This is a genomic window from Streptomyces klenkii (assembly GCF_003626645.1).
Lineage (GTDB): Bacteria > Actinomycetota > Actinomycetes > Streptomycetales > Streptomycetaceae > Streptomyces > Streptomyces klenkii.
Map to the genome: position 1 here is coordinate 57,165 of NZ_RBAM01000015.1, position 57,671 is coordinate 114,835.

Sequence of the window (57,671 nt, forward strand, 5' to 3'; positions counted from 1 at the left end):
GTGCACGCTCGCCGTGGTGGGGCCGCCGCGGCGCAGCTTCCTGACCCTGGGCGGCATCTACGGCGTGGCGACGGCCGTGATGCTGGCCCTGGGCAAGGGCCACGAGATCCTGCCGACGCTGGTGAGCGCGGGCTGGATCGCCGACGTCGTCCTGATCGGGGAGGCGGTGCGCCTGCACCGCAACTACGTCGGGGCGATCGTGGAGCGTGCGGAGCGCGCCGAGCGCACGCGCGAGCGGGAGGCGGCGCGCAGGGTCGCGGAGGAGCGCGTGCACATCGCGCGCGACCTCCACGACCTGCTGGCCCACAGCATCACCCTGATCGGCGTGCAGACCGCGGTCGCGGCCCACGTCCTGGTCGCCGACCCCGAGCGGCTGGACCGCACGGCGCTCGCCAAGGCGCTGGACGGCATCGCCGACACGTGCCGGGACGCCCGCTCCGAGCTGCGCGCGACGCTGGAGGTGCTCCGCGGGAACGATTCGGCGGCGTACGGGCCGCTGCCGGGCCTCGACGGGCTGCCCGATCTGGCGCGGGCCGCGGAGGCGGCGGGCGCGCGGGTGAGCCTGAAGGTGCACCTGGGCGGCCCGGTGGAGACGGTGGCGGAGCGCAACGGACAGGCCGTGGAGCACAACGGACAGGCTATGGAGCTCAACGGATCCGCCGCGGACGCCGCCGCAACTGCCGTGCTGGCCCCGGCGGTCGGGGCCGCCGCGTACCGTATCGTGCAGGAGGCGCTCACCAATGCGGTCCGCCACGGCGGGCCCGCGGTCCGCGTCTGGGTGACGGTGGCGCGCGGCGAGGGCGACGGCGCCCTGCGGGTCACCGTGCTCGACGACGGCGGCGCGGAGGCGCCGGTGCGGGCTGCCGTGCCGGGGAACGAGCCGAACGGCACCGGCGGTTACGGCATCGTCGGGATGCGCGAGCGCGCCCGCAGCGTCGGCGGCGGGTTGCAGGCCGGCCCGCGGCCGGGCGGCGCCGGGTTCGCGGTCTCCGCCGTCCTGCCGACCGCACCCGCGGACGGGGCAGCCCTCCGGTGAGCCCCTCGATGAGTTCCTTGATGAGACCCTCCCCCGCGCACCGACGCGTGTGCGCACCAGCGGAACGACCCGCGCCGAAACGACCCGCCTCCCCGCGGGGCGCGGGTCCCCACCCGAAGGATGGCCGATGACAGCAGCACCGAGTCCGGCGGCACCGTGCTCCCGTGGGGGGAGGGCCCGCCGATGAGCACGCAGCAGCCGATCCGGGTCCTGCTCGCCGACGACCAGCGGCTCGTCCGCTCCGCCTTCGCCATGCTGGTGGACACCGCCCCGGACATGGAGGTCGTGGGCGAGGCGGGCACGGGCCGGCAGGCCGTCGAGCTGGCCCGCACCGCCCGCGCCGACCTGGTGGTGATGGACATCCGGATGCCGGATCTGGACGGCATCGAGGCGACCCAGCGCATCGCCGCCGACGAGGACATGGCGGGCGTGAAAGTGCTCGTCCTGACGACGTACGACACCGATGAATACGTCATCGACGCGCTGCGGGCGGGCGCCTCGGGGTTCCTGGTGAAGGACACCCGCCCGGCGGCGCTCCTGGAGGCGATCAGGACCATCGCCGCCGGGGAGGCGCTGCTCTCGCCCGGCCCGACCTCGCGGCTGATCGCCCGGGTGCTGCGGGCGCCGCGGGCGGACATCCCGGCGAGCTTCGTCACGAACGGCCTGGCGGTGCTGTCGGTGCGCGAGCGCCAGGTGCTGACCCTGGTGGCCCGGGGCCTGAACAACGCCGAGGTGGGCGACGTGCTGGGGCTCAGCCCCCTGACCGCCAAGACCCATGTCAGCCGCATCATGGGCAAGTTGTGCGCCCGCGACCGGGTGCAGCTGGTCATCGCGGCGTACGAGGCGGGCCTGGTGTCGCCGGGCTCGGCACCGGGCGGCGCTCCGGGGAACGGCGTCCGCCCTTCCTGAAGCCGGGCTGAAGAAATCGGGCACTTCACCTACGCCGTGCTGCCGACCGGGGCGCCCCGGCCCCGTCCTCCGTGTGTTGACGCCGCGTTGAGCCGGGCGGGCACGCGCCTCAATGAACGTACGGGGCGGCCGCCCGGCTCCGCCATCCGTTGAGGGCGGAAAGGGGCCGGGGGATGGATGACGCGAGTTGTTCCGCGTTGCGAGGATTGGGCGCCGAAAGGGGGAAAAGCCGGTACCGGCTTCTGTTCTGATCTCCGGCGGAAACCGCTGTGTGGGGGAATTTCGTGCAAATTGAAATACTCGGTCCGGTGCGCGTCAGCGCTGCGGAGAGGAGCAGCGACATCCGGGCCGGCAAGGTCCGGTCCATGCTCGCGACCCTCGCCCTCCGGGCGGGGCGGGCGGTATCGCACATGGAGCTCGTCGACGAGCTGTGGTGCGGTTCGCCCCTCGGCAATCCCCGGAACGCCTTGCAGGCGCAGGCGACCAGGGTGCGCAAGGTACTGGAAGCACACACTCCGATGCACCGCACGACCGTTCTGCGGTCCATCCCGAACGGCTATCTGCTGGACGTGCCGGCGGAATGCGTCGACGCCAACAGGTTCCTCGATCTCGCCTCTCGCGGCGGAGCCGCGCTGACCACCGACCCCGAGCGGGCGGCGAGATTGCTCGAAACCGGTCTGCGGCTGTGGCGCGGCCCGGCACTGTTCGACGCCGGGGAGGGGCTGCGGTGCGCGAGCGCCGCGACCCTCTTCGAAGAGCGCCGGCTGACCGCGTGGGAGGACCTGGTGAGCGCCCGCCTGGTGCTGGGGCACAACACCCAGGTGATCGCCGAACTCCAGCAGCTCGTCGCCCAGCACCCGCTCCACGAGCGGTTCTGCGAGCTGCTGATGCTCGCGCTGTACCGGTCGGGGCGGCAGAGCGAGGCCCTGGAGCGGTTCCGGCTCACCCGGAAGCGGCTGGACGAGCAGCTGGGCATCCAGCCGGGTGCCGGGCTCCAGCGCCGGCACGCCGAGATCCTCGCCCAGGATCCCGGGCTGGCCCAGCCGGGCGCCCTGGCGCCTGACCGGCGGGTCACCACGGGCGTGTGAGTTCCGGTGTCCGGGCATTCCGCCGGGCCCTGACCGATGTGGTTCTCGCCGTTGCGGCGGGCACATTTCCTCGGCCGCAACGGCGGGAACCACGAAGTCGCAACCCCGCGGGGCCGCACCACATCCTTCGCCCGGCCGTCGCTTCCGGCCGGCCGAGAACACCTGGAGTCGTTCCGACATGCACTCCGAGTTCGACGCGCGCGGTGCCGTCGGCACCGCGCGCGCACCACAGGACGAACCGATCGCGATCGTCGGCATCGCGGCGCTCTACCCGGGCGTACGGGGAGCCGACGCCTTCTGGAGGTCCCTGACCGAACCACCGCCGCCGCCCGGGGCCGGGGCCCCGTCGCTCGCGGACATCGAGGTCGACGTCGCGCAGTTCGGCATTCCGCCCGCCCAGGCCGGCGCGCTGACGCAGATGCAGCTGCTGATGCTGGAGGCGGCCCGGGAGTGCCTGGAGGACGCCAAGGCCGGCGACCGGACGCTGCAAGCCGAGCGGACGGACGTGGTGGCGGGGGTGTGCGCGGGCCTCGACCGGCAGTACGCCAACGCCCTGCGCGTCGAGAGCAGCCGGTACGCCCGCGAGCTGGAACGGGCCATGACCGCACCCGAGTTCGGCGGCTCGGCCCGTACGGCCGCCCAGGCCGCCGACGAGCTGCGCACCGCCCTGGTGCGGCGCCTGGGGGCGTCGCCGCACGACCGGGTCGGGGAGATGGCCAGCACCATCCCGGCCCGGATCGCGGGCGCCTTCAAGCTGCGGGGCCGCACGCTGGCCCTGGAGTCGGCCGACGCGACGTCGTTCCTCGCGCTCGCGCACGCTCTGGACAGCCTGCGCGGCGGTCTGTCGGAGGCGGTGCTGGTGGTCACGGGCCAGCGCGAGGAGGGCCCGTTCCTGCGGGCGGCGCTCGCGGCGAAGGGCCTCATCGCCGCGCAGACACGGCCGTTCGCCGCGGACGGCGACGGCTTCGCGCTCGGCGAGGGCGTGGGCGCGCTGCTGCTCAAGCGGCTGCCGTCCGCCGTCCGCGACGGGGACCGCGTCTACGCGACCGTTCGCGGCTGCGCGGTGCGCCACGAGGGGCGCCCGGGCGTGTTCCGATACTCCACGTCCGTGGAGCGGCGCGCCGGAGCGGCCCGCGCCGCGCTGGACTCCTGCGGCGCGTCGCCGGAGTCCGTCGGCTATGTGGAGTGCGGCGGCTACGGCGTGGCGCACGAGACGCGCGCCGAACTCGACGCGCTGGCGGCGGTGTACGCGGGGGCCGGTCCCGGCACCGTGGTCGTGGGCAGCGTGCGCGACCGGCTCGGGCACACCTTCGCCAACGCGGGCCTGGCGAGCGTCACCAAGGCGGCGCTGGCCCTGTACCACCGGCGCCTGCCGGCCCAGCTCCCGCCGGAGCCGGGGCCGGGGCCGGAGCCGGGCCCCGCGTTCCGCACGCTGCCGGAGCCGCGGAAGTGGCTCCGGGAGGCGGGCGCAGGGCCGCGCCGGGCCGCGGTCAGCGGCGCGTCGCTGACCGGCACGCTCTGCCACCTGATCCTGGAGGAGCACGACCCGGACGCCGCCGCGCCGGCTGCGGAACGTCCGCGTACGGCTCGTGTCTCCGCCGCGCTCCCCGCCACGCTCTCCGCCGCGCCGGAGCCCATCGCGATCGTGGGCTACGGAGGCCGCTTCGGGGACGCGCCCGACGCCGACGCCTTCCGGGCCGCCATGCTCACCGGCGAGGACCGCATCGGGCCGCTGCCGGAGTCCCTCCTCGACCGCGAGCTCTACTACGAGCCCGGCAAGCTGAGCCTCACCCGCAGCTACACCGACCAGGGCTCGCCCCTGGAGGTGCCGGAGCAGCCCCCGGAAGGGCTGCGCATCCCGCCGCGCCGCTGGGCCGTCATGGACGCCGCGCAACGCGTGGCCCTGTCCGTGGCGGGCGAGTTGCTGGCGCGCCGCGGCCCGGCGGCCGCGGCGCTGCGCGGGCCGGGCCTGGTCGCGACGGGCACCAACCTGAGCCTGGCCCGGGAGCGGCGCGCGGCCGCGGGGCTGGCCCTGGGCGAGGTCGAGTCGGCCGTCGGCGGGCTCGCCGCGCTCGGCCGGCTGGATCCGACCGAGACGGCGACGCTGCTCGACCTGGTCCGCGAGCGGTACGCGCCGGAGCCGGGCCCGCGCGGGCCGGAGGACCTCGACGGCGCCCTGGCCGGCGGCGTCGCGGCCGTGATCGCCAATGAGTACGGCCTGGACGCCGTGCCGCTGGGGATCGAGGCGGCGTGCGCGTCGTCGCTCGCCGCGCTGGACGTGGCGGTGGGACGGCTGCGCTCCGGCAGCGTGGACTACGCGCTGGCGGGCGGCGTCGAACTGCCCTGCAACGCCCGCGACATGGTGCTGTGCTCGGCGCTGGGGCTGCTCTCGCACGGGCGGATCACCCCCTTCGACGCCGCGGCGGACGGCTTCACGCCGGGCGACGGCTGCGCCCTGTTCCTGCTCAAGCGCTACGCGGACGCCCGCCGCGACGGGGACGCGATCCACGGCCTGCTGTGCGGGATCGGCGCGTCGAACGACGCGAAGTCCCTGATCGCCCCGGACGCGGACGGGCAGGTGCGGGCGATGCGCCAGGCGTTCGGGCAGGCGGGCTTCGACCCGGCCGACGTGGGCTACCTGGAGGCGCACGGCACGGGCACCCGCGTGGGCGACCGGGTCGAGATCGCCGCGGTCGCGCGGGTGTACGCGAGCCCGCACCGGCGGCGGCCGCTGGAAATCGGCTCCGCCAAGTCGTTCTTCGGCCACACCTTCGCTGCGGCGGGCGCCGCCGGGCTGCTGCGCGCCCTGCACGCCCTGCGGACCGGGGTGCTGCCGGCCAACGCGGGCCTCACCACCGTCAATCCGGAGCTGGAGCTGGACCGCGTGCCCGCGCGCGTGTCCACGGCCTCGCGGCCGTGGGAGTCCGCGCCCGGGCGGCCGCGCCGCGCGGGCGTCAGCTCCTTCGGTACCGGCGGCATCAACTATCACGTGCTGATCGAGGAACACCTGGACGGGCCACGATGAACTTCGACTTCGACACCGAGACCGCGGAGATGCGCGACATGGTCGTGCGCTTCGCCCGGCGCGACCTCGGCGGCGGCACGGCGGCGCACGACCCGGAGGACTTCCGGCGCCGCTGGCAGCTCGCGGGCAAGCAGGGCCTCACCGGCGCGAGCGTGCCCGCCGCGTACGGCGGCAGCGGGCTGGGCGCCGTCACGACCGCGGCGCTGATGGAGGCCCTCGGCTACGGGTGCGCCGACCAGGGCTTCGCGTTCTCCGTCGCCGCGCACCTGTTCGCGGCCGTCATGCCGATCACCGAGTTCGGCACCGAGGAGCAGAAACAGCGCTGGCTGCCGCCCCTCGCCTCGGGCGAGGCGATCGCCGCGCACGCCATCACCGAGCCCGCCGCCGGCTCCGACGCCCTGAACCTGCGAACGCGCGCCGTGCGCGAGGGCGACGCGTACGTGCTGAACGGCAGCAAGTGCTTCACCACCAACTCCCCCGTGGCCGACGTGTTCGTGCTCCAGGCGGCGACGTCGCCCGGGGGCGGCTTCTTCGGCCTGACGACCTTCGTCCTGGCGGCGGGCACGCCCGGCCTGACGGTGGGCCCGCGCTACGACAAGGTGGGCCTGCAGGGCTCGCCGATGGCCGACGTGTACCTCACGGACTGCGTGGTGCCGGCCGCGGACGTCCTCGGCGAGGAAGGCTCCGGCGCGGGCATCTTCTCCTCGTCGATGAAGTGGGAGCGCACGTGCCTGTTCGCCACCTACCTCGGGGCGATGCAGCGCGTACTGGAATCCACCATGGAACACGCCCGGGAGCGCGAGCAGTTCGGCCGGGCCATCGGCGGCTTCCAGGCCGTCAGCCACCGCATCGTCGACATGACGGTGCGGCTGGAGTCGGCCAGGCTGATGCTCTACAAGGCCGCGAGCGGGCTCGACGCGGGCAGCGACGACGAGATCGCGCCCGCGCTGGCGAAGCTCGCGGTGAGCGAGGCGGCCGTACAGCTCGGGCTGGATGCCGTGCAGCTGCGCGGCGCGCTCGGCATCCTCGGCGGCGAAGCCGAGACGTTCCTGCGGGACGCCCTGCCCTCCCGCGTCTTCTCCGGCACCAACGAGATCCAGAAGAACAATGTCGCCCGTGCACTGGGCCTGGGCGGCCGGCACTCCGGAAAGCGCCGGCAGCGGTGAACCACACGGGAATACAGAAAGGACTTCCGGCATCGTGGACCTGATTGTGCACCGAATTCGGCTCCGCCCCGGCGTCACGCCCGGCCGTTTCGAAAAGTGGGTGCGGGAGACCGACTACGCGACCTGTCCGGAACTCCCGAGCGTGCTGTCATTCAGCGTGCAGCGGGTTTCCGGGGATCCGTCCGCACCGGTCCACTTCTTCGAAGTCATCGGAGTGCGCAGCCGGGCCGAGTTCGCGCGGGACACCACCAGCAGCACCTTCGCCCGGCTGGTCGCGGATTTCGGGGAAATGGCCGAGGTGGTGGACGAACTCGCCGGGGTGCGCGTGGAGCCCGGATACCGTGCCGCCGTGGGCTGACGGGCTCCGCGCGGCGGCGCCCGCGGCGTCAGGGGCTGCGCTCCGCCTGCCGCTCCATGGCGTCGATCAGGCCCGTCTCGTAGGCGATGGCGACCGCCCGGGCGCGGGTCCCGGCGTCCAGCTTCCGCAGGACGTGGTGGACGTGGGAGCGGACCGTCGCGTTGGAGATGGAGAGCTTCTCGGCGATCTCCGCGTTGGACCGGCCCTGCGCGAGCAGCAGCATCACCTCGGCCTCGCGCGGGGTCAGGGCGCCGGCCGGCGGCGGGGCGGGGACGGGGGGCTGTCCGGTGCGGAGCTGGTCGAGCGCCTTGCGGGCGGTCAGCGGCGCGACGATGGCGTCGACCTCGATGACCGTCTTGATCATGCGGATGAGCTCCTCCGGCGGGTCCTCCAGGGAGAGCACGGCACGGACGCCGATGCGCAGCGCCTCGAAGGCCCTGGGCGTGGTGTCGGGCCGGGCGAGCAGGATGACCTTCGCCATCCGCGAGAGTTCGGCGAGTTCGTGGGTGTCGTCGATGCTGAGCGCCGGGGCCACGACGACAATGGCGTCCGGCGCCATCTCCTTGGCGGCCGCCACCGTGCTGCGCACGGATGTTTTCGTCTGTGCTTCCAGGCCGTGCTGGCCCAGCAGTGCCTGCATACCTGCGCCCAGGATGAGCTTGTCGCAGCACAGCAGTATGCGCATACTCATCGAGCCTGCTTCCAGTAAACGGAACGGTTCCGAACGGAGTCGCTTCGGGGAGCAGGCGCTATTGTGGCCGACGGGGTAGAGGGGGTGAAGAGCGCCCGAGTCCCCCCGACGGCGTAGCGATGGCTGATTGACGTCATCTCCGTGGCCCACGGCTTCCCCCTGAACGTCTCACCCGACTGTACGCCAGCGGCAACTGACGACCGGGCATCCCGCCAGGTTTTGGCGGGAATCTGTCACGGTAAAGACGGCGGCAAGGGAGCAGTATCCCCGGCCCCGCGGCGTACGCGATCCGGGCCTGGCCGGAATGTTCCGATGCATTCCCGCCCCCGGTTCAGACCGTGCGGTGCTCCGCGGCGCCGAGACACCGGGGCGCCGGCGGGAAGGCCGTACGGGGCCGGCCCACGCGGCTGACGAAGAAGAGCCTGCCGGGAAGGCCCAGTTGCTCCTGGAGCGCCGTGCGCAGGGTGTCGTGCTGCATGACGACGCTCATCGGGTGCAGGGCGAGACCGGCGGCTGCCGCGTACAGCCAGTAGTCGGCGATGCGGGCGCCGCCCCGGAAGGCGTCGGCGACCCCCGGAGACTCGTCCGCGAAGTGCATGAGGACGACGGCGGGGGTGCGCCGGACCTCGGCGGCCAGTCCCCCCGCGAGCGAGCGGTCATAACCGAACCGGCACAGGAATTTCATCACCGGCGGGGCGAGCGCGATCCGTTTGGCAAGCCGCTGCCGGGCCGACATCGGTCCGAAAAGCTGCGCCGCGGAGAAGCCGTCGCCGTGCGCGCGCACCGCCGCCGGGCTCCACCGGATGTAGGAGTGGGTTTCGCGCCAGGCGGCCGGGTGGCTGAAATCAATGCCTCCGTGGTGGGCGAGGAACTCGGCGAATATGCCGCGTTCATGCATCTCCGTCAGATGCCGGACGGCGACCGGACGGCCACCAGCGGGCGGGTGGCGCGCGAGGTCGCGGAGCAGTGCCGGGGCGAGCGGCTCGTCGTCGTACGGGCCGCGGTTGGTGTGGCGGGCGCGGGCCGCGGCGTCCAGGGCGGCGAGGTTCTCGGCCGCCTCGCCGGTGCGGCGCAGCGCGGCCGTCCACAGCAGCGACCAGTCGCGGGGCCAGGGGCCGCCGGGCAGGCGGGAGTCCGCGGCTCCCCCGGCTTCGTGGGCCCGTTCCCGGACGAGCGCCCAGCCCTGCGCGGCGAGGGCCCGGCAGAGCATGCGCCAGTACGCGGCGCAGCTCAGCCGCATCTCCAGGGTGTGGGCGGGCAGGGCGGTGAGGCTGCGCCGGCGGTCGACGGCGAGCGCGAGGTAGACGGTGGAGCCGTCGTCGGGGCAGCCGAGCAGGTCGGCGGCGGCGCGCCGCGCGGGCCGGCTCTCCAGGCGGGCGAGCGCCCACGGCTGGCAGTTGTGCGAGGAGGGGCTGAGGGCGGCGATCCCGGTGGCGCGGCGCAGCGCTTCGGGGAAGGACTCGCCGAGGCCGGGGGTCCGGGGGGCGGTGGGTGTCATGGATTCGCTCATCACGTCCATACCAGGGCGAGGAAGTATCCGTCGATGCACCGGGCCCAGCCGTGCAGCGGGCCTTCGCCCGCCGGGGGCGCGTGGTGCAGGAGTCCGGGGCCGGGCCGCCACGTGAAGCCGTGGTCGTGGCGCCAGGTGTGCAGGGCGACTTCGCGGGGGTCGACGCGCAGGCCGAATCCGTAGTGCTTGAGCACGGCCTCCTTGCAGGCCCAGCGCAGCGGCAGGGGCATGGTGGCGAGGCGGCGGCGGTCGGGGTCGGCGTGGGCGGCGGCGCGGTGGTCGTCGGCGGTCAGCAGCTCGGTGAGCATCGGCGGCATGCTGCGCCGGCGCTCCAGGTCGATGCCTACGGGGCGCGGGCCGCACACGGCGACGGCGAAGTCCCCGGAGTGCGAGAGGCCCACGTCGACGGGGGCGTTGACGACGGGCCGTCCGGCGCGCGGTCCGTGCGCGACGGCGCCGACGCGGACGTCGCGGGTGCGGCCGGCCCGGCGCCCGTGCCGCCGGGCGTGGGCGAGGACGCCGTGCTTGAGGGCGAGGCGGCCGGCGAGCCACTCGTAGCGGCGCCCCGGCAGGCGCAGGCCCGCGGCGTGCGCGGCCTCGTCGCCGGTCAGGTGCCGGGCTTCGAGCGCGGCGCGTACGGTGTCGCCCCGGGCGCGCAGCCAGGCGATCGAGACGACGGCCGCGGTGAGCCCGCCGTCGAGCGGCGCGAGGTGCAGCGGGCGGGCGGGGTCGAGGGTCAGGGCCTCGCCGGCGGGCCGGCCGGCGCGGGGGCGCGGCGGGGCCGGGGCGAGGGCGTCAGCGGTCGACATCGGGCGGCAGGAGGAAGGGGTACGGGCGGCGGCGGATCTTGAGGTGCCAGGCGCGGTCGGCCTTGCGCAGCCGCTGGATGAGCTCCCACATCGCGGCGTCGCCCTTGTAGTACTCGGCGACCTCCTCGGCGGTGAGGGCCGGCTCGATGCGGGCGTTGGCCTGTTCGAGGAAGCCGGGGACGAGGGCGGCCAGCTTCTCCTTGTGGAGGTTGCCGAGGAAGTCGAGGACGACGCCGCGGGGTGTGTAGAACTTGTCGAAGATGGACTTGGCCATAGCGATGCGGACGGCGTCGCGCAGGAGCAGGGGCAGTGAGGTGAAGAACAGCCGGACGTCGAGGAGTTCGCGGCCGCGGGCGTCACGCATGAGGGGCGAGGTGACGTCGAGGTAGACGAGGTCCCCGTCGAGGTCGATCCAGTTGGAGGCCTGGGCGTCCAGGCCCAGGGACGGGGAGACGGCGCCGTGCACGGTGCCGAGGAAGCGGGCGAAGAAGTCCTCGGCCCAGTCGCGGCCCTCGGTGTGCAGGAGGTGGGAGACGAGCCGTTTGACGGGCAGGGTCTCCTGGACGCAGTAGCCGACAGTCTTCCCGGGGGGCAGGGCGGTGTCCCACAGGCGGGTCTCGGCGACGTGGACGCCCGCGGCGGCGAGGCGGTCCGTGTACTGGCCGAGGGTGCGCCCGTAGGCCTCGTAGCGCTTGCGGCTGTCGAAGACGGGGAGCCGCTTGCACGCGAACGCGCCGCGTTCGGTCTCCAGGGCGAGGACGAGGGTGACTTCGCCGTAGCCGAGGACGGTCAGCCCGCGGGGGTCGCCTGCGGCGAGCGCGCGACGGACCTGCTGTTCGAGTTCCCGGAGGTCGTCCTCCGGGACGGTCAGTGTCATGGCCGGGCCTGCCTTCCGTGTCGGTAGCGGTCATCGCGCATTCCGCCGGGCCCTCGCCGCGGGGGTTTCCCGCCGTGGCGGCGGGCACTTTTCCCCTGCCGGAGCCGGCGGCTCTTCTTCCGCCGCGCGGGTCTCCCCCGCTGACGGCGGGCCTCCGCCGAAGCCGGCCGGTCCCCTCCCGCCGCAACGGCGATCTGCCACGACGGCGTGGGTCCGGCGGAATCCGTGCCGGCCGGCACCGCCGCGTAGACGGGATCCGCCGGAAACGGCATCACGCCGCTCGAAAAACGAGCGCCGCGTTCTGGCCGCCGAAGCCGAACGACGTGGACAGCGCCGCGTCGATGGACGCCTTGCGCGGGGCGCCCGCGACGACGTCCAGTTCGACGCCGGGGTCCAGCCGTTCGAGGTTGGCCGTGGGCGGTACGAGGGAGCGTTCGAGGGCCAGGACGGTCAGGGCGGCCTCGATCGCGCCCGCGGCGCCGAGCGTGTGCCCGAGGACGCCCTTGGTGGAGGTGACCGCCGCACCGTCGCCGAGGGCGCGGCGCAGCGTCGCGGCCTCGACCGCGTCGTTGAGGCGCGTCGACGTGCCGTGGGCGTTGACGTGCCCGATGTCGCCGGGCGCCGCGCCCGCCTGGCGGAGCGCGGTGCGGACGGCCGCGAGGACGGCCCTGCCCTCGGGTTCGGGCGCGGTGAGGTGGTGGGCGTCGGCGGAGGCCCCGTAGCCCGCGAGGAGGGAGCGCACCCGGGCGCCGCGGGCGCGGGCGTCGGCCTCCCGCTCCAGGACGAGGATGCCGCTGCCCTCGCCGATGACGAAGCCGTCGCGGTCCGCGTCGAAGGGCCGGGACGCGGCGGCGGGTTCGCCGAGCCTGCGCGAGAGCGCGCCCATCTGCGCGAAGCCGGTGACCATGAGCGGGCTGACGCCGGCCTCCGCGCCGCCCGCGACGACGATGTCGCAGGCGTCCTCGCGGAGCAGCTGCGCCGCGGTGCCGAGGGCGGTGGCGCCGGAGGAACAGGCCGTGGCGGTGACGAAGTTGGGGCCGGTCGCGCCGAGGTCGATGGCGAGGTTGCCGGCGGCCATGTTGGGCACGAGCATCGGGACGAGGAGCGCGGAGACCTTGCCGGGCCCGTGCTCCAGCATCCGGCGGTGCTGTTCCTCCCAGGTGCTGACGCCGCCGAGGCCGCAGCCGACGACGACGCCGACGCGCGCGCCGTCCCAGTGCCGCGGGTCGAGCCCGGCGTCGGCGACGGCCTCGCGGGCGGCGACGATGGCGAGCTGGGTGAAGCGGTCGTGCATCAGGATGCTGCGGCGGCCGACGTGCCGGGCGGGGTCCAGGCCGGGGACGGTGCAGGAGATGTCGACCGGGAGCCCGTCCAGGGCGGGGTTGCGGGCGGCCGCGGAGACACCCGCGCACACCCCGTCCCAGGTCGCCTCGGTGCCGATGCCGGCCGCGGTGACCAGGCCGAGGCCGGTGACGGCGACGGGGGCCGCGGGCCGCACGGCCGCCCCGCCGCCCGCGGCCGCCCCGGCTGTCGCGGCGCTCACGACGCCGTGGCCGCGATCTGATCCGTGATCACCTTCACCACGGTGGCGATGGTGTCGGTCGGCGCGGCGGCGTCCTCGCCGATCTTCACCTGGAACTCGGACTCGATGACGAGGAGGAGTTCCACGAGGAACAGCGAGTCCATCTCCAGTTCTTCGAAGGTCACGTCCGGTCCGATGGTGCCGCGGTCCACCGCGAAGCGGTCGACCAGCAGGTCCACCAGCTTGTCGTAGACAGGGCTCATGGTGCGTCCGCCTTTCGTGTGCGTGCACGCCGTCAGGCGCGGTGTGCCGGTCAGTCTGGACGGCCGCGCTGACGGGGGGCTGACGGATGCCTGACCCCGCCGCGGGTCAGCCATCCGTCAGCGTCCGGTCAGCCCGGGTGAGCAGACTCGGCACGCCGGAGCCGTTCCGGCTGTCCTCATCGGAGGAGCGCTCGCGTGGTTTGCTTCCGTCCCAGCCGCACATCTTCCGGGAATGCCGAGCACGGGCACCGGCGCCGCGGCGGTGCCCGGTGACGCCGGCGGCCGTCGTGGCCGGCGTGGGCAGCGCGCTGCCGCCGGTGCCCGTGACCAACGCGGAGCTGGTGGCCGCGCTGGACACGTCCGACGAGTGGATCCGCTCCCGTACGGGCATAAGGCAGCGCTACTTCGCCCCGGACTCCATGGCCACCTCCGACCTGGCGGCGGGGGCCGGCGCGAAGGCGCTGAAGTCCGCGGGCGGCCTGCCCGTCGACACGGTCGTCGTGGCCACCACCACGCCCGACCGGACGTGCCCGGCGACCGCGCCCACCGTGGCGGCCAAGCTGGGCCTCGGCCACGTCGCCGCGTACGACGTCGCCGCCGTGTGCTCGGGCTTCGTCTACGCCCTGGCGACCGCGGCGGGGCTCATCGCGTGCGGCGCCTCCGCAGGGGCCCTGGTCATCGGCGCGGAGACGTTCTCCCGGATCCTCGACCCGGCCGACCGCTCCACCGCGGTGATCTTCGGGGACGGGGCCGGGGCGCTGGTCCTGCGGCCCGGCACGGAGGGCGAGCCCGGCGCGGTCGGCCCGTTCGACCTGGGCAGCGACGGCGAGGGCCTGGAGCTGATCACGGTGCCGGCCGGCGGCTCCGAGCGGCGCCCGCACGCCCCGGACGCGGCGGACCACTACTTCAGGATGCAGGGCAAGCAGGTCTTCCGGCTCGCCGTGCAGCGCATGAGCGCCTCGGCGCGCACCGTGCTCGCCCGCGCCGGCTGGCGGGTCGCGGACGTCGACCGCCTCGTCAGCCACCAGGCCAACCACAGAATCACCGCCCGCCTGGCCGACGAGCTGGGCGTTCCGCGGGAGCGCTGCGCCGGCAACATCGCCGAGGTCGGCAACACGGCCGCGGCCTCCATTCCCCTGGCCCTCGACCACGCCCACGCCGACGGGACGCTGCGGCCCGGGGCCCGGCTGCTGCTGACCGCCTTCGGCGGCGGCCTCACCTGGGGGGCGACGGTGCTCACCTGGCCCGCCCTCGACCGCGACTGACGGCAAGGAAAGCGATGACCCCTCAGAAACTGATCACCGACTACATCGTCGAGGTCTGGATGGACGGCGACGCCGACGGGCTGGAGCCGGACACCCCCATCGACGAGCTGAACATCATCGACTCGGCGGGCGTCTTCGACCTGGTCCACTTCTTGCAGCAGGAGTTCCGGATCACCGTCCCGCTGCGGCAGATCTCCCTGGCGAACTTCCGTTCCGTCAACGCGATCTCGGACCTCGTCGGCCGGCTTCAGACAGGCGAAGGGACGGCCTCCGCATGACGCACCTCATGGACGGCCCGCAGGACACCGTGCGCATCCACCGCAAGGTCGTGGAGATCGTCGCGGAGCGGACCCTGTACGACGAGGCCCACCTGCTGCCCGACAGCCACTTCGAGGGCGACCTCGGCATCGACTCGGTGACCCTGGAGTCGATCCTGGTGTCGGTCGGCGAGCAGTTCGGCATCGCCGGGCGGCTGCCCGGCGACGTCACCACGATCCGCGAGCTCGTCGCCCGCGTCGAGGCGGCGCTGGGCCTGCCCTCCGCGACGGCGGAAGAGGCGGCCCCGGCCGGGCCGGAGGGCACGGACGCCGTGCTGGAGGCGGTGATCGCCGGGGCCGTGCGGCAGACGCAGTACCAGCGCGGCCGGCTGGCCCTCGACGCCGACTTCGAGAGCGAGCTCGGCATCGACTCCGTCATCCTCACCTCGCTGGTCGCCGAGGCCGCGCGGGAGCTGGGCCTGCCGGAGACCGTGGTGGGCACCGTCACCGCGAAGACCCTGCGCGGCCTGGCCGCCGAGCTGGCCGCCCTGCGGACCCCGGCGGACGGGCGGCCCGCGGCGGCCGGCGACGGCGCCCGGGACGGCGCCTGGGACGGCCGCTCGATGAAGGACTTCACCGAGCTGCGCGACCCCGACCTGTTCGCCAAGGCCCGCGGCTTCGGGACGTACCGGCGCGGGCGCGAGGAGGAGCGGCTGTACTGGTACGGCATGCCGCTGGTCTCCCGCTGCGAGAACCGGGCCGTCATCTACGACGAACTGGAGGGCCGCGAGCGCGAGTTCCTCATGTTCGCCTCGAACAACTACCTGGGCCTCGCCAACCACCCGCGCGTCGTCGACGCCGTGTGCGACGCGACCCGCACCTACGGTTCCACGCACACCGGCTCCCGCTTCATCGGCGGCACCAACATGCTGCACAAGGAGCTGGAGCGGCGCCTGGCCGCCTTCAAGCGGCGCCCGGCCGCGATCGTCTACCCCGGCGGCTACGCGGCCAACCTCGGCGCCATCTCGGGCCTGGTCAAGAGCTACGACACGCTCGTCGTCGACAAGCTCAACCACATGAGCATCGTCGACGGCGGCCGGCTGTCGGGCGGCATCCGCCGGATCTACCGGCACAACGACATGGAGGACCTGGAGCAGGTGCTGCGGCGCGGCGCGGAGCGGGGCGCGGGCGCGGGCGGCGGCACGCTGATCGTGGCCGACGGCGTGTTCAGCATGCACGGCGACATCTGCGACCTGCCGGAGATCGTGCGGCTGGCCAAGACGTACGGCGCCCGCGTGATGATCGACGACGCGCACGCGACCGGCGTCCTCGGCACGCGCGGCTCCGGCACGGCCGAGCACTTCGGGCTCAAGGGCGAGGTCGACCTCGAACTCGGCACCATGAGCAAGTCCCTCGCCGGCATGGGCGGCTTCGTCGTCGGCGAGGAGGAGGTCGTCGAGTACCTGCGCTACTACTCGAACTCGTACGTCTTCGCCGCCAACATCCCCGCCGGGATCGCGGCCGGGCTGATCGCCTCGATCGACGTCATCGAGTCCGAGCCGGAGCGCCTCAAGCGGCTGTGGGCCAACATCACCACGCTCCGGGACGGGCTCCGCAAGGCGGGCTTCGACCTGGAGCGCACCGAGAGCGCCATCCTCCCCATCGTCATCGGGGACGAGCGCAAGGCCATGGAGATGGGCCGCGCCGTGCGGGCGCGCGGCCTGTTCTGCCAGACCGTGGTCTACCCGGGCGTGCCGCTCGGCGACGCCCGCCTGCGGGTCAGCGTCACCTGCGAGCACACGCCGCAGGACCTGGAGCTCGCCACCGGGATCTTCATCGAGTCAGCGACGGAGACCGGCGTCCTGCCGCGATCCGCATGAGCGAGGAAGTGCACACCACCATGCACACCACTACGGGAGCCTTCAGCGCGGGCGTGGTCCAGCTGCGGCGGGACTTCCCCGCCGGGCAGGCCGGACGGCCCGCCTTCACCGGCGGACACCCCCTCACCTACGGCGAGTTCACCGCCGCCGTCGACGCACTCACCTGCCGCCTCCTCGACCTCGGGGTGCGGGCCGGCGACCGGATCGCCGTCTGGACGGACAAGCGGCCGCGCTACGCCGAGGCGATCGTGGCCGCGGTGCAGGCGGGCTGCGCGTACGTACCCCTGGACGGCGGGCAGCCGGCGGGCCGGGTCGAGACGATCCTCCAGGACGCGGAGCCGGTCGTGCTGTTCACCGACCGGCGGCGGCTGGAGCAGCTCGCGGGCCGCACGCTGCCCGCCTCCCTGGAGGCCGTCGTCACGACGGACGAGGCACCGGAAGGGCCCGGGGAGCCGGTGGGGGACGTCTGCGGCGTGCCCGTCCACACCTGGGAGGACTTCGGGCGGGTCCGGGCCGGCCGGGTGACGATCCTGCCCGCGCTCCAGCCCTCCGACCTGGCGGCGATCCTCTACACCTCGGGGTCGACCGGCGTGCCCAAGGGCGTCCGCATCTCCCACCGGAACCTGGCCAACTTCGTCGGCTGGGCCCGTACCGAGCTCGACGTGGGACCCGGCGACGTCTTCGCCAACCACGCGTCGTTCAACTTCGACCTCAGCACCTTCGACCTGTTCGTCGCCCTGTCCGTCGGCGCCGCGGTGTGGATCGTGCCGGACGCCGCCGCCCGCGACGTGACCGCACTGGCCGCGGGCATCCACGAGCACGGGGTCACCGTCTGGTACTCGGTGCCCTCCGTCCTGCACCTCCTCACCGCGTCCGGCCTGCTCACCCCCGCCGTCACCCGGAGCCTGCGCTACGTCCTCTTCGCCGGCGAGGTCTTCCCGATCCCGCAGCTGCGCGCCCTCGCGGACCGGCTGCCCGCCGGCACCGCCCTGTACAACCTGTACGGGCCGACCGAGACCAACGTCTGCACCTACCACCGGGTGCGCCCCGAGGACCTCCTGCGCGACACGCCGGTGCCCATCGGGGCGCCGATCACGGGCGCCCGCGTCAGCGTCGTCGTGGACGGCCGGGCCGTCCGCGTGCCCGGCGCGATCGGCGAACTCGTCGTCGAAGGCGACTGCGTGACCCCCGGCTACTGGCGGCGCCCCGACGAGCCCGCCGCCGCCTTCCACTGCCAGGGCCGCCACCCCACCGGCGACCTCGTCAGCTACGAGGACGGGCAGCTCGTCTACCGCGGCCGCAAGGACCGCATGGTCAAGCTCAGCGGCTACCGCGTCGAACTCGGCGAGATCGAGGCCGCGGTGCTCACCCACCCCGCCGTCGCCGAGGCCGCGGTCGTGGTGAAGGCGGACCCGCAGGAGGGCTCCTCCGGCCGCATCGCCCTCTACTACACGCTGCGCCCCGGCGCGGCCCGGCCCGGCCTGGTGCGGCTCAAGCAGCACTGCGCCCGCCTCCTGCCCCGCTACATGCTGCCGCACACGGCGACCTGCCTGGACCGGCTCCCGCACAACGCCAACGGCAAGACCGACTACCGGCGCCTTGACCACGAGGCGGCGCAGCCCACCGCAGAGCCCGCAGGCGCTGCCGGCAAATGACGGAGAACATCTTGAGTCGAGGACCGATCGGGAAGCTCTGGCCGGGCGGCGAACCGGAGACCGTGGCCGCGCTGCTCCGGAGCCGCGCCGACCGCACGCCGGACGCGCTCGCCTACCGCTTTCTCCCCGGTACCGACGACGCGAGCGAGTCGTGGAGCTACGGGGAACTGGACCTGCGCGCCCGCACCGTCGCGGGGCGGCTGCTGCGCGAGAACCTGCACGGGCGGCCCGTGCTGCTCCTCCACCCTCCGGGGCTGGACTACATCGCCGCCTTCTTCGGCTGCCTGTACGCCGGCGCGATCGCCGTGCCCGCCTACCCGCCGGACAGCGCGCGCTTCGGCCAGACCATGCCGCGGCTCGCGGCCATCGCGCGGGACTCCGGGGCCACGCACGCCTACACCACCGCCGACGTCCGCGACGCGGCCCGCGCCGAGCCCGCCGGCATCGAAGCGCTCGGCCTGACCGGGCTGACGTGGCTGACCGCGGACGACCTCGCGCCCGGGGACGCCGGCGCCTGGCAGGACCCCGGCACGGACGGTGACGCGCTCGCCTTCCTGCAATACACCTCCGGGTCGACCGCCGACCCCAAGGGCGTCATGGTCAGCAACACCAACCTCGTCCGCAACCTGCGCTCGATCCATCTGCGCCTGGAGCACGACGAGGACTCCGGGATGGTCTCCTGGCTGCCGCCGTACCACGACATGGGGCTCATCGGTGGCATCCTCACCCCGCTCTACGGCGGCTTCCCCGCCCACCTGATGGCACCCGCGACGTTCGTCCGGCGGCCGCTGCTGTGGCTCGACACGCTGTCGCGGACCCGCGCGTCGACCAGCGTCGCGCCCAACTTCGGCTTCGAGCAGTGCCTGCGCCGCATCACCGACGAGCAGCGCGACGCGCTCGACCTGCGGCACTGGCGGCTCGCCCTCAACGGCGCCGAGCCCGTACGGGCGGAGACCCTGGAGCGCTTCGCCGAACGCTTCGCCCCCTGCGGCTTCGACCGGCGGGCGCTGCTGCCCTGCTACGGACTGGCCGAGGGCACCCTGATGGTCACCGGCATCGGCGCCGCGGAGCCGCCCGTCCTCGGCTCCTTCGACGCCGCGGCCCTCGCCCGCGGCGAGGCGCGGCCCGCCGGGGACGGCACGGAGCGGGTGGCCCGGGTCGTGGGCTGCGGCGCGCCCGTGCCGGACGTCGAGGTCGCCGTGGTCGACGCCGGGAGCCGCCGCCGGGCGGAGGACGGCCGCGTGGGCGAGATCTGGGTGGCCGGGCCGAACGTGGCCGGCGGCTACTGGGGCCGGCCGGCGGCCACGGACGCGTCGTTCCGCGCGCGCATCGCCGACGACGGCCCCACCCCGTATCTCCGCACCGGTGACCTGGGCTTCCTGCGGGACGGCCGGCTGTACGTGGTGGGCCGCACCAAGGACGTCGTCATCGTGCAGGGCCGCAACCACTACCCGCACGACGTCGAACTGACCGCGGAGAAGGCGACGGACGCGGTCCGCGCGGGCTGCGGCGCCGCCTTCGGCATCGCCACGGAGCAGGGCGAACAGCTCGCGCTGGCCTACGAGTTCGGCAGCGGGGACCCCGCCGCGGCGCTGGCCGCGCTGCGGACGGCGATCGCCGAGGAGCACCAGGTCGCGCCGCACACCGTCGTCCTCCTCAAGCGGTCGACAGTGCCCAAGACCACCAGCGGCAAGATCCAGCGCCAGGCGTGCCGGGCGGCCCTGACGGGCTTCGGGCTGACGGTGGTGGCGGCCAGCGTGGTCCGCGACGACCCGGGCCCCGCGCCGAAGGCCCGCCCGGGCCGCGAGCAGGTGGCGGAGGCGGTCGCGCGCGTGCTCGGCACGGACGACATCACCGACCGCGGCTTCGCCGAACTGGGCCTGGACTACGCGGGCCTCCTGGACGCGGTGGCCACCCTGGAGCAGGAGTTCGGCGTACGGATCCCGGTGGGCGAGCTGCTGGTGCGCCCGCGGGCGGAGACGCTGGTCGGGCTGCTGCTCGGGGAGGGCACGCCCGCGGACGGGGCCGGCGAAAGCGGGCCCGCGGCGCGGCCCGGCCGCAGTGCGCTCGCACCGCCCCGCGCCGCCGGCATCGAGGCCTGGCTGGCCTCGCGGATCGCTGAGCGGCTCGGGCTTCAGGCGTCCGCCGTCGACCGGGACCTGCCCTTCACCTCCCTCGGGCTCGACTCCCGGCAGGCCGTGGCCGTCGCCGCCGAGCTCGGCGGCTGGCTGGGCCGCGACCTGCCCGCCGGGCTGGTCTTCGAGCACCCGTCCGTCCGCGCCGTGGCCGCCCGTCTCGGGGCGGAGGCGCGGCCGCAGCCCACGTCCTCCCCCGCCGCGCACGCTCCCGCGGCCGGCGAGCCCGTCGCGATCGTCGGCATGGGCTGCCGCTTCCCGGGCGCGCCCGACGTGGACAGCTACTGGCGGCTCCTGCTGGACGGCCGCGACGCCGTCGGCGAGGTGCCGCGCGACCGCTGGGACCCCGAGCTCGTGGAGGCGCCCCGGCACGGCGGCTTCCTGGACCGCGTCGACGCCTTCGACGCCCGGTTCTTCGGGATCTCGGCGCGCGAGGCGGAACGCATGGACCCGCAGCAGCGGCTGCTGCTGGAGGTCGCGTGGCAGACGTTCGAGGACGCCCACGTCACGCCGGCGCGCCTCGCGGGCAGCGAGACGGGCGTGTTCGTCGGCATCAGCAGCCACGACTACGCGGATCTCCAGATGCCGCACCTGTCCGCCGTGGACGTCTACTCGGCGACCGGCAACGCCCAGTCGGTGGCGGCGAACCGGCTCTCGTACCACTTCGACCTGGCCGGGCCGAGCCTCGCCGTGGACACGGCGTGCTCGTCGTCGCTCGCCGCCGTCCACATGGCCTGCCAGAGCCTGCGCGCCGGCGAGTGCCGCACCGCGCTGGCCGGCGGGGTGAACCTCCTGATCACGCCCGGCCTGTCGGTGGCGTTCGCGCAGGGCGGCATGCTGTCGGCGGACGGCCGCTGCCGGACGTTCGACGACGCGGCCGACGGCTACGTGCGCGGCGAGGGCGCCGGGCTGGTGTACCTCAAGCCGCTGTCCGCGGCGCTGGCCGACGGCGACCGCGTCCACGCGGTGATCCGCGGCTCGGCCGTGGGGCACGGCGGGCGCAGCAACGGTCTGACGGCGCCGAAGGGCTCGGCCCAGCGGACGGTGATGGCGCGGGCTCTGGAGCGGTCGGGCCTCGCGGCCTCCGCGGTGGGCTACGTCGAGGCGCACGGCACGGGCACGGCGCTCGGCGACCCGATCGAGTGGGAGGCGCTGGCGGCGGTCTACGGGCGGGGCCGGCCGGCGCAGGAGCCGTGCGTGGTGGGCTCGGTGAAGACGAACATCGGCCACCTGGAGGCGGCCGCGGGGATCGCCGGGCTCATCAAAGCGGCGCTGGTCGCCAAGTTCCGTCAGGTGCCGCCGTCGCTGCACCTGACGACGCCGAACCGGGGCCTGGACCGAGAAGGGGCCGGGCTGGAGGTGGCCACGGACCGCCGTCCGCTGCCCGTGGAGGACGTGGCGCGGGCCGGGGTGAGCTCGTTCGGGTTCGGCGGCGCCAACGCGCACGTCGTCCTGGAGGCCGCGCCGGACGTGCCGCCCGCCCCGGCGAGCACGGTACGGCGGCCGCGGCACGCGCTGTGCCTGTCGGGGCACACGCCCACCGCGCTGGCCGCGCTCGCCCGCCAGTACCGCACGCACCTCGCGGCCCGCCCGGACGCGGACCTGCGGGAGGTGTGCCACTCGGCGAACACCGGGCGGGCGCACCTCGCCCACCGCGCCGTCGTCACGGGCGCGTCGGCCGCGGATCTGGACGGCGCGCTGGACGACCTGGTCCGGGACCGGGCCTCGACGGCGGCGGTGCGGGGTCACGTGCTGGGCCGGCCCGAGCCGAAGGTGGCGTTCCTCTTCGGCGGCCAGGGCACCCAGTACACGGGCATGGCGCGGGAGCTGTACGGCACGCACGAGGCGTTCACACGGACCCTCGACCGTGCCGCGGCCGTGCTGGACCCGCTGCTCGGCACCCCGCTGACGCGCCTGCTCTTCGACGAGGAGGGCGCCGAGCGGCTGCGTGACACGCGGTACTGCCAGGCGGCGCTGGTCGCCCTGGAGGCCGCGCTGGCCGAGGCGTGGACGTCGCTGGGCGTGCGCCCGGCGGCCGTGCTGGGGCACAGCGCGGGCGCGATCGCCGCGGCGGCCGTCGCCGGTGCGCTGTCCCTGGAGGACGCTTTGGCACTGGCCGCGGAGCGCGGCCGGCTCATGGCCGGGCAGCCCGGCGACGGCGCGATGATCGCGTGCATCGGCGACCCGGGCGCGGTCCGCGAGGTGGCCGGGGGCTTCGCCTCGGTCGCGGTCGCGGCGGTCAACACCGGTGACCACACCGTGTTGTCGGGCGCGGCCGCGGACATCGCCGCGGCGGGCGAGACCCTGCGCGGGCGCGGCCTGACCGTACGGCCGCTGGTCGTCTCGCACGCCTTCCACTCGCCGCTGATGGCGGGCGCGGCGGACCCGCTGCGGGAGGCCGCCGCCCGGATCGCGTGCGCGGAGCCCGCCGTGCCCTGGGTCTCCGACGCCACGGGAGAGCTCACCGGCCGCCCGGACGGCGACTACTGGCGTGCTCACCTGCTCGGCACGGTGCGCTTCGCCGACGGCTTCGCGGCGCTGCGCCGGCTCGGCTGCGACGCGTTCGTGGAGATCGGCCCGCACCCGACGCTGCTCAACCTGGGCCGCTCCATGACGGCGGCCGAGCCCGGCGCGGCGGACGGCCCGGCGCCGCTGTGGCTGCCGTCGCTGCGGCGCGGCGGCGACGCGTGGGAGTCGCTCCTGCAATCCCTGGGCCGGCTGCACTGCGCGGGCGGCGCCGTGGACTGGGGCGCCCTCGACGGCGCGGACCGCCCGCGGCGCGTCCCGGTGCCGCACGCGGTCTTCGAGCGGGAGTCGTACTGGTTCACGGCCCCGGCCGCGAGCAGTGCGCACCGCCCCGCCGTGACGGGCCCCGCCTCCCCCGCGCCCGCGGCGCGGGAGCCGTACGCCTCCGCGGCCGCCGCCGGGCCGGGCGTCGAGGGCAGCGTCCTCGGCCACATCGCGCGGATCTGCGGCTTCCCCGCCGAGCAGATCCCGCCGTACGCCCGCCTCGGCGTGGACCTGGGCTTCGACTCGCTGATGCGGACCGATCTGCAACGCAGCATCGCCGCCCAATTCCCCGATCGGATGGACGAATTGCAACGTGACCTTCCCGAGGACCCGACGGTGCGGGACCTGGTGGACCGGCTGGCCGACGGCGGCGGACCCGTACCGCCGGCGCCTGCCGCCCCCGCCGCCGCGCCGGCCGTTCCGCCCCTGGTGCCGCAGCCCGCGCGGCCGGCGGTGAAGCAGGAGTACGCGTTCGAGGAGTGGGCCGAGTACGCCGAGCTCCAGGGGCGGCTGCGGCAGGCCCGGTCGGGCGGCTCGAACCCGTACGGCCGCTCGCACGAGGGCTTCAACTCCGCCGAGGCGACGATCGGCGGCCGCAAGGTCGTCAACTTCGCCGCCTTCAACTACCTGGCGCTCTCGGGCCATCCGCAGGTGCGGCAGGCCGCCAAGGAGGCCATCGACCAGTACGGTACGTCGGCGTCGGCGACCCCGCTGCTGTTCGGCGAGACGCCCCTGCACCACGAGCTGGACGCGGAGATCGCCTCGTTCCTCGGCACGGAGGCGGCGATCGTCTTCGCGGGCGGCCACGCCACCAACGTGGCCACGGTGGGGCACCTCTTCGGCCCGGAGGACCTGATCGTCCACGACGAGTGGAGCCACGATTCCACCGTGCGCGGCTGCGTCCTGTCGGGCGCGCGGCGGCGGCCGTTCCCGCACAACGACTGGGAGGCCCTGGACCGGATCCTCACCGCGCTGCGCGGCCGGCACCGGCGGGCGCTGGTGGTGATCGAGGGCGCGTACAGCCAGGACGGCGACATCCCCGACCTGCCCCGGTTCATCGAGGTCAAGCAACGGCACGGCGCCATGCTGATGATCGACGAGGCGCACTCGGTGGGCGTGCTCGGGGCGACCGGGCGCGGCATCGGCGAGCACTTCCCCGTCGACCGGGCCGACGTGGACCTGTGGATGGGGACGCTCAGCAAGGCGCTCGGCAGCCTCGGCGGCTACATCGCGGCCCGCGAGCCGATCGTCGAGTACCTCCGCTTCACCGCTCCCCTGCACATCTTCAGCACCGGCATCTCGCCCGCGAACGCGGCGGCGGCCCTGGAGGCGATCCGGGTCGTGCGCAAGGAGCCGCAGCGCGTGGCCCGGCTGCGCGAGCTGTCGGACTTCTTCCGGGCCGGGGCCCGGGAGCGCGGCCTGGACATCGGGGTGTCCCGGGCGTCCGCCGTGATCCCGGTCATCACCGGCGACTGGGAGAAGACGATGGCGCTGTCGAACTCCCTGCTGGAGCGGGGCGTCAACGTGATGCCCATCGGCTATCCGGCGGTCGAGCGCGACAAGTGCCGCCTGCGCTTCTTCATCAACGTCGACCACGGCGAGACCGACCTCGAAAACTCCCTCGACCTTCTGGTGTGATCCCATGCCGACGCTGAACAAGGACACCTCCGACTCCCCCGGCTCCGGCGCCCGGCCGGACGTCCTGGTCACCGGGGCCAGTGGCTTCATCGGCGGGCACCTCGTCCGCCGCCTCGCCGAGCGCGGGCACCGGGTGCGCGTGCTCGTCCGCGAGGGCAGCGACCGCTCGGGGTTCGCCGGCTCCGAGGCCGAAACGGCCATCGGCGACCTGGACGACATCGGCAGCCTCCGGCGGGCCGCGGCCGGCGTGCGGCAGGTGTACAACTGCGCCGGGAAGTCGGCGGACTGGGGCGCCTGGGAGGACTTCCGGCGCATCAACGTCACCGGCGCGGCCAACGTCGTGGAGGCCGCCGCCCACGCGGGCACCGTCCGGCGCGTCCTGCACGTGAGCACCACCGACGTCTACGGCTATCCCGTGCGGCCCTGCGACGAGAGCGCCGAGCCGCGGGACACCGGCCTGCCCTACAACCGCAGCAAGCTGCTCGGCGAGCGGGCCGTGCGCGAAGCCGCCGAACGGACCGGGGTGCCGGTGACGGTGGTCCGCCCGGTGTCCGTCTACGGGCCCGGCAGCAAGGACTTCGTCATCGAGATCGCGGACCTGCTGCTGCGCAAGCAGATGGTCTACATCCGCCAGGGCCGCGTCCCGGCCGGCCTGCTGTACGTGGGCAACGCCGTCGACGCCCTGATCGACGCGTGCGCGTCCGAGTCCACGGCGGGCCGCGCGTACAACCTGCGCGACCCCGAACTCACCACGTGGCGCGAGTACATCGAGGCCCTCGCCCGCGGGCTGGGCGCGCCGCCGCCGAAGCTGAGCCTGCCGACGCCCGTGGCCACCGCCGTCGCGACGGTCTCGGAGAAGCTCTACGGCCTCCTCGGCGTCAAGGCCCGGCCGGTCCTCACCCGCCACGCCGTGCACCTCTTCGACCGCGACCAGTCGTACGGGACCGGGCGCGCGCAGGAGGAGTTCGGGTTCAAGAGCCCGGTGGGCTTCGAGGAGGGCATGCGCCGCACCGTGGCCTGGCTGGACTCGCCGGAGGGACGCAAGCATGTCGCCCGCTGAGCCGCTCCTCGCCGCCCCGCCCCGGGAAGCGCTGTGGTTCCCGCGCTTCGGCGCGCCGCCGCCCGCGGCGGGCGCGCCCGGGACCCGGCTGATCTGCTTCCCGTACGCGGGCGGCACGGCCTCCGTCTACCGCGACTGGCGCGAGCGCCTCGGCGGCGCCGTCGCCGACGTCGCCGCCCTGCAACTGCCGGGGCGCGGCCTGCGGATGCGCGAGGAGCCGTACACGTCCGCGGGGCCGCTCGTCGCCGCCGTCGCCGGCGAGCTCGTGCGCCGGGGGCTCACCCGCGACTACGCGTTCTTCGGGCACAGCATGGGCGCCCTGCTGGCCTACGAGGTCGCGTGCGCGCTGCGGCGGCGCGGCGAGCCCGGGCCGCGGCACCTGTTCGTCTCCGGCAGCAGGGCGCCGCACTTGTACGGGGACCGCGCCGAGCACCTGCTGCCGGACGCGGAGCTGCGCGACTTCGCCGCCGGCATCGGCGCGCTCGGCGACGGCGACCGGGCCCTGCTCAACGGCGCCTACCTGGACCGGCGGCTGCCGGTCCTCCGGGCCGACCTGGAGGTCTGCAACGGCTACCGGTGGCGGCCGCGCCGCCCGCTGGACTGCCCGATGACGGCGTTCTCCGCGAGCGACGACCCGGTCGCGGACGCCGCCGAGGTGGAGGCCTGGCGCGCGTACACGTCGAGCTCGTTCCTGCGCCACCACGTGCAGGGCGATCACTTCTTCCTCACCGGCGACGGGCCCGCGCGGCAGCGGCTGCTGCGGGAGCTGCGCGGTGAGCTCGCCCGGCTGCCCCGGGCCGCCGGCACCCGATCCGAGCAAAGGGAACCGTCATGGACGTACTGAGCCTGGTCAAGAGCGTCAGGGAGCGCGTGGGGGAGCCGCTGGGCGACGCCCTGTCCGCGGTGCGGATCGTCGCGAACTGGCGGATGCCGCTGCTGCTCGCGGTGTCGAAGGGATTCGTCACGCCGGTCTACCGGGCGGCCTTCCTCGCCTCGGCCGCGGGCTCCGGCGTCCTCGGCTGCCTCGCCGTGCGCCCCTGTGACCTGGAGTCGCTGGCCGGCAAGCTGGGGGCCGCGCAGGACAAGCAGCGGCTGCGGGCCTGGCTGGAGCTGGGCGTGCGCCTGGGCGAACTGGACCGGCGCGAGGGCTGCTACCGGCTGAAGAGCATCGCCGCCCGGGCCCTCGCGCGGGCCGGTAACGACGCCCTGGCGGCCGCGCTGGAGGAGGTGCTGCGCTTCCACGTGCCCGTGCTGCTGGGCGGCCCGCGGATGGCGGCGACCGGCGAGCGCTTCTCGCTGGGCGACCAGGACGGGCTCGTGATCGCCCGCTCCACGCGGGTGATCGAGCCGATGGTCGAGGCCGCCATCGACCGCGCCCTCGACCGCGAGAACGCGGTGCGGCTGCTGGAGGTCGGCTGCGGCAGCGGCGTCCATGTCCGGCACGCGGCGCGGCTCAACCCGCGCCTGTCGGCCCTCGCGATCGACATGCAGGAGGAGGTCGCCGAGGCCGCGACCAAGAACATGGCCGAGTGGGGCCTCGCCGACCGCGTCGAGACCCGGCAGGGCGACCTGCGCACCCTCGAACTACAGCCGCAGTTCGACCTGGTGACGATGCACAACAACATCTACTACTTCGCCGAGGACGAGCGCGTGGCCGCGCTGGAGAAGGCGCGCTCGGTGCTGGCTCCGGGCGGCAGGATCCTGCTCACCACCGCGTGCCAGGGCGGCAGCATCGGCCTGGACGTCCTCAGCCTCTGGTTCACGTACGCCGACTTCGGCGGCCCGCTGCCGCGCGAGGAGGAGCTCGTCGCGCAGCTGGAGCGCGCCGGGTTCACGGACGTGCAGGCGGCCCGGCTCGTCCCGGGCGAGCAGTTCCGGGCCTTCACGGCCACGAACAGGTAAGCCCCCGTTCCCCGTACGTATCGCACCGCCCCGCTCCACGCACCCCGCGACGGCCCGAGCGCCCAGGAGAGCCCGACATGGCAACGCGTTCCACTGACCCCGTGACCCTCGCGCCGCACTCCGGCGACGTCGTCGTCCTCGGCGGCCCCGCATCGGCCGACCCGGCCGTCCTCGGCGGCAAGGCGGCCCGGCTCGCCGACATGATCGCGGCGGGGCTGCCCGTGCCGCCCGCGTTCTGCCTCACCACCGGCCTCTTCACGCGCTACCTCGCCGACACGGGCCTGGCCGGGAAGATCGAGGGCGCCGAGGGCGGCGCGGTCCGCGAGCTGATCCTCGCGACCCGGCTGCCCGCGCCGCTCGCCGACGAGGTCCTCGCCGCGTACGAGCGGCTCGGCCGGCCGCGGGTGGCCGTACGCTCCTCGGCGCTCAAGGAGGACTCGGCGGCGCGCTCCTTCGCCGGCCAGCACGACACGGTCCTGGACGTGGCGGGCGACGCGGCGCTGCTCGACGCCGTACGGCAGTGCTGGGCGTCGCTGTGGTCCGCGCGGGCCACCGCCTACCGCGACGGCGACGCGGCCGAGGCGATGGCCGTCGTCGTCCAGGAGATGGTCCACTGCGACGTCAGCGGCGTGCTGTTCACCGTCGACCCGGTCAGCGCCCGCCCGCACCGCGTGGTCGTCGAGGCCTGCCGGGGGCTGGGCGAGGGCCTGGTGTCCGGGCGGGTCTCCAGCGACCTGTTCGTCGTCGACGACCGCAGCCTGGAGGTCGCCGAGGAGCGCGTGCGCTACAAGGTGGCCAAGTGGGCGCCGCTGGCTCCCGGGAAGATCGGGATGACGAAGGTCGACGCCGCCGAGCGCAGCGTGCCCTGCCTGGGCCACGCCCAGCTCGCCGAGCTGGCGCGGCTCGGCCTGCGGGTGCGCGAGCACTACGGCAGCGAGCAGGACGTCGAATGGGGCCTGCGGGACGGGGCGTTCCACCTCTTCCAGACCCGCCCGATCACCACCCGGCCGCTCCCCGACGACGCGGCGGCGCGCGGCGGGGCGCTCAGCCCGTACGTGGCGCAGCAGCCGGACGCCGTCCAGCAGGGCACCCTGTGGTCCCGCATGGACATCGGGGAGATCTTCGTCGGGCTGATGACGCCGCTCGGCCTGAGCTTCGCGCGCTACTACCAGGAGAACGTCCACACGGACTGCGCCGCCGCCCTCGGCGTCCGCGACACCGGCGACGCCGACCTGCACATGGGCTACTACCAGGGCCACATCTACCTCAACATCTCCTACAGCGCCTACCTGCTGGGCCAGGCCCTGCCGACGCGCGACCAGCGCCACTTCACCAAGCGGTTCGTCGGCGAGGACGTCGAGGGCGGCGCGCTCGCCGACTACGAGAACCCGTTCGGGAAGTTCCCCGGCGGCATGGAGGACGTGCTGTCGACGGCGCACTGGCTGCGCCACACCGCGGCCGAGGCGCTCCGGATGAAGTCCCGGTCGGGCGCGATGGTGACGTCGCGGCTCTACGAGTTCGACCGCGCCCGGCGGCTGGACCTCACGCGCATGAGCCGCCGCGAGCTGCACGCCGAACTCACCCGCAACCTCGGCTGGTTCCACGACATGCACGTCGGCTACATGCCGTACTACATCAACGCCTTCGGGTTCTACGGGATCCTCACCGAGCTGTGCCGGATGTGGCTCGGCGCGGAGGGCGAGAACCTCCAGAACCGCATCAAGACCGACATGTCCAGCCTGCGGACCGTGGAGTCCGCGAAGGAGATCTGGGCCGTCGCCCAGGCCGCCAAGGACCGGCCCCGCGTCCTGAAGATCATCAATGACGAGCCGCTGGAGAACGTCGCGGCGGCGCTGCGCGCGGACGACGAGGGCGCCGCGTTCTGGGAGCGGCACATGGAGCCGTTCCTGCGCGCCAACGGCACCCGCGGCCACCAGGAGATGGAGCTCACCCACCCGCGGTGGATCGACGACCCCTCGTACATCTTCCAGATGATCCGGCGGTACGCCTCCGACGGCTTCTCCGCCGACGACATCCTCAAGCGCAGCAGCGGCTACCACGACGACTCGCGCGAGATGCTCAAGAAGCTCTCGCTGCCGCAGCGCAAGGTGATCGAGACGGTCATCTCGCTGTACGCGCTGTGCAGTGAGCTGCGCGAGACCACCCGCATGTCGATGATCACCTCGATCTGGCTGGTGCGGAACGTGGTGTACGAGGTGGGCCGGCGGCTGGTGGAGGCGGGTGTCCTGCACTCGCTCGACGAGGTGGCCCACCTGGACTTCGCGGACGTGCGGGCGTATCTGGCCGGCGGGGCCGGTGAGCTGGAGTCCTTCCCGCGCGAGCGGATCGACGAGGCCAGGCGCCTCCACGAATACCGCAAGCGGCTCCCCGAGCCGCCGCTGACCTTCATCGGCGAGCACGACATCACCCAGGCCGTGCGCCCCGCCCCGGGCGGCGCCCGGCTCAGCGGCCTGGGCGCGAGCCCCGGGCGCGTCATCGGCCGCGCCCGCATCGTGGAGGACCTGGTCTGGCAGGCGGACGAGTTCGAGGCCGGCGAGATCCTCGTGACCCGCTACACCGACGCCTCGTGGACGCCGCTGTTCGCCATCGCGGGCGGCGTCGTCACCGACGTCGGCTCGATGCTCTCGCACAGCTCGATCGTCTCCCGCGAGTTCCACGTGCCGTCGGTCGTGAACACCAAGTACGCGACGCAGCGGATCAACACCGGGGACATGGTGATGGTCGACGGGGACACGGGGGTGGTGGAGGTAGTCGAAGGCTGATCACCGTCAGCGCAACCCACCGAGGAGGAACGAAAGATGATCCCCAACCAGTGGTATCCGATACTCCCGGCCGAGGAGGTGCGGAACGACAAGCCCACGGGCGTCCGCCGGATGGGCCAGGAGCTGGTCCTGTGGCGCGACCTCGACGGCAACCTGGTCTGCCAGGGCGCGCGCTGCCCCCACAAGGGCGCGAACCTCGCCGACGGCCGGATGAAGGGCAACTCGGTCGAGTGCCCGTACCACGGCTTCCGCTACGGCCCCGACGGCGGCTGCAAGGCCATACCCTCGCTCGGGTCGGGGGCCCGAATACCCGGCTCGCTCCGGGTGCCCGTGCACCCGGTGCGAGAAGCCCACGGCCTGGTGTGGCTGTGGTGGGGCGAGGAGCGCGCCGGACTGCCGGACATCCAGGCGGCTCCGGAAGTGGCGGACAACCCGAAGGTCCACTCGACCACACACTGGACCCGCCCGGTCCACTACACCCGCTACATCGAAAGCCTGCTCGAGTTCTACCACATCACGTACGTGCACCGTGATCACTGGTTCAACTACATCGACTACCTGTTCCTCTACGGGACCCCGCGCAAGCTGGGCCTCGACGGCAAGGAGCGCTACCTGGCGGCGACGAAGATCGTCAACCACCACTTGGAGACGGACACCGAACGGCAGACGCTCCGCTACTCCTTCGACCACCAGGACGAGGCCGACCCGAAGAACACGACGCACTACGTCATCACGTTCACCTTCCCGTGCCAGGTGCACGTCCAGACCGAGCAGTTCGAGGCGACGTCGTGGCTGGTGCCCGTCGACGACGGGCACACGGAGCACATCCTGCGCTGGTACGAGTACCCGGCGTTCAAACCGCTGCTCCGCTCGGAGAAGCTGCGCCGCATCCTGCCCTGGATGTCCCTGTACATGGAGAAGTGGATCCAGGACGTCCAGGACGTCCGCATCATGGAACGCCAGGAGCCGAAGATCAGCGAGGGCGGCGTCAGCAAGTTCACTCCGGTCGACGAACTCAACGCCAAGTACTTGGCGATGCGGTCGCGCCTGATCCAGGAGGCGGCGGCTGAGAAAGAGGCGAAGGCTGCGGAGACGGCGGCAGATCCGGCGTCGGCCGCCGAGGTAACGGAACCCGCGGGGAAACACCCGGCACCGGCGAACGGCCGGAGGACGCCGAAGGCGCCCGCGAACGGCGAGGGCCTTTCGGCGGTACGGGCGAGCGGGGCGCGCTGAACCAACGTGAGGCCCGGCCTCACGGGTTCCGGTAACGGCACCGGGGAACCGGCCCGCCGGATGGTGCTGGATGGCTGTGAAGCCCGGCCTCACAGACCCCGCTGCCGCGACGAACGGCGCCGGGCGACGCGCACTACCAGGGGGCTCCGACAGTATCGGGGAGCCGGGGGCCCTGACGCGTGGTGAGGCCCGGCCTCACCAATCCCGCCGCAGCGGCGCTCAGCCCCTGCGGCGCAGGCCGGCGGTGCCGAACCCCGCCGAACCCGCCCGGGCGCCGCCCGGAAAGCGAAAACCCCGGCTCGGGAGCCGGGGTTTTCCGCCGTCGGGCGGCCGTCAGCCGTGAGCCCGGACCGGGGCCTCCGCAGCCGTCGCGTCAACCGCGGCCGAAGCCGCCGCTTCGGCCGCGACCGGCTTCGGGATGAGGAAGGACGTCGCCAGGGCGGCAGCCAGGATGACGACACCCGCGATCATCCCGGCGGTGTACCCCGTGGCGGACGCCGCGTCGTCCGCGGGCTGGACCGCGGTCTTCACCGCGTACAGGACGGCGAAGCTGAGGCCGGCGCCCAGGTTGAAGGCGCCCGCGTTGAGGCCGGGGAGGAAGCCCGGGTTCTCGCGCGGGGAGAGGACGATGCCGAGGCCGTTGAGGACGATGTTCGCCACGCCCGCGTAGGTGATGCCGACGAGGAGCGACGCCACCAGCAGCAGGGCCTTCGAGTGGGCGGGGATCGTCAGGATCATCAGGACGACCGACACCGCGGAGCCGACGAGGCCGATGCGCAGGACGCGGCCGTAGCCGTACGTGGCGGCGAGGCGGCCGGCGACGGGGCCCATGGCGAGACCGGCGAGGGCGTACGGCGTCAGCGTCCACCAGGCGGACCCCTCGGCGCCCATGCCGAGACCGGCGTCGGCGTCCTGGGCGAAGGCCGGGATGAGGCCGTTCATGACGGCGAAGACGCCGGTCATGGTGAGGGTGGTGGTGAGCAGGGTGGCCCAGGTCGAGCGCCGGCGCAGGTGGTGCGTGGCGACGAGCGGGTGCGCCGAGCGGCCTTCGGTCCGCCAGAACAGCGCGAACGCGGCGGCGGAGACGACGGCCAGGACGGCGATGAGGCCCCAGTTCGCGGCGCCGAGCTTGCCGGCCTCGTTGAGGGCGACGAGCAGCGAACCCACGGACACCACGAGGAGGCCGACGCCCGGCCAGTCCATGCGGTCCGCGCCGGGGACCTTGGACTCGGGGGTCATGAACGCGGCGAGGGCGGCCGCGAGGACGGCGACGACGGCCATGACCCAGAACACGGACTGGAAGCCGTGCTCGTCGGCGAGGAACCCGCCGGCGAGGGAGTCGACGCCGGCGATGCCGCCGTTGACCGCGGTGATCACGCCGAGCAGGGTGCCGTACCGCTTGGGCTCGGTCACCTCCTGCCGCAGCATGATCAGGCACAGCGGGACGACCGGGCCGGAGAAGCCCTGGACGATCCGCCCGGCGAACAGCATGGGCACGCTCGTCGCGAGCGCCGCGATCACGCAGCCGACGGCCATGAGGGCGAGCATGCCCACCAGGACCTTGCGGCGCCCGATGACGTCACCGAGCCGCGGCAGGAAGAGCGAGAAGAGGGCCGCCGACGTGAAGAACGCGGTCTGCGTGAGCCCGATCTCGGCGGAGCTCGCACCGAGGCTGTCCTCGATGCTCTTCAGCGCGGGGCTGAGCATGCTCGCGTTGAGCTGGAAGGCGATGCAGGCGGTCAGGAGTGCGGTGACCAGCACGCCCACGCGGGCAGGGCGGTGGTCGGTAAGAGAAACGTTCATGCCTCGACGCAGGGGGTGGGGGGCAGGGGTGGGGGTGCTCGACGTCACAGCGGCGACGCTGCGCGCACACAGAAAAACCCCGCTCGACGGGGGAATCCGGAAATGCCCGGAGGAGCGCTTCCGCGCCGCCCGGACACCGGTCCCACAGGCCCATGACCTGGAGGAAAACCCCGTCGAAGGGGTTCGCTGTTCCCTTCATGGTACCCGGGATTTTCCGGTCGCTTCCGGGATCCTTCAGTCACTATCCGTCATGCACCGTTCACACACATTCCGCGCCCGGGGCGTGATCTGCGTGCCGGACCGGGCCGCCGGACCCGTCCGAGGGCGGGCAGCAGGGCAGGCAACCTGGCGGCTGTATTTGACATGTAACTCCGTGTCGGCACGAAATGCGCTGCTCACCGCGGCTGCCGCCGGGCCGGCGCACGTCAGCGGTGCGCCTTGCGGCGCTCCGTCCGCCCACTCCGCACCTCCGAGGTTCCCGTGCTCACCCACCCGCTCGGATTCCCCGACCGGCCACCCGCCTCGACGCCCCGTCAGAACGTTCCGGAATTCCCTGTTCCAGCGGGTGGGCGGGGCAGCTCGTGAGCGCCGGGAGAACGGGGAGGGTTCCTGCGGTGCTCGCGCTGCCCATGCCCGACCAGAAGTCGTCCTTCATCCTCACCGGCATGGCCGTCGTCCTGGTGCTGCTCCTCTGGTGGCTGCTCCGGGCGGTCGCGCGGCAGGGCGGTGTCCGGCGGGCCTGCCGCCGGGCGGCCTGGGAGCTCCGGGTGACCCGGCGGGCCTTCGCCGCGCCGTTCCGGGCCCGCGGTCTGCACCGCCGCCGGGTCCGCACGCTGACGGCGTTCCTCGCCGATCCGGCCGTTCCCGCCCTGGTGGACCACGCGCTCACCGGTGCGGAGCGGGCGGCCGGTGAGGGCTGTCGCACGCCGGCGGCCGCGGTGAGCGCCGACCGGCGGCGGGTCGCGGTCGTCGTGGCCGGGCGCAGTCCCCGCGCGGCGGCGGCGCCCTGGCGGGACGCCCGCGACGAGCCGGGCGACTGGACGTGGTCGGCCGGGGCCGCCGCGGTCGCGGCCGGTGCGGAGGCGCTGCCCGCGCGGCGGACACTGCCGCTCGTCGTCGGCGTCGACCGGCTCTCGGGCGCGACGGTCGTCGCCGACTGGATGTGCGGGCCGCCCGCCGTGAGCCTGGAAGGCGACGTCCGGGTGGCCCGCAGCGTCCTCCAGGCGCTGGCGGCGCAGCTCGACCTGCTCGCCGGAGGGCCCGTGGTGCGGGTCGCCCGCGGGGTGCATCCCCGCTACCCCGGCCGGGAGCTCGACCGGATCCTCGACGAGCTGGAGGCCGACGCCGACGGTGCCGGTGCCGACGGTGCGGGTCTGCCGGTGGTGCTGGTGTGCTGGGCCCCGACGCCCGGCCAGCGGGAGCGGCTCGCCGCGCTCTGCGCATCGGGGCGGGTCCGTGCCCTGGTCGGCGGACGGCTGGCGGGGCACTGCTGGACCCTCCACGCCGAGCCGGGCGGGCGGCTGCTCGCGCCGGGCGCCGGTATCGACGTGGAGTCCGCCGCGCTGAGCAGGGCGGTGGGATCCGCTGTCAAGAGGTTCCGCCGCCGCGGGACCGGCTGGTGGACCGCCCGCGACGGGCAGGTTCCGCCCGCAGGCGACGGGGGCGGCCCAGTCGTACGCGGCCCCGGCCCGGTGGAAGAGGCCGGGCCCGCTGACGTGTCCGCGTCCCGGACTGCCGGCACCGCACCGCCCGCCCAGGAGCCGAACACGGCCCCTCTCCCGGACCCCGGTTCCCCGCTTCCGCCGGCGACGACGACTGAGCCCGCGCACGGCATAGCCGAGGCGACCATCCCCGCGCCCCCGGGCGCCGCCTCCCTGCCCGGGGGAGGTTCCACCGCCCCGGCGGCGGCATCCGCGCCCGCACCCGACACAGCCGGAACGACCGGCCCGGCCACCGCGCCTCTCGCCGGGAACGGTCCCGCCGTCCCCCCGGCCGCGACCACCCCCGCGCCCCCGGCCACCGCTCCCCTGCCCGGGGCTGCTCCCGCGCCCCGGGCGGCGGCTGCGTCCGCGCCCCCGGCCGCCACGGCCTCCGCACCCGCGGCCCCGGTGCCCCCCGCGCCCACGCCGCCGGACCCGGCACCCGGGCCGTACGCGGGCGACTTCGCCGAGCCCGAGACCGCGGCCGGCACCAGCACCGGCACCGCCCCCGCCGAGCAGCCCCCCGCCCCGCCCGGGGCGGTCTGGCTGGAGCCGGAGCCCGAGCCCGGTTCCGGGGCCGGCTCCCGTCCCGCCCCCGGCGTCTCCGCCTCCCGCACGCACCCGGATCGGACCCCCGAACACCCATGAGACTCTTCGTCAGCCTCACCGAGCCCGGCGCCGACCGGGATCTCGTCCTGGACGTCCCCGGCGGAACCACCGTCGAGGCCCTCGCCGAACGGCTCGGCGACGCCGGCGACGCCGCCGTCAGCCACACCGAGCCTCCCGTACTGCACCTCGGCGACCGCCCCCTCCCGCCCGGCGCGACGCTCACCGCCGCCGGGCTCCGCGACGGCGTCCGGCTGGGGCTCGGCGGGCCCGCCGCCCCGGAGCCCGTCTCCTACGGCGCGCCCCGCGGCGCGCTCCCGTCCCCGTCCCGCACTCCGGACGGCGAGCGCCTGCCGCGGGCGGCGGGCGTGGAGCTCCAGCTCGTCGGCGGGCGGGGAGCCGGCCGCGTCTGGGCGCTGCCGCCGGGGACGCACACCGTCGGTCCCCAGCCCGGCAGTTCCGTACGGCTGGAGGGGCGGGACGTGCCGCCCGCCGGGGTGCAGGTGACCGTACGGCCCGACGGCACGGTCCTGCTGCGCACCGGGGAGCAGGAGGCGCACGCCGCGCTCTCGCTGCCCGTTCCGCCACCCGACCGGCCGCGCGCGGACGCGCCTCCGCTGCCCCCGGCTCCGCCGGGTGACCTCCCCGACCCGGACGCCGACCCGGCCGAACCGCTGCCGCCGGGCTGGTGCGCGTGGCCGCTCGGCGGCGAGCTCGTCCTCGGGGAGTTCCTGCTCCGCGTGGCCGAGCCGACCGAGGCGGACGCCGCGCTCGCGGTCTCCGCGGACGGCGCGCACCTGGACTTCAACCGGCCGCCGCGCATCGTCCCGCCGCTCCAGCCGGAGCGCTTCGTCCTGCCGGCTCCGCCCGTCGCGCCCACCCACCGGGCGGTCCCGCTGCTGATGATGCTGTCACCCCTGGTCATGGGCATCGGCATGGTCGTCTTCCTCAAGTCGTACTACTACCTGGTGTTCGCGCTGTTCAGCCCGGTGCTGGCGCTCGCGAACCACTGGAGCGGCAAGCGGACCGGCTGGCGCGACTACGTGGCCGCCGCCGCCAGCTACCGGACGCGCCGGGCCTCGCTGGAGCAGGACGTCCAAGCCAAGGTGGACCGCGAGCGCGCGCTGCGGACCGAGGCGTCCCCGGACCCCGCGACCGCGGGCCTGTGGGCCGTCGGGCCCGGCGCCCGGCTCTGGGAGCGCCAGCGCTCGCACGCCGACCACCTCCACCTGCGCGTCGGCACCGTCCGGCAGCCGTCCCTGCTCACCATCGACGACACCGCGCGCGAGGACAACCACCGCTCCGTCCACTGGGACATCCCCGACATGCCGGTCGGGGTGGACCTGGTGGGCGACGGGGTGCTCGGCATCGCCGGGGAGCGCGAGGCCACCGCGGCCCTGGCCCGCTGGGCCGTGGCCCAGGCGGCGATCCTGCACAGCCCGCGCGACGTCCGGATCACCGTGCTCACCGACGCCGCGGGCGCGGCCGGCTGGGAGTGGGTGCGCTGGCTGCCGCACGCCCGCCCCGGGCAGGGCGGTGTGGCCGCCCCGGCCGCGGGCGGGCCCGCGGTGACCCTCGGCAACGATCCCGAGACCGTCGCCGCCCGGGTCACCGAGCTCGTCTCGGCCGTGCGGTCCCGCAGCCGCGCCCGGGAGTCCGGGCTCGGCGGGGCGCTGATCAGCGAGCCGGACCTGCTCGTCGTCCTCGACGGGGCGCGGCACCTGCGCGACGTCCCCGGCATGATCCAGGTCCTCAAGGAGGGGCCCGCCGTGCGGGTCTTCCTGATCTGCGTCGACCGCGAGGAGCGGATGCTCCCGGAGGAGTGCGTGTCGGTCTGCTCCGTCGGCGCCCGCGAACTCACCCTGCGCCGTACGGGGCGGACCGACGTCACCACCGCCCGGCCGGACCTGGTCGACGCCGCGTGGTGCGAGCGGGTCGCCCGTGCCCTGGCGCCCGTGCGCGACGTGACGCCCGACGGCTCGGACGGCCTGCCCGCCGAGGTCGGGCTGCTGCGGCTGCTCGGCCTCGAACCGCCCCACGGGGACGAGTTCGTCCGCAGGTGGGAGCGGCAGCCCGCGTCTACCGGCATGCTGCTCGGCTCCGGCTACTCCGGGCCCGTCTCGTTCGACCTCGTCAAGGACGGCCCGCACGCCCTGATCGCGGGAACCACGGGCGCGGGCAAGTCCGAGCTGCTCCAGACGCTGGTGGCCACGCTCGCCGCGGCCAACCGGCCGGACGAGATGACCTTCGTGCTGGTCGACTACAAGGGCGGGAGCGCGTTCAAGGACTGCGTGCGGCTGCCGCACACCCTCGGCATGGTGACCGACCTGGACAGCCACCTGGTCGAGCGCGCCCTCACTTCTCTGGGCGCCGAGCTGCTCCGGCGCGAGCACGTCCTCGCGGCGGCAGGCGCCAAGGACCACGCCGAGTACCGGGCCATGCGGCGGCGGAACGCCTCGCTCGCACCGCTGCCCCGGCTGGTCCTGGTCATCGACGAGTTCGCCACGCTCGCCCGGGACGTGCAGGAGTTCATCCCGGGGCTGGTCTCCATCGCCCAGCGCGGCCGCTCCCTCGGCATCCACCTGGTGCTCGCGACGCAGCGGCCCGCCGGAGTGGTCACCGCCGACATCCGGGCCAACACCAACCTGCGCATCTCGCTGCGCGTCACCGACGCCGCGGACAGCCAGGACGTCCTGGAGGTCAACGACGCCGTCGGCATCTCCGCCGGCACGCCGGGCCGGGCGCTGGCCCGGATCGGGCACCGCTCCGTCCTGCCGTTCCAGACCGCGTACGCGGGCACGCCGCGCGAGGGCGGGCCGGCCGCGGAGGCCGGGCCCGTCGCGGTGCGGCCGGAGCAGCCCGTGACCGCCGCCGACATCCGCACGACGGACGTGACGTGGGCCCGGCTGGGGCGTCCGGCGCCCGCGCCGGGGCCGGACCGCGCCGCGGAGGACGACCCCGGTCTCCTGGACGACCCCTCGGCCCCGACCGACCTGACCGCGCTCGTCGAGGCCGTCCAGGAGGCGGCCGCGGCCCTCGGCATCCCGCAGCAGCCGAGCCCGTGGCTGCCGCCGCTGCCGGACCGGCTCACCCTGGACGACCTGCCCGAGCGGCCCGTTCCGGCGGGCTTCCCCGACGGGTACCTCGCCCCGGTCCCGTGGGCGCTGGCCGACCTGCCGGGCGCCCAGTGCCAGGAGCCCCTGGAGCTGGACCTCAACACCTTCGGCCACCTCTACGTCATCGGGACTCCGCGCTCGGGCCGGACCCAGGTGCTGCGCACCCTCGCCGGGGCGCTCGCCCGCCGCCATTCCACGGCGGACGTGCACCTGTACGGCATCGACGCGGGGGGCGGCGCGCTCGCCGCGCTCCACCCGCTGCCGCACTGCGGGGCCGTCGTGCCGCGCGCCGACCTGGAGCGCATCGGCCGGCTGCTGGCCCGGCTCATGGCCGAGACGGCCCGCCGTCAGGAGCTGCTGGCCGCGCACGGCGCCTCCGGGCTCGCCGAACTGCGGTCGCTGCTGCGGCCGGAGGACCGGCCGGCGCACATCGTGGTGTTCGTCGACGGCTGGGACTCGCTGGTGGCCCTGCTCGGCGACCACGACGGCGGCCGTTACGTCCACGAGCTCACCGCCCTCATCCGCGAGGGCGCGCCCCTGGGCATCCACGTGGTCGCCACTTCGGAGCGGGCCCTGCTCACGGGCAAGGCCGCCGCGCTCAACGACGACCGGCTGCTGCTCCGGCTGACCGACCGCACCGAGTACACGCTCGCGGGCGTGGCTGCCAGGCGGATCCCCGAGCTGGTGCCGCCGGGGCGGGGCTGGCGCGGCGGCAGCGGCACCGAGGTCCAGGTGGCCCTGCTGGGCCGTCCCGCGGAGGGCGCCACCGCCCCGGCCGGCGGCCGCGACCAGGCCGAGGCGCTGCGGGAGATCGGTGCGCGGGCGGAGCGGCGCGACCGCGCCGTGCCGGCCGCGCGGCGTCCCGCGAAGGTGCTCAGCCTGCCCGCGAAGATCGCCTTCGCCGACGCGTACGACAAGGTGCCCGAGGCGCGGCGGCGTCCGCTGTGGGGCCTGCTGGGCATCAGCGGCGACGATCTGGCGCCGCTCGGCGTGGACTTCGCGGCGGACGCGCCGTCGTTCCTCATCAGCGGCCCGCCCGGAACGGGGCGCTCCACCACGCTGGCGTCCCTCGCGGTCTCCCTGCTGGCCGGGGGCACGAGGGTGGTCGCCCTCACGCCGCGCGAATCGCCGCTGCGCGGTCTGGCCCGGCACCCGCTGGCCACCGTGCTGACGCAGGCCGATCCGCTCGACGAGGACGTGCGGGCCGCGCTCGACGCGGGCACCGGCCCGGCCGTGGTGCTGGTCGACGACGCGGACCTGCTGTCCTCGATGCCCGCGGCCGACGAGGTGCTGCGCGACATCGCGGCCACCGGTCGCGACCGGGGCATCGGGCTGGCGGCCGCGGGCACTCCGGAGGCGCTGACCTCCGCCGGGTTCGGCTGGCTGGGGCAGGCGCGCAGGCTCCGCAAGGGGCTGCTGCTGGCCCCGCAGTCCCCGAGCGAGGGCGACATGCTCGGCGTGCGGCTCCCGTACGACCTGCTGCGCTCGCGGCCCGTGCCCGGGCGCGGGCTGACGGTGGATCCGGTGACGGGGGATCTGGTCTCCCTCCTCGTGCCGGAGACCGTGTTGCAGGAGGGGTGAGGACGCGCGAGGCGCCCCCGGCCGGCGGGCCGGGGGCGCCTCGCGCTGTGCGGCGGGTGCGGGTCAGCCGTTGGTGCCCTTGGCGATGTCCGCGTCCATCTGCGCCACGGCGGTCTTGATCTTCTGGAACTGGCCGGCGAAGGCGGTGATGCCCTTCATCGCCTCGCTCAGGGAGAGCGTCAGCTTCTCGTACGAGGCCTTCATCGCCGGGCTGCTCTGCTGCATGAACAGGCCGTTGTCCAGCAGGCCCTCGACGGTCGTCTTGGTGGACTGCAACATCGGCACGATGTTCGTGACGGCGTCGTTCATCGTCTTGGCGACCTTGTCGATCTCGGCGTAGTCGATGCTGACGTTGCCCTGGGGCATGGTGTCTCCTTGGTGTGATCCGGGTGAGGGGTGCTGTGTTGCTGCTCCGGCCGGGGCCGGTTCAGGATTCGAGGCGCCAGCCGGTGTCCTTGCCGGCGGTGCTGCTGACCCACTTCTGCGAGCGGCCGTCGGGGGTCTCGACGGTCTTCGTCCCGCTGCCGTCCTTCTTGAGCTCGACGGTCGTGGTCGTCTCGCCGCCCTTGTCGTCCACGGTGGTGTCGATGGTGCCCGTGACGGTCCGTTGCTTGCCGTCCTTGTCGGGCCCGGTGGTCGTGTAGGTGGTGTGGGTGGTCCGCTGCCCGGTCTGCGGGTTGAAGACCGAGGAGGTGTCGCCACTCGTGACGGTCGTCTTGCCGTCCGCGGACGTGGTGGTGCTGTGGAAATTGCTGGTCGTAGTCTTGGCGTTCGGCGCGGTGTCCGCCGTGGTGGAGTGGCCGTTGGTGACCGTGACGTTGCCCTGCACGTCGGTGGAGCGCGACTCGTAGGTGCCGTCGGGGCGGTAGGTCGTCGTCTCCGTGCTGGTCAGGCCGCTCTTGGTGGTGACGGTCGTGGTGACCGTCTGCGGCTTGCCGTCCGGGCCGTAGGTGTACGTCGTGGTGGTGGAGTTGCCGTTGGGGTCGGTGGTGGTCCAGGTGGCCGGCGCCTGCCCCGGGTCCTTGGGGGCGTCCGGGTCGTTCGGGTCCGCCTTCCCCTCGGCCACCAGCTTCTGCCACTCGTCGTAGGCGGCCTTCCGCCCCTTCCACAGGTCCGCGGCGATGGCGGCGCCCTGCCGGTTCGCGTCGGCCGCCAGCTTGAAGTCCCAGGCGGCCCACTCCTTGCCCACCTTCTCGTACAGCTCGCCGAGTTTGTCCAGCTTCTCCTCGGACCGTTTGAAGGCCCCGCTCCACCGGACGTAGTACTGGCGCACCGCCGTCCTGGCCCCCGCCGGGCCGATCTGCTCGGCGGAGGGGTCGGGCGCGTGCGTGCGCGCCTCGGCCACCTGCTCCTTCAGTGAGCGGGCCTTCTTCGCCACGTCGTAGAGCAGCTCGTAGTCCACGGCTACGTCCGGCACGGTCGCCTCCTCGCGGTCGCACGAAACTGTCACACCGACAGATGGCCTTCCTGCACAATCCGTTCACTTGTCACGGGAGGAGACTTCCGTCTCAGTGGTGACTTTCTCCACAGAGTGAACCGAAGGCACTCCGATCCCATCGGACAGGTAGACCGTGTGGGCCGCCCGGGGAGGGCGGCGCGGTGCGCGAGGGGGAGGGCGTCAGACGTGGCCACGCGTCCCGGTGACTGGAACGCCGTGGGGCTGAGCGGGGACCCGGTCCCCGGCGACCCCGCCGTCATCAACGGCCTGGCCGACGCCATGCGCCGGCTCGCCGACACCGCCGGAACGATCCACGACGGCCTCAACGCCCTCCAGGACACCTCCGCCCAGGGGCAGCGCTTCATCGGCAAGACCGCCGAGGCGCTGCGCGGCAAGGTCGACGAGCACCTGAACAAGTTCGCCGGGTCGGTGCGCGAGTCGTTCCTCCTGGCCGAGGCGGCGATGCGGGCCTACGCCACCGCCGTCGCCACCGCGCAGTCGGCTGCCGACCAGGCCCTGAACGCCGCCCAGGGGATGGCCCAGGACGACCCCCTGCGGCAGGGACTCACCGACCGCGTCAACAACGCCCGGAGCGAACTGAACGCCGCCGTCACCCAGCTGAGCCATCAGCTCACGGAGGCGGGCCAGCGGATGCAGATGCCGGTGAGCAACTGCGAGCTGTTCTGGGAAGCCTTCGAGATCCTCACCATCATCGTCTCGATCCTCGCCATCTTCACCGGCGGCCTCCTCGGCATCCTCGCCTGGGCGATGAACGCCGTCAATTTCATCAAGGTCGCCGTCGACTTCAGCCAGGGCAAGGCGACCGGCCTGCAACTCGGGCTCGCCTTCCTCGGCATCCTCTTCCCGTCCACCAAGGGCATCGGCGGCACCCTCAAGGCCCTCGGCAAGGGCATCAAGGCGGGCGGCGCCGGCTTCCTGGACGACGTCGGCCGCCTCGCCCGCCTCACCGGGACGAGCCGCCTGGTGGTCGCGCCCCTGCTCCTCGGCTCCCGGCTCGGCGCCGGGCTGCGCGGGTTCGTGCCCCTGGTGTGGACGGGCATGAAGTCCCTCGGCCGCGCCGGCCTCGACGACTGGGCGAAGGTCACCGGGAACCTCAGCGGCGCCTGGGCCAAGGCCGGCGCCTACGGGATGGTCACCCTGAACAGGCTCGGCCGGTTCGGGGTGGCGGCCCTGCTGCCCCTCAACTTCGCCGAGATCGGCGTCGTCGGCTTCCGGGGCGCGGCGGCCCTGGCCTTCGCCGACCGCGTCCTCGGCATCCCGCAGCACTCGCTCCGTCAGATGATGGCCAGGGCGGGCGACCTGGAGTACCTCATGAAGGGCGTCCACCCGGGGGCGGCCGGAGGGGGACACGGCCCCGGGTTCCCCGGCCGGGCGGGCGCGCACCTCGGAACCGGCCCGTTCGGCGGGCTCCGCCCCGGCCCGGGCCTCGGGTCGGTGTCGACCGACCTGTTCCACCTCTCGCTGACCCGGACCCCGTCCCTCGACTTCACCCAGCTGGGCTTCGCCAAGCTCGGCGACGTGCTGCTGCCCCGCACCGGCGCGGCCGCGCACGCCGGCACGAACGCCGCCCCCGGCCTGCACGCCGTCCAAGGGCTCGTCACCCCGCCCCTGCCCGAGAACTTCACGCTCGGCAGGGGCGGCCTGGCCGTGCCCGCGGCGGCCGCCGACTCCGCCGTCACCCCCCTGACCCACCTCGACGCCTCCCTCGGCCAGATCCGGCTCGACAGCAACCTGCTGCTCCCCGCCGACACCGCCGTCGGCGTCGTCCACGGGGCCCGGCACCCCTCCGGGCTCTCCCTCCTCACCGACGCGCCCGCCACGGGGCACGGCGTGGAGGTGCCGGGCGGACTCGCGAAGGCCGGGGACGCCGTGGCCGACAGCACCGGCCTGGCGCGCGGCGCCCTCGGTCACGCCGAGGACCTGGCCGACCTGAAGTTCCCCGAACTCCTGGCCCTCCAGCAGGGCGAGATCACGCTGCGCGGCATCTCCTCGGACGGCATCGCCTTCCGCATCGGCCGGGACACCGACGTGACGGTCAACGCCCAGACCCTGTCGTCGCTGGCGGCCGGCTCGCACGGCGGCGTGCCGCACACCGGCGGCCTCCCCGGCGCGGCCGGGCTCCCCGACGGCGCCGTGGGAAACGCGGCCTCGCACAGCGCGACGCCGCACGGCGGGGTGCCGGGCGCCTTGCCGGCGCAGTCCGTCCCGCCCGTGACCACGCACGTCGCCTCTCCGCAGCACGGCACGGCGGCCTCCACGGCCCACGGCACCGCTCACCCGCCCGCCGCCACCACGCTCAAGGACACGGCACCGCAGGCCCCGCACACGGTGAAGGTCGCCGACGCGCCGGCGCCCTTGTCCGCGGTGAACAGCCGCGAGCAGGCCCTCGCCCTGCTCAAGGGCGACGACGCCCGCCCCCGCGGCGCGGGGCTGAGCGCGTCGGCCGACAAGCCCGCGGGCGGCGTCTCCTCCCGCGCCGCCCTGGACGCGGCCGGGGTCTCTCCGTCCCGCGTGGACACCCACGCCCTCGACCTGGTGGCCCGGCCCGGCCGCTCCGCCGACACCGCCGGGGCGGCCCACCTCGCGCAGGCCGCGCCGCAGCCCCTTGCTCCTCACCCCGCGCACGCCGGGCCTGCCGGCGAGGGCGTGGTCGCGCCCCGGGGCGGCGGGCCCGGCCGCCCGGATCCCTCGGCCGGGCCGGGAGACCTGCGTCCGCCGTCCCGGTCCGGGCAGACGTCGCCCCTCGGCCCGGCCGCCCCCGTGCCGACGGGCATCGAGGGACACGCCGCGGCCACCGTCAGGAACCAGCTCCGGCTCTCCATCGGGCACGTCATCACGGGCGGTGCCGCGGACCAGGTGACGGCCGAGCTCCGCATGCAGCGCTACGTGGCGTACGAGAACTCCCTCGCCGACCTCCGCACCGCGCAGCGCGACGCGGGCGCCGGAGCCCCGAGGACCCCCGGCGCCGGCCCCTCCGGCGGGCCCTCCCCGGCGCGGACCGCCGCGCAGGAGCGGCTGGACGCCGCCGTCGCCGAGGTCAAGGACGCCCGCAAGGGCCTCCGCGAGCTCGGCATCGACCCGGACGCGACCCTGAAGGAAGTGCGGTCGCTGAACGCCCGCACGGTCCTGGAGCACGGCGGCCTGCCCGGAGGCTCGGAGCGGCCCGACCTCTCCCGGGTCCTCGCCGACGAGGCGAACGAGGCAGACGAGGCGATCGGGGTGAACGGGGCGAACACGGCCGCGGGACCCTCGGCCGGCCACGCTGCCGACGACTTGGCGGACCTGCACCTGGACGACGTGACGGGCCCGCACGGCGGAACGGTCCCCGACGGCACCCCCGGCAACACCGTCCCGGCGCCGCCGTCCCACCCCGTCACCGTGGGCCGCGTCGAGAACCGGTTCGCGGCGGCGGAAGGCGGCAGGACCGCGGAGTTCGCCGGCGATCCGCTGGCGTTCATGGGCAGGCAACCCGTCTACACGGCCTTCGACCTCGGCATGATGACGCGGATGCCCGGTCTGACGAGGGAACTCGCCAACCAGTTCATCACCAGGATGGGCGACCTCGGGCAGCACTGGTTCGTCCTCGTACGGGCCGGCGACCCCGCCGCCCGCGAGGGCACCCTGCTGCTCACCCCCGCGGTGGAACGCTACGTGCAGGCGTTCCGCAACGGCGAGCTGTTCCCCACGCCCGAGGTGCCCCCGAAGACCAGGGAGTTGCTCGAACAACTCGAGGCCCAGCGCGACCTCCCCCACACCATGGCGGAGGACAACTACCTCTCCTCGGGCTTCATCCCGTACAAGTACGGCTCCGCGACGAGCACCGCCGACATCGGGAACGCGGTCATCTCCCGTAACCCCGGCAACCGCGTCGGTGCGGAATTCGTGTTCACGCCGGACATGACGGGCTGCGCCCTCACCATCACCGACGTCACCGACGACGCCTTCCGGGCCTGGCACTACCAGTCCCCCAACGGACTGATGCAGCGCGAGTTCGCCACCCGCTTCCGGGCGGAGAAGTCCCCCACCGAGTGGTTCGGCGACGCGAACTACCTCGGTCCGATGCCGACGGGGTTCCGCAACGGGGCGACGAACGTCCTCTGGCGCCGGGCGGACGGCTCCTGGCACATCCTGAGCCAGGAGTACCGGGCACCGCTCAGCCTGGACCTCGGCGCCTTCACGCTGCCCCGCGAGCCCTTCGTCCAGCCGCTGCGCCTGACTCCGGGCGGCGAACTCGCCTACACGAGGAAGATCTACGACAGCATGCGCGAGGAGGCCGACCTCGCGGTCCAGAGCCAGCTGCTGACGGCGCTCCAGACGCCCGGACTCTCGACCTCCACGCGGAACATGCTCCAGGAGGACGTCCTCGAACCGATCACCCGCACCCTCCTCGGGGAGGACCCGGAACTCGCGCGGATCACGAGTTTCGAGGATCTCGCCACGACGGTGGACACGCTCAAGAACCAGCGCGGGACCACGGCGAACGGCGTCCGGCGCGCCCTCGGCGACATGCCCCTGCCCGAAAACGTGAAGAACAAGATCACCTGGGCCGTCTCGGACTTCGAGAATCCCCGGTGGCTCGCCGCGGTCGACGAGGCCGATGCCCGTATCAAGGCCGGCACGCACGTCACGAGCGAAGCCCGGCCGCCGGGGAGCGCCGCCGAGACCGGTCCCGTCCCCCCGGCCGCCCACCTCGCGGAGCACGACGCGCCCGCGCCGGCCCCGGCCGGCGGCAAGGGCAAGGGGCGGGCCGACGCGCAGGAGCCGCTGCCCCTCCCCTCGCCCGGCGGCCGCCCCGGCGCCCGGGACGCGGCACTCGCCATGCAGGAGCGGTACCAGGTCCGGCAGGACATCATCACGGGCGGCACGACCGGTCAGGAGGCCGAGGCCCGGCTCGCCGCGTGGGACGGGTACGAGATCGCCCGCGGCAACCTGGGCGAGTTGCAGGCGCGCGCCGGTGCCGGCCGAGAGCCCGGCGTCGGCTCCTCCACAGGCCCTTCTACAGGCCCCTCCACAGGCTCTACGAGGAGCGGGCAGCTCCTGCAATCCCGGCTGGACGCGGCCGAAACCGATCTGACCCGTGCGGAGAACCACCTCCTGGAGCTCGGAATCGACCCGCGGACGACGAGCGACCGGATCGACGAGGCCATGGCGAGGATCCGCACCGGAGACGGGACCGCGCTCGGCGGTTCCCGGCGCGGCGAACTCCCGCACGCGCCCGCGCCGCAGACGGAACCCGCGCACCTCGCCGCCGGGCCGGCGAACTCCGGGGCGCCGGCGCACGGGCTCGCCGAAGCCCTGCCCGATGAGGCCGTTCCCGACGGGGCCCTGCCCGATGAGGCCCTGCCCGATGCGCTCGACGGGCTCGACGAACTCGGCGACGCCTTGCCCGGCCTCGGGCACACGCCGGGGCCGGTCACCGGCGCCGTTGCGACGCCCCTCCCCGCCGTGGGGCAGGTCGAGAACCGGTTCGCCGTACTCGAAGGCGTCCGGACCCAGTCCTTCGCCGCGGATCCCGTGAAGTTCCTCGACGAGCACCCCGTGTACACCGACTTCCAGCAGGGCATCCGGGCGCGCATGCCGGAGCTGAGCCCCGCGCAGGTCGACGCCTTCGTGCAGCAGATGGACCACTGGGACCAGCACTGGTTCGTGCTGTACCGGGACGATGCCCTCCCCTTCAGCCACCGCACCGTTCTGCTCACGCCCGCGGTGGAGAAGTACGCCCAGGCGTTCGGCCACACCGGCGGAGTGGCCGCCGAACTCGCCCGGCACCCCGGGCTGCTGAAGCCGATGGCGGACGGCGACTACCTGGCCGCGTCCTTCATCCCTTACAAGGCCGGGCTGGCCAAGAAGGCCGACGACATCGGCAGCGCCGTCATCCGCCGCACTCCCCGCGGAGGAACCGGATCCGAGTTCGTCTTCACGCCGCAGATGAACGGTTGCGCCCTCGCCGTCACCGACGTCACGGAGGACACCTTCCGGGTCTGGCACTACCAGTCCCCCGGCGGAACCACCGCCAACAAGTTCGCGACGAACTTCCGGGTGGGGCGCGCCGGCGCCCTCGACGGCCGCGTCGTGCCGGAGCGTGCGGTCAGGGACTGGATCGGCGACGCGATGTACCTGGCACCGGAGTCGGGCGCCCGCTACCCGGGGGCGACGAACGTGCTCTGGCGCCAGGCGGACGGCTCCTGGCACGTGCTCAGCCAGGAGTACCGGGCGTCCATGAACCTCACTCTCGACAGCTTCACCGTGCACCGGGGGACCAAGGTCTTCCCGCTCCACCTCACCGGCGGGAACGAAGCGGCGTACACGCGGCAGATCTACGGCGGGATGCTGACGGAGGAGGGCCTGAAGACCGAGGGCGAGCTCCTCTCGTCCCTGACGAAGGTCGGTCCCCGCCAGGCGGGCCCCCTCCAGAACGACGTCCTGCGCGTCGTCTTCGAGACCCGGCTGGACGAGGAGGCCCGGCTCGCGGCCGCGGGTGACTTCTCCGCGCTCGCGGAGACCGCGGACAAGATCAAGGGCAAGCGCCGGGCGACGGCCGACTCCCTCCTGGAGACCCTCGGCAGGAGCACGCTGGACGACGGCCTGAAGGACCGGTTCGGCGGCATCATCGACCGCTTCGGGAATCCGCGCTGGCCCGGTGAGCTGGAGCGGGAGGCCCGTGCCCGGCTCGACGCGCCGGCGGCGTCCCGGGCGTGCGACGAGTTCGCGCAGGCGTACGCGGAGCGCGGGCGGGCCGAGTTCGAAGTGAACGAGTGGAAGCAGCGGTTCGCCGGCGGGGCGGGGCCGTCGGCGACGTCGGCGCAGCCCTCGCCGCCCGAGCTCCGGCTCGCGGCCGCCGAGGAACGGCTGCGGCGGGCCGGCGACGAGCTGAGCGCTCTCGGCATCGACCCGAAGGCGGTCCAGGCGGAGATCGAGGAGACCATCACGCGCAGCGGGCGCGAGAGCCGGGGCCTGCCCGGCGGCATGCGGCGGGCCGCACCCGACGAGGCGTCCTCCTCGGACACGGCCGCCTCGGACACGGCGCCCTCGGGGCCGGTCCTTGAGGAGACCGCACCCGGCGGGACCGTGCCGGACGCCGTGCAGACCCCGGCTCCGGCTCCGGCCCCGCCCATGCACGCCGGCGCGCCGCCCGTGGCGCCGCGGCCGGAACTCGCCTTGCAGGAAGGGCTGCTCACGCGCGCCCTGGCCGACACCCCCGAGGCGTTCTTCGCCTCGCACACGGTCTCCGTGAACTTCCGCCAGAACATCGCGGCGCGGATGCCGTGGATGCCGAGCAACGACATCGGCGCGTTCCTGGAGAAGATGGACGCCTGGGAAGGCGACCACTGGTTCGTGGTCTTCCGGCCCGAAGGCCGGTCCGACATGGGCAGCACCGTGATGCTCACGCCGGCCGTCGAGAAGTACATCCAGGTGAACGCGGGGCGGAGCGGTCTGGCCCACTACGCGAGCGACGGCCGCCTTCCCGCGGCGGCGGAGGACAGCGCGTACCTGACGCCCGGACACATCCCGTACCTGAGCGGGAACGTCGACATCGTCGGGATCGGGCACACACGCGTTCCCCTGGTGCCCGACGACCGCCTCGGCTCGAACCTCGTCGTGACCGGCACCATGAACGGTTGCGCCCTGGCCGTCACGAACGTCGACGAGACCGGTTTCACGGTCTGGCACTTCCAGTCCCCCGGCTCCAGCCAGGGCGCCGACATGCGCTTCCGGCTGGACACGAACAGATCGGTGGTCGACTGGTTCGGTGACGCGGAGTACGAGACGCCGGTGAAGCGGGGCCAGTTCGAGGTCACCAACGTCCTGTGGCACGACCGGGCGAACGGCCGGTGGAAGATCATCAGCCAGGAGAGCGACATGCTCCTGGGCCCCCGGGGCGAATGGCTCGGGCTCTCCCGGACGAACGACCTCCGCCGTGAGCTCCGCCTGGAACCCGGAAGCGAGCTGACCTACACGAAGAAGATCTACGAGGGGCTTGCGGCCGGCCACCGGAAGAAGGTCGACCTGGCGCTGTCGAAGATCGACGACGAGAAGGCCTGGAGCAGCAAGGAGCAGTACACGGTCCTGAAGGAACGTCTCCTCACCCCCTTCATGCGGGACATGGACGGGTTCATGGAGCAGCTGCTGACCCGGCAGGACTTCGCCGGGCTCGCCGACCTGGCCGAGTCCCTCACCAGGACGCACACGTGGTCCGAGGCGGAGATCCGGCAGCACGTCGAGAGCTGGTCCAAGACCCTCCGGCCCATGGAGAGCCGCTGGAAGTCGGTCCGGCCGTTCGAAGAGCGCATGGACAAGCTCCACGCGTTCCTGCGCGAGTACTACAACGTCGGCTGGGCGGAGCGCATGGCGGACGAGGCGCGGGGCCGCCTGGCGGCGCTCCAGCCCGGGAACGCCGGGGCGCCCGGGGCTTCTGGGGCTCCCGGGGCCGGAGGTTCCGCCGGAGCCGCCGACGGCGCGGGCGGGCCCGGTGCGGTGTCCCCGGCGGCGGAGGACGGATGATGAGCAGTTCTCTCCACCACCGGCACCGCCCGGTCCTCCCCCGCACGTTTGACGGAGCCCCCGTGACAGTCCCCGCCCAGCCCGCCACCATCCACCACGTGGGCACCGGCCCCGGTGCCCACCCCGACCTCGCCACCGCCCTGGCCGCGGCCGCCGAGGGGGACGCCGTACACCTCGCCCCCGGTGTCTACCGGGAGTCGGTGCGGATCGTCCGGGGCGTCACCCTGCGCGCCCTCGGCGACGGGCAGGTTGGTCAGGGTGGGCAGGGCGAGCGGGTACGGAGCGTGGTTCTGGCCGCTCCCGTGGCCGGGCGGCCCGCCCTCGAAGTGGCGGCGGGCGCACGGGTGGTGATCGACGGGCTCGTGGTCGAGGGAGCGGCCGCCGACCAGCCCACCGTGGTGCTCGGCGGCGGGCGTACGGAGTGGTCCGGCGGCAGGATCGGCACCGGGCGGCTGGAAGTGCACGGGGACGCCGCGCTCATCATGACCGGCACCGTACTGGGCGGCGCCGCCCTCGCCGGGGTGCTGCTACGTACCAGCGGGGCCGTCGCCCTCACCGACTGCCGGCTGCACGGGACGGACGGCACGGGGCTGGTCGCGGGCGGGTCGACCCGGGTGGAGCTGCTGCGCACCGACGTCCGGGACACCTTCGGTTCCGCGGTCCGGGTACGGGAGGACGCCGCGGTCGTCCTCCGCGACTGCCTGATCGACGGCGCCGGGCGGAGCGGGCTGCTCGTCGAGGACCAGGGGTCCGCCCTGCTCACCGACTCCCGGATCAGGGCGTGCGCCACGGACGCCGTACGGGTCCTCGGCAGCTCCCCCGCCCCGGACGAGGGGACGACAGACTCACAAACGGACTCGCAAGAGGCCGGCGGCGGTGTGCGGTTGCACGGCTGCGAACTCTCCGGCAGCGGCGCCGACGCCGTGCGGGCCGGCGGCCACGGCGACGTGGAACTCGCCTTCTGCACCCTGCGCGACAGCGGCGGCTCCGGCGTCAGCGCCGGGGACGACGCCCGGATCCGGGTCACCGGCACCCGGGTCGTGCGCACGGCCGCCGCGGCCGTCGTCGTCCACGGCTCCGCCCGGCTCACCGGCCGCGAGACCGTGATCCGCGCGTCGGCGGCCAACGGCGTCGTCGCCACCGACCACGCCGTCGTGGACCTGGACGACAGCTCCCTGGACGAGTGCGCCTTCAGCCCCGTCCACGCGGGCGGCAGCGCCCGGGTCCGGCTGAGCGGGCTCCGCATCACGGGAACCCCCGAGCACGGGGCCCATCTGGTCGCCGACGCACAGGCCGTGGTCGTGAACAGCCGGATCGCCGACTGCGGCATGTCCGGGGTGGACGTCGCCGACTCCGTCCGCGCGGAGCTCCGCGACGTCTCCGTGCTCCGTACGCGCAACGGCGTGACCGCCACCACCCGCGGCCGGACCCGGCTGCACGACTGCGAGATAGCCGACAGCGAGCGCGCCGCCGCCGTCCTCGGCCCCGGCGACCAGGAGATCACCGGCGGCAGGCTGCTGCGGGCGGGCACCGCGGGCCTCGTCGTCGAATCCGGCGCCGCGCCCCGCGTCACCGGCCTGGAGATCCGGGACGCCGCGGGGTCCGGGGTGGTCGTCGCCGGCGGCGCCGAGCCGCGGCTGAGCGGGGTGCGCGTGCTGCGGCCCGGCAAGAACGGGCTGATCGTCGACTCCGGCGGCAGCGGCGTCTTCGAGGAGTGCGAGATCGTCGCCCCCGGCTTCCCGGCCGTCCACCTCGCCGGGTCCGCCGCGCCGGTCCTCCGCCGTCTCCGGGTGCAGGACGCCGACGAGGACCTGAGCGCCGAACCGGACGCGGCGCCGGTGGTGGAGGAGTGCGTCTCCGTACGGGTCGGGTCGCCGCAGTGGCCGCAGGCCGGCGGCGCCCCCGCTCCGGACCGGAAGACGCCCCTGCCCGCCGGGGCCGGGAACGGGGCCGGTTCCACGGCGGGGGCGGGGGCCGACGGGGCGGGGGAAGAGCCCGAGGAGAGCCTCGACGACCTCCTCGGCGAACTCGGCCGGCTGATCGGGCTCCGCCGCGTCAAGCAGGACGTCGCCTCGCTCGTGAAGCTCATGCGGATGGTCCACCGCCGGGAGGCGGCCGGGCTCGCCGCCCCGCCGCTCAGCCGCCACCTGGTCTTCGCCGGGAACCCCGGCACCGGCAAGACGACCGTGGCCCGCCTCTACGGCCGCATCCTCGCCGCGGTCGGGCTGCTGGAGCGCGGCCACCTCGTCGAGGCCGACCGCTCCTCCCTGGTCGGCGAGTACGTCGGGCACACCGGCCCCAAGACCCAGCGGGTCTTCCAGGAGGCCATGGGCGGCGTGCTCTTCATCGACGAGGCGTACTCGCTCGCTCCCGCCGGAGCCGGCGGCGGCAACGACTTCGCGCAGGAGGCCGTCGCCACGCTCGTGAAGCTGATGGAGGACCACCGCGACGCCGTCGTGGTGATCGTGGCGGGCTACCCGGACGAGATGGAGCACTTCATCGACTCCAACCCCGGCCTCGCCTCCCGCTTCAACCGCACCCTGCTCTTCGAGGACTACGACGACGCGGAGCTCGTGCGGATCGTGGAGGAGCACGCGGCCTCCCACCAGTACGAGCTCACCGAGGACGCGCGGGAGGCCCTCGGCGTCCACTTCTCCCGCGTCCCCCGCGACCACCGCTTCGGCAACGGCCGCTCCGCCCGCCAGACCTTCCAGGCCATGACGGAGCGTCAGGCCTACCGGGTCGCCGAGATCGAGGCGCCGTCGGAAGCGGACCTCGTCACCCTCACCGGCCCGGACGTACCGGAGCCGGCGGGGGCGGCGTAACGCCGTCCGGGCACGGGGTCCGGGCGGTGTTACACCGCCGCCCGGACCCTGTGACTCCGGCTCAGCCGAGCTGCCACTTCTGCTTCTTGGCACCGTTGCAGGTCTGCAACTGGAGCCGCAGCCCCTTGGAGCCGTCCGCGGCTTCGATGCACTTGCCGGACTTGGGGTTCACCAGGGACCCGTCCTTCTGGACCGTGAAGGCCTGGGTGGGCTTGCCGTTGCAGCCGGCGATCTGGATCGCGGCGCCGTCAGCCGTCGAACCCCGCTGCGTGTCCATGCAGAGCCGGTCGTCGTAGAGCGACCACACCTTGCCGTCCGACCGGAACTCAAAGCGCTGGCGCCGGTCCCCGGAGCAGTCGCCGAGCTCCAGCGGAGCGCCCTCCTTCGACTTGCCGCCGACGATGTCCACGCACCGCTTCGCGGCGAAGCTCATGACCGGCCCCTTGATCTTGCCGTCGTCGAGCTTCGGGGGACGCGGGATCTCCGGCTTGGCCGGCCCGGCAACGCCCTTCTTCGCGGGCTCCTGCGGCTGCGGCTTGCTCCCGCCGGCGTCGGAGATCGAGTCGGCGGGGGCCTCGTGCGCGGAGCCGCCGGAACCCCCGGAAGCGGAACCTGAACTACCGGATCCGGAAGACCCCGAGGACCCGGAAGAGCCGGAGGACCCACCGGAGCCCGAAGCCGAGCCACCCCCGGAACCCCCGGAGCTCCCGGAGCCCGACGCGGAGCCGGAACCCGTCCCCGAACCGGAAGGCTGCCCCGATCCACCCTTACCGCCGGTCGCACCCCCGCTGCCGCCACTGCCACCGCTGCCGCCGCTCCCGGAGCCCGACGGCTGCGCCGACCCGGTGCCCTTGCCCGCGTCCTTCGGACGGCCGGACGCCGAGGCACCACTGCCGCCGGGCTTCCCCGGCTCCCCGGCGGCCACGACCTTCTTCGTGTCGTCCGAAGTGAACTGAAGCTGGTTCACCAGCGGGACGGCGCCCACCGCGAGGCCCGTCACCGCCGCGGCGGAAGCGAGGGCGGTCCACACCCTCCTGCCCGGCAGCAGCCCTCGCCGGGAAACGGACGGACGTCTCGCGAAGACCGCGGAAAAGCCGTCCCGAAGGCCCGTGTCCTCGGGGGCCCCTGACGGCCCGGTCGGTCGGTTCGTGCTCTCGGGTGACACATCATCTCCCGTATGGGTGCGAAGCAGTGGTGGCAGGGCGGCCGAAGCCCCGACCACGCGGTACTGCACCCCGGGCCGTGCATCGTCCACTCCATAGGAGGAGATTTCACACCGACAGGATCCCTTTCCCGACAACCAGTTCGACAGAAGTGACACCTGGTGCCGGATGCCGGAGTCACCGATAGGTCTTCGACGGGCTCGCCTTCCACGCTCGGTCGAGGGAATCGTCCCAAGTGCCGTCCCGGTCGAAGCTGGCGGCCCGGCAGCCACGGGACATGGGCGCCGCGGCGATATGCCGCCAGGGAGCGTCCCCGATCCGGGCTATGGCGTGGCCGCAGTGCCGGCAGGCCGTTTGCCTCATCAACTCATCAGCCAGCCGGTCGAACTGTGCGGTGCGGTCCGCCACCTCTTCTCTGACGCCCCGCAGCACATCCTCCGCACTGGAAACCCCCGTCGAACCGATGATGTCGCGCACGAGTGCCGCCGCCTCGATCGCAATGTCGGCCCGCCGTGCGGCATCGGCCAGGCTCCGCGCACCACCGCTGCCAGGCGACTTGCGCATCGTCCGTTCCGCCAGTTCGACCGGCGGTCGGCTCGACACCTCCGGCCGGTCATCGTCGGCCTCGCGCTCGGTAGCCCCGTCTCTCAGGCGTCTGCGGGCCACTTCGAAGGCCCATGCCTCGGTGGATGCCTTCTTGGCGACGTTGAAGTGCGTGCTGGTCGCCGACTCCATCACCGTATGGAACTCTTCCATCAGCGCTCCCCAGTGGTTGCCGCCGGCGAAGTCCTCCGGGCACCAGCCGTAGTGACGCACGAGTTCGTCACGGACCCGGTCGAAATGGCGCACGCTCTTCCGCACCGGTCCGGACGTCTCGATGCGGAGGCCGACGCGCTCCGCCCTCGCCAGCGTCTCGGGCTCCACGCCCTCCCACTTCATGTGACCGTCGCGTTCACAGGCGTAGTCGACCCAGGACCAGAACGCCTCGGCGTCCGCGACGTCGGGCGCCTCACGGTGGTGGCGCGGACAGAGGAGGGCGAAGTTGCGCACGTCGTTGGAACCGCCGAGCGACTCCGGGACCACGTGGGCCCTCTCCACCGGTGCCTGCCAGCAGATCAGGCAGATCGGCTCATCGAGACCGAGGTAGTCGGCGATGGCCCGGACCGGGGGTCTGGACTTGCGCCGGTCGGGCTGGCTGTCCCGGCCGCGTACAGGCAGCTCGCGGTGGTCGTAGGCGTGTGCGCGGTCGGGGTCTCCTATGTTCAGGACGTCGGGGATGTCCTCACGTTGCGGCTCGGGGTTCTTCGCCTGGTAGAGCGGTGTGCTGATCTCCGTGAGATACGGGCCGAGGAATCCCAGCAGGAACTCGCGGATGATTTCCAGGGCGTCGGCGTCGTAGCCGCCGGCGGCGTTGCGGTGCCCCTGGATGTCGAGATAGAGGTAGCGCGGGGCGCCGGGGTTCATCGCCGCGGCCTTCTTGAGGATCGAGAAGAGGCGGGTGGCGCACTTGGCGAAGTCCTCTTCGACCCGCATGTCGTGATACAGCGCGATGCCCTTCGGCTCAGCATCGACTCCCGGCCCCTCGGGAGGGGCTGCGTTCCGCGCGGCCTCGGGGCGGGCTAAGCGCTGAGGCTTCATCGGTTTCTCCGGGCTGTCGTTCATGGACGCACAGTAGGCGCCACCTCTGACAGTCGGCCGATGAGCGGAGACCGACGGACGGGCGGCTGTCGCCCTGTCAGCTGCCCTTACACCGCGTCGATCCGCGGAAAGACGGACTCCTCCAGCACGATGCCGATGCCTGCCGCGACCGGGATGGCGATGAACGCACCGATCACCCCCAGCAGCGCGCCGCCGATCACGACGGCGACGACCGTGACGATGGGGTGCACGTTGACGGCGTAGGTCATGGCCTTCGGCATGATCAGGTAGTCCTCGGCCAGCCGGAAGCCGATGTAGAACGCCGCCGTGCCCAGGGCGACCGGGAAGGACACCGCGAGGGCGACCAGGCTGACCACCACGCCGCCGATGGTGGAGCCGACCACCGGCACCATGTCCATCAGGGCGACGAACACGCCGAGCGCGGCCGCGTACGGCACGCCCAGCCCCACGCACCACAGGAACGTGGCCAGGCCCGCGATGGCCGACGTGATCACATTGCCCAGCATGTACCGCCCGACCCGCAGCAGGATCCTTTCGCTGAGGTCGACCACACCGGCCCGCCGGCTGAGCGGAACGAAGCGGTAGGCGAAGCGCTTGAGCTGCTCCATGCCCACCATGAGGTAGACGGTCACCACGACCACCAAGGCCGTGCCGGTCACGGCGCTGAGGACGATGTGACCGGCCCCGAGCAGCCCCCCGATCACCGCCTCCCCGGCGCCCGCGCCGAGCTGCTCGCGGACCCTGGAGACCAGGTGGAAGCGGTCTTCCAGGCGGCCGAGGGTGGAGTGGTGGTCGTGGAGCTGTTCGAACCACTTCGGCACGGCCTCGGAGAGAGCGGAGATCTCGTCGGAGACCACGGGAACGACGAGCGCCAGGAAGCCGGCCAGCACGCCCAGCAGACCGATGATCACGACGATCACCGCCCAGGCCCGGCCGAGCCGGCGCCGCGCCAGCCATGCCACCACCGGCTCCAGGCTGATCGCCCCGAACAGTGCGAGCAGCAGGAGGGTGAGAACGCCGCTGATCCGCAGCACGGTCTGCAGCGTCACGTAGGCCAGGGTCAGTCCCAGACCGGCGCTGAAAGCGGTGCCGAACCACGACGACGTCGGCCGTACCCGGAAGACGTGCCCGGCCGCATGCGGCTGCCGCGGACCGTCCGCGCCATCGCCGGACGCCGCACCGCCACTCTCGACACCGTCCCCGGCCAGCGCTTCCGCCTTCCCACCGCTCCACAGCCCGCCGATCACCGGCCCCGCAATAGCGTGGCATATATACACAGACCGGCCTTTAAACGGCACGCATAGGCTCCCGGCCCCGTGGGCCACGCGGGTGGGTGGTGGTCACGGGGAGCGCCACCAGACCCGGAAAATCAGAAAAACCCCAGCTGAGCTGGGGTTTCTACTGG

General features: G+C 74.0%; 32 protein-coding genes (1 of these 32 only partly in view). 20 read left to right on the plus strand and 12 right to left on the minus strand.

Going from position 1 to position 57,671, the window contains the following annotated elements; translation table 11 throughout:
* The 6 genes from D7231_RS28710 to D7231_RS28735 form a co-directional block, all read left to right on the plus strand.
* On the plus strand, nucleotides 1–1,036 hold the 3' portion of the coding sequence (locus D7231_RS28710) for a sensor histidine kinase (protein WP_479685689.1). 293 nt of this gene lie to the left of the window's left edge; the window shows 1,036 of its 1,329 coding nt (coding positions 294–1,329); its start codon lies off the left edge, out of view; its stop codon occupies nucleotides 1,034–1,036.
* Between the two features lie 183 nt (nucleotides 1,037–1,219).
* Nucleotides 1,220–1,945, plus strand: a complete 726-nt coding sequence (locus D7231_RS28715) for a response regulator (protein ID WP_120758538.1) — start codon at nucleotides 1,220–1,222, stop codon at nucleotides 1,943–1,945.
* Between the two features lie 308 nt (nucleotides 1,946–2,253).
* Nucleotides 2,254–3,033, plus strand: a complete 780-nt coding sequence (locus D7231_RS28720) for an AfsR/SARP family transcriptional regulator (RefSeq protein ID WP_324196729.1) — start codon at nucleotides 2,254–2,256, stop codon at nucleotides 3,031–3,033.
* A 178-nt stretch (nucleotides 3,034–3,211) separates the two neighbouring features.
* Entirely contained in the window at nucleotides 3,212–6,058 is a 2,847-nt protein-coding gene (locus D7231_RS28725) for a beta-ketoacyl [acyl carrier protein] synthase domain-containing protein (protein WP_120758479.1), read from the plus strand.
* Nucleotides 6,055–7,224 (plus strand): L-prolyl-[peptidyl-carrier protein] dehydrogenase, encoded by a 1,170-nt coding sequence (gene redW / locus D7231_RS28730; protein WP_120758481.1) that lies wholly within the window; start codon nucleotides 6,055–6,057, stop codon nucleotides 7,222–7,224. Before D7231_RS28725 ends, redW begins: the two co-directional genes overlap by 4 nt.
* A gap of 34 nt (nucleotides 7,225–7,258) precedes the next feature.
* Nucleotides 7,259–7,582 carry a RedY protein gene (locus D7231_RS28735; RefSeq protein WP_120758482.1) on the plus strand — a complete coding sequence of 108 codons (324 nt, stop codon included), beginning with the start codon at nucleotides 7,259–7,261 and terminating at the stop codon, nucleotides 7,580–7,582.
* A gap of 28 nt (nucleotides 7,583–7,610) precedes the next feature.
* Here D7231_RS28735 and D7231_RS28740 read toward each other — a convergent pair whose 3' ends face one another.
* The 6 genes from D7231_RS28740 to D7231_RS28765 all read right to left on the minus strand — a co-directional run bounded on the left by D7231_RS28740 (nucleotide 7,611) and on the right by D7231_RS28765 (nucleotide 13,254).
* Complete coding sequence (locus D7231_RS28740) at nucleotides 7,611–8,273, minus strand: response regulator transcription factor (RefSeq protein ID WP_120758484.1); 663 nt, start codon at nucleotides 8,271–8,273, stop codon at nucleotides 7,611–7,613.
* A gap of 331 nt (nucleotides 8,274–8,604) precedes the next feature.
* A complete protein-coding gene (locus D7231_RS28745; protein ID WP_147449811.1) occupies nucleotides 8,605–9,771 on the minus strand; it encodes a nitroreductase family protein in 1,167 nt (388 codons plus the stop codon).
* A gap of 11 nt (nucleotides 9,772–9,782) precedes the next feature.
* Nucleotides 9,783–10,592 (minus strand): 4'-phosphopantetheinyl transferase family protein, encoded by an 810-nt coding sequence (locus D7231_RS28750; protein ID WP_120758487.1) that lies wholly within the window; start codon nucleotides 10,590–10,592, stop codon nucleotides 9,783–9,785.
* Nucleotides 10,579–11,469 (minus strand): DUF6206 family protein, encoded by an 891-nt coding sequence (locus D7231_RS28755; protein ID WP_120758488.1) that lies wholly within the window; start codon nucleotides 11,467–11,469, stop codon nucleotides 10,579–10,581. Before D7231_RS28755 ends, D7231_RS28750 begins: the two co-directional genes overlap by 14 nt.
* Before the next feature lie 271 nt (nucleotides 11,470–11,740).
* Nucleotides 11,741–12,967, minus strand: a complete 1,227-nt coding sequence (locus D7231_RS28760; protein WP_120758542.1) for a beta-ketoacyl-[acyl-carrier-protein] synthase family protein — start codon at nucleotides 12,965–12,967, stop codon at nucleotides 11,741–11,743.
* Nucleotides 12,968–13,008: 41 nt separating this feature from the next.
* Nucleotides 13,009–13,254, minus strand: a complete 246-nt coding sequence (locus D7231_RS28765; protein ID WP_120758491.1) for an acyl carrier protein — start codon at nucleotides 13,252–13,254, stop codon at nucleotides 13,009–13,011.
* 269 nt (nucleotides 13,255–13,523) lie between these two features.
* Here D7231_RS28765 and D7231_RS28770 point away from each other — a divergent pair, with 269 nt between their 5' ends.
* From D7231_RS28770 to D7231_RS28815, 10 genes are all read left to right on the plus strand, one after another.
* Nucleotides 13,524–14,519, plus strand: coding sequence for a beta-ketoacyl-ACP synthase III (locus tag D7231_RS28770; RefSeq protein ID WP_120758493.1), 996 nt, complete (start codon nucleotides 13,524–13,526; stop codon nucleotides 14,517–14,519).
* A gap of 14 nt (nucleotides 14,520–14,533) precedes the next feature.
* Entirely contained in the window at nucleotides 14,534–14,797 is a 264-nt protein-coding gene (locus tag D7231_RS28775) for an acyl carrier protein (RefSeq protein WP_120758495.1), read from the plus strand.
* Entirely contained in the window at nucleotides 14,794–16,656 is a 1,863-nt protein-coding gene (locus tag D7231_RS28780) for an aminotransferase class I/II-fold pyridoxal phosphate-dependent enzyme (protein WP_120758498.1), read from the plus strand. The genes D7231_RS28775 and D7231_RS28780 overlap by 4 nt, the downstream gene beginning before the upstream one ends.
* On the plus strand, nucleotides 16,653–18,311 hold the full coding sequence (locus tag D7231_RS28785; protein ID WP_241999968.1) for a D-alanine--poly(phosphoribitol) ligase: 1,659 nt from the start codon (nucleotides 16,653–16,655) through the stop codon (nucleotides 18,309–18,311). Before D7231_RS28780 ends, D7231_RS28785 begins: the two co-directional genes overlap by 4 nt.
* Before the next feature lie 11 nt (nucleotides 18,312–18,322).
* The gene (locus D7231_RS28790) at nucleotides 18,323–24,874 is read left to right on the plus strand and encodes a type I polyketide synthase (RefSeq protein WP_241999969.1); all 6,552 of its coding nucleotides are present in this window, start codon (nucleotides 18,323–18,325) and stop codon (nucleotides 24,872–24,874) included.
* A 4-nt stretch (nucleotides 24,875–24,878) separates the two neighbouring features.
* Complete coding sequence (locus tag D7231_RS28795; RefSeq protein WP_241999970.1) at nucleotides 24,879–25,934, plus strand: NAD-dependent epimerase/dehydratase family protein; 1,056 nt, start codon at nucleotides 24,879–24,881, stop codon at nucleotides 25,932–25,934.
* A complete protein-coding gene (locus D7231_RS28800; RefSeq protein WP_120758502.1) occupies nucleotides 25,921–26,778 on the plus strand; it encodes a thioesterase II family protein in 858 nt (285 codons plus the stop codon). Before D7231_RS28795 ends, D7231_RS28800 begins: the two co-directional genes overlap by 14 nt.
* The gene (locus D7231_RS28805) at nucleotides 26,766–27,836 is read left to right on the plus strand and encodes an SAM-dependent methyltransferase (RefSeq protein WP_120758504.1); all 1,071 of its coding nucleotides are present in this window, start codon (nucleotides 26,766–26,768) and stop codon (nucleotides 27,834–27,836) included. The genes D7231_RS28800 and D7231_RS28805 overlap by 13 nt, the downstream gene beginning before the upstream one ends.
* A gap of 77 nt (nucleotides 27,837–27,913) precedes the next feature.
* On the plus strand, nucleotides 27,914–30,619 hold the full coding sequence (gene redH / locus D7231_RS28810) for an undecylprodigiosin ligase RedH (protein ID WP_120758505.1): 2,706 nt from the start codon (nucleotides 27,914–27,916) through the stop codon (nucleotides 30,617–30,619).
* A gap of 36 nt (nucleotides 30,620–30,655) precedes the next feature.
* Nucleotides 30,656–31,852: an aromatic ring-hydroxylating oxygenase subunit alpha gene (locus tag D7231_RS28815; protein WP_120758506.1), complete on the plus strand. Its 1,197-nt coding sequence runs from the start codon at nucleotides 30,656–30,658 to the stop codon at nucleotides 31,850–31,852.
* A gap of 333 nt (nucleotides 31,853–32,185) precedes the next feature.
* On the opposite strand, the gene uriT is transcribed toward D7231_RS28815, so the two are convergent.
* Complete coding sequence (gene uriT, locus D7231_RS28820) at nucleotides 32,186–33,655, minus strand: uridine transporter UriT (protein ID WP_120758507.1); 1,470 nt, start codon at nucleotides 33,653–33,655, stop codon at nucleotides 32,186–32,188.
* A gap of 614 nt (nucleotides 33,656–34,269) precedes the next feature.
* Here uriT and D7231_RS28825 point away from each other — a divergent pair.
* Entirely contained in the window at nucleotides 34,270–36,003 is a 1,734-nt protein-coding gene (locus tag D7231_RS28825) for a hypothetical protein (RefSeq protein WP_120758509.1), read from the plus strand.
* Nucleotides 36,000–40,658, plus strand: coding sequence for an FtsK/SpoIIIE domain-containing protein (locus D7231_RS28830; RefSeq protein ID WP_120758511.1), 4,659 nt, complete (start codon nucleotides 36,000–36,002; stop codon nucleotides 40,656–40,658). The genes D7231_RS28825 and D7231_RS28830 overlap by 4 nt, the downstream gene beginning before the upstream one ends.
* A 63-nt stretch (nucleotides 40,659–40,721) precedes the next feature.
* Here D7231_RS28830 and D7231_RS28835 read toward each other — a convergent pair whose 3' ends face one another.
* Together D7231_RS28835 and D7231_RS28840 are read right to left on the minus strand one after the other, a co-directional pair.
* Nucleotides 40,722–41,024 carry a hypothetical protein gene (locus tag D7231_RS28835; RefSeq protein ID WP_120758512.1) on the minus strand — a complete coding sequence of 101 codons (303 nt, stop codon included), beginning with the start codon at nucleotides 41,022–41,024 and terminating at the stop codon, nucleotides 40,722–40,724.
* 61 nt (nucleotides 41,025–41,085) lie between these two features.
* The gene (locus tag D7231_RS28840) at nucleotides 41,086–42,075 is read right to left on the minus strand and encodes a hypothetical protein (protein WP_120758514.1); all 990 of its coding nucleotides are present in this window, start codon (nucleotides 42,073–42,075) and stop codon (nucleotides 41,086–41,088) included.
* 207 nt (nucleotides 42,076–42,282) lie between these two features.
* On the opposite strand from D7231_RS28840, the gene D7231_RS28845 reads away from it, so the two are divergent.
* Complete coding sequence (locus tag D7231_RS28845) at nucleotides 42,283–50,619, plus strand: putative T7SS-secreted protein (RefSeq protein ID WP_120758516.1); 8,337 nt, start codon at nucleotides 42,283–42,285, stop codon at nucleotides 50,617–50,619.
* Between the two features lie 62 nt (nucleotides 50,620–50,681).
* Entirely contained in the window at nucleotides 50,682–53,444 is a 2,763-nt protein-coding gene (locus D7231_RS28850) for a right-handed parallel beta-helix repeat-containing protein (protein WP_241999971.1), read from the plus strand.
* A 61-nt stretch (nucleotides 53,445–53,505) separates the two neighbouring features.
* On the opposite strand, the gene D7231_RS28855 is transcribed toward D7231_RS28850, so the two are convergent.
* The 3 genes from D7231_RS28855 to D7231_RS28865 all read right to left on the minus strand — a co-directional run bounded on the left by D7231_RS28855 (nucleotide 53,506) and on the right by D7231_RS28865 (nucleotide 57,315).
* A complete protein-coding gene (locus D7231_RS28855; protein WP_120758519.1) occupies nucleotides 53,506–54,474 on the minus strand; it encodes an RICIN domain-containing protein in 969 nt (322 codons plus the stop codon).
* Nucleotides 54,475–54,784: 310 nt separating this feature from the next.
* Nucleotides 54,785–56,269, minus strand: a complete 1,485-nt coding sequence (locus D7231_RS37135) for an HNH endonuclease (RefSeq protein WP_199739483.1) — start codon at nucleotides 56,267–56,269, stop codon at nucleotides 54,785–54,787.
* Nucleotides 56,270–56,352: 83 nt separating this feature from the next.
* Nucleotides 56,353–57,315 carry an AI-2E family transporter gene (locus D7231_RS28865; protein ID WP_241999972.1) on the minus strand — a complete coding sequence of 321 codons (963 nt, stop codon included), beginning with the start codon at nucleotides 57,313–57,315 and terminating at the stop codon, nucleotides 56,353–56,355.
* Nucleotides 57,316–57,671: the final 356 nt, after the last annotated feature.

What these genes read in the sequence shown, in the direction of transcription:
- D7231_RS28715 (WP_120758538.1), top strand. Translation starts at nt 1,220, where the DNA reads ATGAGCACGCAGCAGCCGATCCGGGTCCTGCTCGCCGACGACCAGCGG.
- D7231_RS28725 (WP_120758479.1), top strand. Translation starts at nt 3,212, where the DNA reads ATGCACTCCGAGTTCGACGCGCGCGGTGCCGTCGGCACCGCGCGCGCA.
- redW (WP_120758481.1), top strand. Translation starts at nt 6,055, where the DNA reads ATGAACTTCGACTTCGACACCGAGACCGCGGAGATGCGCGACATGGTC.
- D7231_RS28740 (WP_120758484.1), bottom strand. Translation starts at nt 8,273, where the DNA reads ATGAGTATGCGCATACTGCTGTGCTGCGACAAGCTCATCCTGGGCGCA.
- D7231_RS28745 (WP_147449811.1), bottom strand. Translation starts at nt 9,771, where the DNA reads ATGACACCCACCGCCCCCCGGACCCCCGGCCTCGGCGAGTCCTTCCCC.
- D7231_RS28750 (WP_120758487.1), bottom strand. Translation starts at nt 10,592, where the DNA reads ATGTCGACCGCTGACGCCCTCGCCCCGGCCCCGCCGCGCCCCCGCGCC.
- D7231_RS28755 (WP_120758488.1), bottom strand. Translation starts at nt 11,469, where the DNA reads ATGACACTGACCGTCCCGGAGGACGACCTCCGGGAACTCGAACAGCAG.
- D7231_RS28765 (WP_120758491.1), bottom strand. Translation starts at nt 13,254, where the DNA reads ATGAGCCCTGTCTACGACAAGCTGGTGGACCTGCTGGTCGACCGCTTC.
- D7231_RS28775 (WP_120758495.1), top strand. Translation starts at nt 14,534, where the DNA reads ATGACCCCTCAGAAACTGATCACCGACTACATCGTCGAGGTCTGGATG.
- D7231_RS28780 (WP_120758498.1), top strand. Translation starts at nt 14,794, where the DNA reads ATGACGCACCTCATGGACGGCCCGCAGGACACCGTGCGCATCCACCGC.
- D7231_RS28785 (WP_241999968.1), top strand. Translation starts at nt 16,653, where the DNA reads ATGAGCGAGGAAGTGCACACCACCATGCACACCACTACGGGAGCCTTC.
- D7231_RS28795 (WP_241999970.1), top strand. Translation starts at nt 24,879, where the DNA reads ATGCCGACGCTGAACAAGGACACCTCCGACTCCCCCGGCTCCGGCGCC.
- D7231_RS28800 (WP_120758502.1), top strand. Translation starts at nt 25,921, where the DNA reads ATGTCGCCCGCTGAGCCGCTCCTCGCCGCCCCGCCCCGGGAAGCGCTG.
- D7231_RS28805 (WP_120758504.1), top strand. Translation starts at nt 26,766, where the DNA reads ATGGACGTACTGAGCCTGGTCAAGAGCGTCAGGGAGCGCGTGGGGGAG.
- redH (WP_120758505.1), top strand. Translation starts at nt 27,914, where the DNA reads ATGGCAACGCGTTCCACTGACCCCGTGACCCTCGCGCCGCACTCCGGC.
- D7231_RS28815 (WP_120758506.1), top strand. Translation starts at nt 30,656, where the DNA reads ATGATCCCCAACCAGTGGTATCCGATACTCCCGGCCGAGGAGGTGCGG.
- uriT (WP_120758507.1), bottom strand. Translation starts at nt 33,655, where the DNA reads ATGAACGTTTCTCTTACCGACCACCGCCCTGCCCGCGTGGGCGTGCTG.
- D7231_RS28830 (WP_120758511.1), top strand. Translation starts at nt 36,000, where the DNA reads ATGAGACTCTTCGTCAGCCTCACCGAGCCCGGCGCCGACCGGGATCTC.
- D7231_RS28835 (WP_120758512.1), bottom strand. Translation starts at nt 41,024, where the DNA reads ATGCCCCAGGGCAACGTCAGCATCGACTACGCCGAGATCGACAAGGTC.
- D7231_RS37135 (WP_199739483.1), bottom strand. Translation starts at nt 56,269, where the DNA reads ATGAACGACAGCCCGGAGAAACCGATGAAGCCTCAGCGCTTAGCCCGC.